Here is a 57671-nt window from a genome sequence, read left to right on the forward strand (position 1 = left end):
GTGCTGCGCACGCTGACCGAGGACGAGCGTTCGGCCCGTGCCAGCGCGCTGGCCGATGCCAAGCTGCGCGAGGTCGAGGAACGCCGCCAGGCCGAGGAAGAGGCCCAGCGCCGCGCGGTCCGCGAGGCCGCCGAACGCGCCGAGCGCGAAGCCGCCGAATCCCGCCGCAAGGCCGAGGAGGAGCGCCACCGTCACGAGGACGAGGCCAAGCGCAAGGCCGAGACCGAGGCCAAGAAGCGTTTTGGCGAAGGCGAGCAGCCTTCTGCCGCACGACCCGCAACAGCTCCGGTGACGAGCGCTCCGCGTTCGGCGCCGAGCACGGCGCGACCTGCGGCGACCACCACCACCACTGCACGCCCGACCACGACCACGCAGCGGCCGGCAGGCCCTGCGGGGCGCGCGCCTGCGGTTGCGGCCGGACCCGACGAGGACGATGGTCCGCGCCAGATCCGCCGCGGGCCCGGCGGCGCAGCACGTCCTGCGGCGGCCCCCAAGACCACCCACAAGCCCGGCCCGCAGAAAGAGCGCGGCCGCCTGACGGTCGTCACCGCGCTCAATGCCGACGAGGTCCGCGAGCGCTCGATCGCCTCGTTCCGTCGCCGCACACAGCGCCTCAAGGGCCATGCCTCGAACGAGCCGAAGGAAAAGCTGATCCGCGAGGTGACGATTCCGGAAGCGATCACGATCCAGGAACTCGCCAACCGCATGTCCGAGCGGGCGGTCGACGTCATCCGCATGCTGATGAAGCAGGGCGCGATGCACAAGATCACCGACGTGATCGACGCCGACACCGCGCAGCTGATCGCCGAAGAGCTCGGCCACACCGTCAAGCGCGTCGCCGCCTCGGACGTCGAAGAAGGCCTGTTCGACCAGGTCGACGATTCCACCGACACCGAGACGCGCTCGCCCGTCGTGACCGTGATGGGTCACGTCGATCACGGCAAGACTTCGCTGCTCGACGCGCTCCGTCACGCCAACGTGGTCTCCGGCGAGGCCGGCGGCATCACCCAGCACATCGGCGCCTATCAGGTGGTGTCGCCCGAAAGCGGCAAGAAGATCACCTTCATCGACACGCCCGGCCACGCCGCGTTCACCGCGATGCGCGCCCGCGGCGCCAAGGTCACCGACATCGTCGTGCTGGTGGTCGCGGCCGATGACGGCGTGATGCCGCAGACGGTCGAAGCCATCAACCACGCCAAGGCGGCGCGGGTGCCGATCATCGTTGCCATCAACAAGATCGACAAGCCGGACGCAAAGCCGGAGCGCGTGCGCACCGAACTGCTCCAGCACGAGGTGCAGGTGGAGTCCTTCGGCGGCGAAGTCGTCGACGTCGAGGTCTCCGCCAAGAACAAGACCAATCTCGACAAGCTGCTCGAGATGATCGCCCTCCAGGCCGAGATCCTCGACCTGAAGACCAACTCGCAGCGTCCGGCCGAAGGCACCGTGATCGAGGCCAAGCTCGATCGCGGCCGTGGTCCGGTCGCAACCGTGCTGGTGCAGCGCGGCACGCTCCGCGTCGGAGACATCATCGTCGCCGGCGCCGAAATGGGCCGTGTCCGCGCCTTGATCTCGGATCAGGGCGAGACGGTGCAGGAGGCCGGTCCCTCGGTACCGGTCGAAGTGCTCGGCTTCAACGGTCCGCCGGAAGCCGGCGATCGTCTCGCGGTGGTCGAGAACGAAGCCCGCGCCCGTCAGGTCACCAGCTACCGCGCGCACCAGAAGCGCGAGAACGCGGCTGCCTCGATCTCCGGCATGCGCGGCTCGCTCGAGCAGATGATGTCGCAGTTGAAGACGGCGGGCCGCAAGGAATTCCCGCTGATCATCAAGGCCGACGTGCAGGGCTCGCTGGAAGCGATCCTCGGCTCGCTGGAGAAGCTCGGCACCGACGAAGTCGCCGCGCGCATCCTGCATGCGGGCGTCGGCGGCATCTCGGAATCCGACGTGACGCTCGCGGAAGGCTTCAACGCCGCGATCATCGGCTTCTCGGTCCGTGCCAACAAGGAGGCCGCTGCGGCCGCCAAGCGCAACGGCATCGAGATCCGCTACTACAACATCATCTACGACCTCGTGGACGACGTGAAGAAGGCGATGAGCGGCCTGCTCGCGCCGACCTTGCGCGAAACGATGCTGGGGAATGCCTCGATCCTGGAGATCTTCAACATCTCCAAGGTCGGCAAGGTCGCCGGCTGCCGCGTCACCGACGGCACCGTGGAACGCGGCGCCAATGTGCGCCTGATCCGCGACAACGTCGTGGTGCACGAAGGCAAGCTGTCGACTCTGAAACGCTTCAAGGACGAAGTGAAGGAAGTCCAGTCGGGTCAGGAATGCGGCATGGCCTTCGAGAACTATCACGACATGCGTGCCGGCGACGTGATCGAGTGTTATCGCGTGGAGACGATCCAACGCTCCCTGTAAGTCCAAATCTTACCGAAGCGTTCGGATCATTTTGAACTGAAATTGCGGGAGTGCGATGGCCGGATCTTTCCGGCCATCCACCTCTCTTCGTTTCAACAGGAAAACGACAATGCCCGTGTCCCAGCACGGGCATCACGAGGTGATTTTCGAGAATGCCACGCCACCATCAGAAGAAGAGTTCCGCGCCCGGCGGAGGCTCGCAGCGCCAGTTGCGCGTCGGCGAGCAGGTTCGCCACGCGATGGCCGATATTCTGGCGCAAGGCAATGTGCATGATGCGGACCTCGAAGGTCACATCATCACCGTGCCGGAGGTGCGGATGTCGCCCGACCTGAAGCTCGCAACGGTCTACGTGATGCCGCTCGGTGGCCGCGACACCGGGATCGTGATCGCTGCGCTCGAGCGCAACAAGAAATTCCTGCGCGGCGAGGTCGCGCACCGCGTTAACCTGAAATTTGCACCTGACATTCGCTTCCGCGTCGACGAGCGATTCGACGAAGCGGAACGGATCGAGAAGCTTTTGCGAACGCCTGCGGTGCAGAAGGACTTGGACAAGGATCTGGAACAGAATCCGGCTTCGGATCGGGAAGAAGAGCAATGACCATGGACCCGGCTCACGGCACGATCGGCGGCGACGATGTCGATCAGCGCGACGTGCAGAAGAATAATTTCGCGGATTTGGGAGGCGATGCCCGGCCGCCTCAGGAGCCGCGCCGCGTCAACAACGATCCGCGCGCCAAGCAGCAGAAGGGCAACCAGCCGCGCCGGGACCGCCGCGACGTCCATGGCTGGGTCGTGCTGGACAAGCCGATCGGCATGACCTCGACGCAGGCGGTTGCCGTGCTCAAGCGCCTGTTCAACGCCAAGCGCGCCGGCCACGCCGGCACGCTCGATCCGCTCGCCTCTGGCGGGCTGCCGATCGCGCTCGGCGAAGCCACCAAGACCGTTCCCTTCGTGATGGATGGCCGCAAGCGCTACCAGTTCACGGTCTGCTGGGGGGAGGAGCGTGACACCGACGATATCGAGGGCCGGGTGACCGCGACCTCCGACCAGCGCCCGACCCGGGAGGCCATCCTGGCCCTCCTGCCCCGCTTCACCGGCGTGATCGAGCAGATCCCGCCCCGCTATTCCGCGATCAAGGTCCAGGGCGAGCGCGCCTATGACCTCGCCCGCGACGGCGAGGTCGTGGAACTGGCCCCCAGGCCGGTCGAGATTCACCATTTAACCCTTGTAGATCAACCGGATAAAGACCGGGCCGTATTCGAGGCCGAGTGCGGCAAGGGCACCTATGTCCGCGCGCTGGCCCGCGATATGGGCCGGATTCTCGGCACTTACGGCCATATCTGCGCGCTCAGGCGGACCCTGGTCGGCCCATTTGGCGAAAACGACATGATTCCGCTGGATCAGTTGGAAGCTTTGTGCAATAGAGCCGCGTCCGGCGAGGGCAGCCTCGCCGACGCGCTTTTGCCCGTTGAGACCGCGCTGGACGACATCCCGGCACTGGCCGTCACTCGGGCTGATGCGGCAAGGCTCCATCGGGGCCAGGCCGTTTTGTTGCGCGGACGGGATGCGCCCACTTGTAGCGGCACAGTCTATGTCACGGTGGCAGGCCGTCTTTTGGCGCTTGCTGAAGTTGGCAATGGCGAAATCATCCCCAAGCGTGTGTTCAACCTGACCGGCCTGACTGCCAGTTCCGGTCGCAACGAGAGAAATTGACGATGTCGATTGCCGCAGAACGCAAAGCGGAAGTCATCAAGACGAATGCCACCAAGGCCGGCGACACCGGCTCGCCCGAGGTTCAGGTCGCGATCCTGTCGGAACGCATCAACAACCTCACCAACCATTTCAAGACGCACGTGAAGGACAACCATTCGCGTCGCGGCCTCTTGAAGCTGGTCTCGACCCGCCGCTCGCTCCTCGACTACCTCAAGAAGAAGGACGAGGCGCGGTACAAGGCGCTGCTCGAGAAGCACAACATTCGTCGTTAAGAGTTGCTGCGCGCGCCACTGGCGCGCGTTTTCGCGCGTGGTTTCGAACGAAAGCGTTTCCTTAAAGGTTTTTGGTCGAGGTTGCGTGCGCGTCGGATGCGGGCCGTTGAAGATTCGCATCCGGGCATGAAGAGCGAAGACCGCGGTTCGGTGTTCGCGTTCGTGCCGACTGACAGTCCAGCAGCAATCCGGCGGCTGGGCACAACGGGCAAGGCGCCCGTATGACCCGAAAGGATGGACGCCATCCGAAATCCAAAAACCATGGCAGGATCGCAGGACGCTGATCATCCGCTCCGATCAGCGTCCCGCAATCTTGCGCATGGTTTTTGTTTTTCGACGCATCCCTTCTTTCGAGAACCCATGAAAGAAGACCACTATGTTCAATAAGCATTCAGTCGAGATCGACTGGGGCGGACGCCCACTCAAGCTCGAAACCGGCAAGATCGCCCGCCAGGCCGACGGCGCCGTCGTCGCCACCTATGGCGAGACCGTGGTGCTCGCCACCGTCGTCGCGGCGAAGGCGCCGCGCGAGGGCGTCGACTTCCTGCCGCTGACCGTCGACTACCAGGAGAAGACCTACGCTGCGGGCCGCATCCCCGGCGGCTATTTCAAGCGCGAGGGCCGTCCGACCGAGAAGGAGACGCTGGTCTCCCGCCTGATCGACCGTCCGATCCGTCCGCTGTTCGTCGACGGCTGGCGCAACGAGACCCAGGTGATCGTCACCGTGCTCTCGCACGACATGGAGAACGACCCCGATATCGTCGCGCTGGTCGCGTCGTCGGCTGCGCTGACCCTGTCCGGCGCCCCGTTCAAGGGCCCGATCGGCGCAGCGCGCGTCGGCTTCGCCAATGACGAGTTCATCCTCAACCCGACGCTCGACGAGATGGTCGACACCCAGCTCGACCTCGTCGTCGCCGGCACCGCCGACGCCGTGCTGATGGTGGAATCGGAAGCCAAGGAGCTGAACGAAGACATCATGCTCGGCGCCGTGATGTTCGGTCACCGCCACTTCCAGCCGGTGATCAACGCGATCATCGAGCTCGCCGAGAAGGCCGCCAAGGAGCCGCGCGAAGTCACCGTGATCGACAACGCCGCGCTCGAGAAGGAGATGCTCGGCCTCGTCGAGCAGGAGCTGCGCGCCGCCTACGCGATTCCCGTGAAGCAGGATCGCTACGCCGCGGTCGGCAAGGTCAAGGAAAAGGTGATCGCCCATTACTTCCCCGAAGGGCAGGAGCCGAAATACGACAAGCTCCGCGTCGCCGCCGTGTTCAAGGAGCTCGAAGCCAAGATCGTTCGCTGGAACATTCTGGACACCGGCAAGCGCATCGACGGCCGCGACAGCAAGACCGTGCGCAACATCGTCGCCGAAGTCGGCGTGCTGCCCCGCGCCCACGGCTCGGCGCTGTTCACCCGCGGCGAGACCCAGGCGATGGTCGTGACCACGCTCGGCACCGGCGAGGACGAGCAGTACATCGACGCGCTGTCGGGGACGTACAAGGAAACGTTCCTGCTGCACTACAACTTCCCGCCCTACTCGGTCGGCGAGACCGGCCGCCTCGGTGGCACCAAGCGCCGCGAGATCGGCCACGGCAAGCTGGCCTGGCGCGCAATTCATCCGGTGCTGCCGCCGCACCATGAATTCCCCTACACCGTGCGCGTGGTCTCGGAGATCACCGAATCCAACGGCTCCTCGTCGATGGCTTCGGTCTGCGGCGCCTCGCTGGCGCTGATGGATGCGGGCGTGCCGTTGAAGCGGCCGACCGCGGGCATCGCGATGGGCCTGATCCTCGAAGACAAGCGCTATGCGGTTCTCTCCGACATCCTCGGTGACGAGGACCATCTCGGCGACATGGACTTCAAGGTTGCCGGTACCGAGCAGGGCATCACCTCGCTCCAGATGGACATCAAGATCGAGGGCATCACCGAGGAGATCATGCGCGTTGCCCTTGGCCAGGCCAAGGATGGCCGCATCCACATCCTCGGCGAGATGGCCAAGGCGCTGACCAACGCCCGCGCCGAGCTCGGCGAATATGCGCCGCGCATCGAGACCTTCAAGATCCCGACCGACAAGATCCGCGAAGTGATCGGAACCGGCGGCAAGGTGATCCGCGAGATCGTCGAGAAGACCGGCGCCAAGGTCAACATCGAGGACGACGGCACCGTGAAGGTCGCCTCCAGCGACGGCGAGGCGATGAAGGCCGCGATCAAGTGGATCAAGTCGATCGCGTCCGAGCCGGAAGTCGGCCAGATCTATGACGGCACCGTCGTCAAGGTGATGGAGTTCGGCGCCTTCGTGAACTTCTTCGGCTCCAAGGACGGCCTCGTCCACATCAGCCAGCTCGCTTCCAGCCGCGTGCAGAAGACCTCCGACGTCGTCAAGGAAGGCGACAAGGTCAAGGTCAAGCTGCTCGGCTTCGACGATCGCGGCAAGACCCGCCTGTCGATGAAGGTGGTCGACCAGACCACCGGCGAGGACCTCGAGGCCAAGGAGAAGGCCGCCGAGGGCGAGAACGCCCCACGCGAAGCGGCCGGCGAGTAAATTCTCGCACCACAGCCAGAAACACGAAGGGCGGCCGAGAGGCCGCCCTTTTTGTTGTTCCTCAGCGGCCTGCGTCAACGCGATGTCCGTGCGCGATTCCGCCGCAGTCTCACAGTGACTGCGATTGAAACCCGCAACGGGAGCAACCGCGTACCTCTTGTACGGCCGCTCGCGTTATCAGCGGATCGCCCCCCGACAGGAGAACCACATGTCCCTCATATCCCGGCGCCGTCTCATGTTCGCTGCAACCGGCCTCGCTGCGGCGGCCGCGGTCCCACGCATGGCATTTGCGCAAGGCGCGGCGGCGCCTGCAGGGCCGTTCAAGCTCGAGCCGCTGGCCTATCCGGCGAATGCACTGGAACCGCACATCGACGCCAAGACAATGGAGATCCATCACGGCCGCCATCACCAGGCGTTCATCACGAACCTGAACAACTTCGCCAAGGACAATCCGCAGATCGCGGAAAAGCCGGTCGGCGAAGTGCTGGGCAACCTCGGCGCCGTGCCGGACGCGATCCGCACGGGCGTCCGAAATAGCATGGGCGGCCACGCCAACCACAAGATGTTCTGGCAGATCATGGGACCGAATGGCGGCAAGCCGGAAGGTACCTTGCTTGCCGCGATCGACGGCGATCTCGGTGGCATGGAGAAATTGCAGACCGACTTCAACGCTGCCGGCGGCCGCGTGTTCGGCTCGGGCTGGGTGTTCGTGACCGTCGGCAAGGACGGCAAGCTCGCCATCGAGACTCGACCCAACCAGGACAATCCGATGATGGACGGCAAGCGGGCGCTGCTCGGCAACGACGTCTGGGAGCACGCTTATTACCTGAACTACCAGAACCGCCGCGCCGATTATCTCAAGGCATGGTGGAATACGGTGAACTGGAAGGTGGTTGGCGAACGCTACGCTGCGGCGAAGGCCGGCACACTCGACGTGTGAGTACATCAGAGACCGACAAAAAGGGCGGCCTCTCGGCCACCCTTTGATCTATCGCTTGCTGATCGGGATCACGCCGCGATGTCGTAACGGTCGAGGTTCATCACTTTGGTCCACGCCTTGGCGAAGTCCTTGACGAACTTCTCCTTGGAGTCCGAGGTGGCATAGACCTCGGCGAAGGCGCGAAGCTGCGAATGTGCGCCGAAGATGAGATCGACACGCGTGCCGGTCCACTTCACGGCGTTGGTCTTGCGGTCGCGCCCCTCATAGGCGCCGTCGGCCGACGGCGTCCACTGCGTGCTCATGTCGAGCAGGTTGACGAAATAGTCGTTGCTCAGCGTACCCACCTTCGAAGTGAAGACGCCGTGCTTCGAACCGTTCGCATTGGCACCGAGCACACGCAGGCCGCCGACCAGCACCGTCATCTCCGGACCGGTCAGCCTCAGCAGCTGCGCGCGATCGACCAGCGCCTCTTCCTCCTGCATGAACTGATGCCGCTTGCCGATGTAGTTGCGGAAACCGTCGGCCCGCGGCTCCAGCGGCGCGAAGGAGGCAACATCCGTCTGCTCCTGCGACGCATCCATGCGGCCCGGCGTGAAGCCGACCTTCACGTCCACGCCGGCATCCTTCGCAGCCTTCTCGACCGCGGCGGTACCGCCGAGGACGATCAGGTCCGCCAGCGAGACCTTCTTGGCGCCGGACGACGCGTTGAAGTCCTTCTGGATCGCTTCGAGCTTGCCGAGCACCTTGGCGAGCTGAGCCGGCTCGTTGACCTCCCAATCCTTCTGAGGGGCAAGACGGATGCGCGCGCCGTTGGCGCCGCCGCGCTTGTCGGAGCCGCGGAACGTCGAGGCCGACGCCCAGGCGGTCGAGACCAGCTCGGACACCGAGAGGCCGGAGCCCAGGATCTTGGTCTTCAGGGCGGCGATGTCCTGATCGCTGACCAGCTCGTGATCCACGGCCGGAATGGGATCCTGCCAGATCAGCGTCTCCTTCGGCACCAGCGGGCCGAGATAGCGCTGGATCGGGCCCATGTCGCGATGGGTGAGCTTGAACCAGGCGCGGGCGAAGGCGTCAGCGAACTGATCCGGGTTCTCCAGGAAGCGCCGCGAGATCTTCTCGTACACGGGGTCGAAGCGCAGCGAGAGGTCGGTCGTCAGCATCGTCGGCCGATGCTTCTTCGACGGATCGAACGCGTCCGGAATGATCGCCTCGGCGTTCTTGGCCGTCCACTGCTGCGCCCCACCCGGGCTCTTGGTCAGCTCCCATTCGAAGTTGAACAGGTTTTCGAAGAAGTTGTTGCTCCACTTCGTCGGCGTCGTCGTCCACGTCACCTCGAGGCCGCTGGTGATGGAATCAGCACCCAGGCCAGACCCATGCTTGCTCTTCCAGCCGAGGCCCTGATCTTCCAGCGCGCCCGCCTCCGGCTCCGGACCGACCAGAGATGGATCGCCGGCGCCGTGAGTCTTGCCAAAACTGTGGCCGCCGGCGATCAGCGCGACAGTCTCTTCGTCGTTCATCGCCATGCGGGCGAACGTCTCGCGGATGTCCTTGGCCGCAGCGACCGGATCCGGCTTGCCGTTCGGGCCCTCCGGATTGACGTAGATGAGGCCCATCTGCACCGCACCGAGCGGCTCGGCGAGCTCACGTTCACCGCTGTAGCGCTCATCGCCCAGCCAGGTGCCTTCGGGGCCCCAATAGAGCTCCTCCGGCTCCCAGACATCGACGCGACCGCCGGCGAAACCGAACGTCTTGAATCCCATCGATTCCAGCGCGACGTTGCCGGCGAGCACCATCAGATCGGCCCAGGAAATCTTGCGGCCGTATTTCTGCTTGATCGGCCACAGCAGACGGCGCGCCTTGTCGAGGTTGGCGTTGTCGGGCCAGCTGTTGAGCGGCGCAAAACGCTGCTGACCGGCGCCGGCGCCACCGCGGCCGTCGGTGGTGCGATAGGTGCCCGCGCTGTGCCAGGCCATGCGGATCATGAGGCCGCCATAGTGACCGAAGTCGGCGGGCCACCATTCCTGCGAGTCCGTCATCAGAGCGGTCAGGTCCTTGATGACCGCATTCAGGTCGAGCGACTTGAACTCCTTGGCGTAATCGAAGTCCTTGTCCATCGGATCGGACTTGTCCGAGTTCTTGTGCAGAACCTCGATGTTGAGCTGGGTTGGCCACCAGTCGCGGTTCACGCGCGTCGGTTTGCCGCCCGAAAACGGGCACTTCGAAGTGTCGTCCATGAATACCTCCTCTGGTGGCGTCGACTTGCGCCTTGGACCAGGTAGAACCACTCTAAGCGTCGCGCACGATCAGGTAAAGTTGACTTTAATGATCGCTGCGATAGGATTTTCTGATGATCAACGTGACGCTGCGCCAGCTCCGGTATTTCGATGCGCTGGCGCGTCATGGCCATTTCGGGCGCGCAGCGGAGTCGTGCTCCATCTCGCAACCGGCCTTGTCGATGCAGATCAAGGAGCTGGAGGAGGCGCTCGGCGGCCTGCTGCTGGAGCGCAGCGCGCGCCAGGTGACGCTGACCCGGTTCGGCGAGGAACTCGCACAGCGGGTCCGCGACATCCTGCGCTCGGTCGATGAGCTCGGCGATTTCGCACGGGCGTCGCAGGACCGTTTCGCCGGCCGCCTCCGCATTGGCATGATCCCGACCATCGCGCCCTATCTCCTGCCCAAGATCACCAAGAACCTGACGCGCATGCATCCGGAGCTCGACATCCGCGTGCGCGAGACCATGACCCCGCGGCTGATCCAGGAACTCGTGGAAGGGCGGCTCGATACCGCCATCGTCGCGCTGCCGGTGTCGGAGCCCTCGCTCACCGAGGTCGCTCTGTTCGAAGAGAAATTCTTGCTGGTACGGCCGGGCTCCGACGAGGGGACCCCGGTGCCGTCGCGGGAGATGATGCGCGAGATGCGGCTGCTGCTGCTCGAGGAGGGGCACTGCTTCCGCGACCAGGCGCTCTCCTTTTGCAACATGCAGTCGGCGCCCCCGCGCGAGATGCTGGATGCGAACTCGCTGTCGACGCTGGTGCAGATGGTCAGCGCCGGCATCGGCGTGACGCTGATCCCGGAGATGGCCGTGCCGGTCGAGACGCGATCGGCCTCGGTCTCGCTGGCGCGCTTCCGCGATCCGGAGCCGTCTCGCACCATCGGCATGGTCTGGCGCAAGACCAGTCCGCTGGCACGGCAGCTGCTGCAGATTTCCGAGGTGGTCTGCCTGTCGGCCGGCAAGGTGCGCGCGCGCCAATCCGTGCGCAGCCAGCGGGCCTAGCGCCAATGCCGCATCCCGTCATCCGCCCTGCCCGCGCAGACGAGTATGATGAGGTCGGCCGCGTCTGGATGGAGAGCTGGGTCTCGACCGGGCTTGCCGGGCCGAGCGACTTTCTCCTCGCCAATTTGCGTGCGCGCATCAGGCGCGAGATCGCGGACGGCTGGAGCCTGTTCGTCGCCGATGACAGGGGCGCGATCGCCGCCATGCTGGCGCTGCATCTGCCCAAACTCTATCTCGACATGCTTTTCGTTGCGCCCGCCTATCAGGGGCAATCGCTCGGACGGAAGCTGCTCGCCTTCACGCGCACGCAAATGCCGGATGAGATGCATCTACGCTGTGTGCGCGAGAACGAAAAGGCCTGGCGCTGGTACGAGCGCGAGGGCTTCGTGTTCGAGAGGGAAGAGATCGAGCCATCGAATGGGTTCGTGATGAAATGTTATCGGTGGAGGCGGCCCATCAGGTAGGTGCTGAACTCCGGGCGCAGCTTGCGGTTGTCACGATCCCAACCTAGTGTGATGCGACCGGTCACCTCCTGCCTCTGATCTCCTGGAATCCATGGTTCGAATTGCCATCTCGCTTATCGCGCTACTGCTCCTTCCGACTTCGGCAGTCGCGCAAACTCCTCCTGTGACCAACGCGCCTCCCGCTCAGACTGCGGCTCCGGCAAAGCCAGCGGCCAAGAAGGCAGCGAAACCGAAGGCACCGCCAGCCAGACCCGTGGAGCAGACGACACCCGGTCCTTGCAGTATCGGCGTGATTGCGGCGACGCAGGACCCGTTCGTCGTCGAAAAGATCGGCCTAACGGTGTTCGGCAACGAATATGCGGAAGTGCCGGTGTCCTGGGGCCTTGACGATCTCGTTTTCGCCCGTGCGCGTGCGGCGGCGGGCGCCACGCCGCTCCGGCGAATAGCCTACGCCAAAGGCGCGTTCGACGCCTATTACCACCCGAAGCCCAGCCTGTTTCGCAACGAGCGCGAAGAACTCTCGAATCTCGTCCGTCAGATCGCGGGCAATGCCGGCTGCGAGCGATATGTCGTCGTCACGCGGGGCCAAGGGATGCTGCCGGGGACCAATCTGCCGCTCCGCGGTCTCGGCATTCTCAATCGGGGCGTCGGCCCTATCAACTATTCATTTCTGTACGCCTATGTCGGCGTGACCGTCTTCGACGGCCAGACCTTCGAGATCAGGAAGGGGCCCGGTGTGACCTTGGAAGGCGTCATGAAGCACATGGCCGACAATTTCGTGCAAGACGAGCACCTTCGCAAAGTAGACAACTCGCTGTTTCCGGCTGCGGCAGCCGAGGCCTCCAGCAACACAACGCTGCGCGACAACATTCGCGAATTCCTGACGGAGCGGCTCGACAAGATCTTGCCGCCCTACTTCGCGCAGTGACGATGATGTAAGGAAGCCAAGCTCGCAAGCGCTGACCGAGAAGACCGCCGCCAACCTGTCGCGTTGACCAACATGTCGTTCGCGCAGCTGACCTCTTGCCCAGGCATAGTGCGTTGCGAATACGCGGCAAACGCCCCATGAATTGGATGCTGTTTGCCCCCCCGATGAAAGGTTCCCCCCCATGATCAAGCTCTATTGGTCGCCCCGCTCGCGCTCGTTCTCGACGCTCTGGCTGATGGAAGAGAGCGGCCTGCCCTATGAGCGCGTGCTGACCGACATCTCCACCGGTGCGCAGAAGGCGCCCGACTATCTGAAGATCAATCCGATGGGCAAGGTGCCGGCGCTGACCGACGGTGACGCGGCGCTCGGCGAGGCCGCTGCGATCTGCGCCTACATCGCCGATCGCTATCCCGAGACGAAGCTCGCGCCCGCCGTCACCGATCCGCGCCGGGCGCGCTATCTGCAATGGCTGTTCTTCTCGCCCGGCTGCATCGAGCCGGCCATCATCCAGATCTTCACCAAGATCGAGATCCCGACCTCGACCGCGGCGTGGGGCAGCGCGACGCAGGTGTTCGACGTGCTGGAAGCCGCGCTCGAGAAAGGACCGTGGATTCTGGGCGAGGAATTTTCCGCCGCCGACATCACTGTCGGCTCAGGCCTGAATTTCGCGGTACGCCTGTTCAAGATGGTGCCGTCGCGCCCGGCCTTCGATGCCTATCTCGCGCGCTGCATGGCGCGCCCGGCGTTCCAGCGCGCGGAGAAGATCGCGGCGGGTTAGAGCATGATCAGGAAAAGTGTGCAGCGGTTTTCCGAAGAGATCATGCTCGCACTTTAGTCTTCCGTCTTCAAATCGTCCGGCCTCGGCATCAGGATGATGTTGTAGCCGGAATCCACGTAGTGGATCTCGCCGGTCACGCCGCCGGAGAGATCCGACAGCAGATACAGCGCCGAGCCGCCGAGGTCGTCGAGCGTGACGCCGCGACGAAGCGGCGAGTGCTTCTGCATGAAGGCGAACATCGCCCGCGCCTCGCCGATGCCGGAGCCGGCGAGCGTGCGGATGGGGCCGGCGGAGATCGCGTTGACGCGGATGCCGCGCGGTCCGAAATCGGACGCGAGATAGCGCACAGAGGCTTCCAGCGCCGCCTTGGCCACGCCCATCACGTTGTAATTCGGCATCGCGCGCTCCGAGGCGCCGAAGGTCAGCGTGATCATGCTGCCGCCTTCCGTCATCAGCTCGGCGGCGCGTTTTGCGACCTCGGTGAACGAGAAGCAGGAGATCACCATGGTGCGCGAAAAATTTTCGCGGCTGGTGTCGGCGTAGCGGCCCTTCAGCTCGTTCTTGTCGGCAAAGCCGATCGCGTGGATCACGAAGTCGAGGCGGCCCCATGTCTCGCGGAGCGCGGCGAAGGTGGCATCGACACTGGCGATGTCCTCGACGTCGCAAGGCAGCACCAGATCCACGCCAAGCTGCTCCGCCAGCGGCTTGACGCGCTTGCCGAGGGCGTCGCCCTGGAAGGTGAAGGCGAGCTCGGCGCCATGGGCATGCAGCGTCTTCGCCATGCCCCAGGCGATCGAATGATCATTGGCGATGCCCATGATCAGACCGCGCTTGCCCTTCATTAAACCTTCCATTGCCTCGCTACTCCCACCATTCCGGGGTCATCGCCCGCCTTGTGCGCGCTGCGCACTGGGGCGGGCGATCCAGTATTCCAGAGACGTTCGTGATAAATCGAGAAGCCGCGGCGTACTGGATGCCCCGCCCCCGTGCGCAATTGCGCACTAGGCGGGGCATGACGAAGTCCGTGCTCACACATCGAGCCGGCTGAACACCAGCGTGGCGTTGGTGCCGCCGAAGCCGAAGGAGTTCGACAGCACGGTGCCGATCTTGACGTTGTCGATGCGCTTGCGCACGATCGGCATGTCGGCGAACACGGGATCGAGCTCCTGTATGTGCGCACTCTCGCAGATGAAGCCGTTGTTCATCATCAGCAGCGAATAGATCGCTTCCTGCACGCCGGTGGCGCCCAGCGAGTGGCCGGTCAGCGCCTTGGTCGCCGAGATCGGCGGGCACTTCTCGCCGACGCCGAATACTTTTCGGATCGCCTCGATCTCCGGCGGATCGCCGGCGGGCGTCGATGTCGCGTGCGGATTGATGTAGTCGACCTTGGTCTTCACCGTCGACATCGCCATGCGCATGCAGCGCTCGGCGCCTTCGCCCGACGGCGCCACCATGTCGTGGCCGTCCGAGGTCGCGCCATAGCCGACGATCTCGCCATAGATGCGCGCGCCGCGTGCCTTGGCATGCTCGAGCTCTTCCAGCACCAGCACGCCGGCGCCGCCGGCGATGACGAAGCCGTCGCGATTGACGTCGTAGGGGCGCGAGGCCGTGGCCGGCGTGTCGTTGTACTTCGATGACATCGCGCCCATGGCGTCGAACAGCACCGACAACGACCAGTCCAGTTCCTCGCAGCCGCCGGCGAAAATGATGTCCTGCTTACCGATCTGGATGGTCTCATAGGCGTTGCCGACGCAATGGTTCGACGTCGCGCAGGCCGAGGAGATCGAATAGTTCACGCCCTTGATCTTGAACCAGGTCGCGAGCGTCGCGGAAGCCGTGGAGGACATCGCCTTCGGCACCGCAAAAGGACCGACGCGCTTGGGTCCCTTGGAGCGGGTGATGTCGGCGGCTTCGACGATGGTGCGCGCCGAGGGACCGCCGGAGCCCATGATGATGCCGGTGCGGATATTGGAGACTTCGTCGGGCGACAGGCCGGAGTCCTGGATCGCCTGCTCCATCGCGATGTGATTCCACGCCGCGCCCTGGCCGAGGAAACGCATCGCGCGGCGGTCGACCACCGTCGCGGGATCGAGCGTCGGCTCACCTTGCACCTGCGAACGGAAGCCCAGCTCGGCATATTTCTCAGCCCGCGAAATGCCCGACTTCGCCTCGTGAAGGCTCGCAAGCACTTCCTGGGTGTTGTTTCCGATGGACGAGACGATGCCCATTCCGGTGACCACAACCCGCCTCATGACAGCCTCGCCTCAATCGTTGCCTTCTTGGTAATGCGCTCAGCCCAGGCTCGTGCCCTGCTTGAACAGGCCGACCTTCAGATCCTTGGCGCGATAAATAATCTGGTCATCGACCGAAAGCCACCCGTCGGCGATCCCGAGCACCAGCTTTGCCCGCATCACGCGTTTGATATCGACGTTGTACACAACCTTGCGCGCTTCCGGCAGCACCTGGCCGCTGAACTTGAGCTCGCTGAGGCCAAGGGCGCGGCCGCGGCCTTCACCCCCGCTCCAGCCGAGGTAAAAGCCGACCATCTGCCACAGCGCATCGAGGCCGAGGCAGCCGGGCATGACGGGATCGTTCTTGAAGTGGCAGCCGAAGAACCAGAGATCGGACTTCACGTCGAGCTCGGCGCGCACGAGGCCCTTGCCGAACTCACCGCCATTGTCGTTGATGTCAGTGATGCGGTCGAACATCAGCATCGGCGGCAACGGCAGCTGGGCATTGCCCGGGCCGAACATCTCGCCGCGGGCACAGGCCAGCAGATCTTCGTATTCGTAACCGTTGCGCCTGTTCAGCATTCACTAGCCTCTGTTCAAATCCCGGTTGAGCGGCGTTCTCTGGCGAAAATGGGCCCCGTCTCGATCGGAAAGCAACGCCAATTGCCATCGCCGGCCGCGACTTGCGCAAATTCCCGGATGGGCTGCGCACCAACCCCCAGGCCCGGCTGCACCAACATCGGCTGAGCGGAACCGCGCGCTCTCTAACACAGGCCATTTCAGGTAGCAAAGCGCATCCATGAAGGTAAAATGACGCGTTGGTCGTGCAGTTCCAAGCCTGATTAGAACCTCTCTAGTTGCGAGAAACTTGCATCTGCATCTTTCTGTTCTTATATTGCAGAGACATATTGTTCACGCGTGCCCGAAATCTGGAAATGACCGAGAATACCGCGTCCCATCACGACGACGACGTCCATGCCGCGGCCCTCCTGTCCGGCCGCCAGCCGGCCCTGACCGGCTGCCCCTGGCACGACGTCAACGAAATGCTCCAGTCCGCGGGGCTCCGTCCGACGCGCCAGCGCATGGCGCTCGGCTGGTTGCTGTTCGGCAAGGGCGCGCGTCACCTCACGGCTGAAATGCTGTACGAGGAAGCCACGCTGGCCAAGGTCCCGGTGTCGCTGGCGACCGTCTACAACACGCTGAACCAACTCACCGATGCCGGCCTGCTCCGCCAGGTCAGCGTCGACGGCACCAAGACCTATTTCGACACCAACGTCACCACCCACCACCACTACTACCTCGAGAACAGCCACGAGCTGGTCGACATCGAGGATCCGCATCTGGTGCTGTCCAAGATGCCGGAGGTGCCCGAGGGTTACGAGATCTCCCGCATCGACATGGTCGTGCGCCTGCGCAAGAAGCGCTGAGATCGATCCAAAACTGCTGAATTCGTCGTGATGGCCGGGCTTGTCCCGGCCATCCGCGTTTTTGGACCACGCGCGAGGTCCGTGGATGCCCGGGACAAGCCCGGGCATGACGGGGAGCAATAGCTCGCCTCTACCGCGTCAGTTGACCTGCTCGTCCGAGTAGACGCCCCAGAGGCGCTCCTGCTGGATCCAGCCGTCAAAACCGTTGCCGGTGACACGACACCAGTTTGCGGCGCATTTCTTCACCTGCGTGACGACACCGGCCTGGAGCTTTGCCGCGACCGCGCTGTCGGGATCGGGCCGGTCATAGATCGGGGCGAGGTCGTCCTTGTGCTTCATGGTGACGACCGCGGTGCGGCGGCCCGACAACAGCGAGTGATAGACCCAGCCCTCGGCGCCTTCGGAATCGCGCACCCGGCGCCAGTTCTCGAATTCGGCGGTGATTTCGACCGGCAGGCCGGCACGGGTGTAGACCCAGGCGACGTCATTGTCCTTGGTCGGGCCGGCGCGGACGTTCACGTGATCCGATTTGAGGCTGACATAGCGCGGCACCGGCAAGCCGCTGGCGGTCTGCGGGGTGTTGTCCTTCGCTGAATGCGAGGGGCTGACCGAGGCGCTCAACCAGGTGCAAACGAGCGCCATCACTGAACAAAAACGCCCCAACGCCATCAACCCGTCTCCTGTCGAAGACCCGGCCAGGCCGGATCCTCACCCCAATTCCAAACCCTGCCGCGTCTGCCCCTTCTCCCGCCCCACGCGGGTTCCAAGCCTTGAGCCGTGGTTCTTGTCTTGGCCCGGCCTTCTGCTAGAGAGGACGGGCACTTGAACAACCAGTTTGCCCCGATTTTCCGGCCGGAAATGTCGGGAGAGCTTGGAGGAAACGCCGGGGACGGACACGGCAAGGGCAGTGTCGAAGAACCGGGTTAATGAGGTCTCAACAACCAGCCTTTGGCGACAGAGGCGGCTTGCGACGCCTCATGAGAGCAGGACATGTCGGTGAAGAAAAAGCCCCTCGTCGTGGTGACGCGCAAGCTGCCGGATTCGATCGAGACGCGAATGCGCGAGCTGTTCGATGCGCGGATCAATCTCGAGGACACGCCGATGTCGCCCGAGCAGATCGCGGAAGCCGCGCGCACCGCCGACGTGCTGGTTCCGACCGTGACCGATCACATCAGCGCCGACGTGGTGAACCAGCCGGACTGCAAGCTCCGCCTGATCGCCAATTTCGGCAACGGCGTCGACAATATCGACGTTGCGGCCGCCCATGCCCGCGGCATCACGGTCACCAATACGCCGAAGGTTCTGACCGAAGACACCGCGGACATGACCATGGCGCTGATCCTGGCCGTGCCGCGGCGGATGATCGAAGGCGCCTCGATCCTGACCGAGGGAAAGCCCTGGGCGGGCTGGTCGCCGACCTGGATGCTCGGCCACCGCATCGGCGGCAAGCGCCTCGGCATCATCGGCATGGGCCGCATCGGCCAGGCGGTGGCGCGCCGCGCCCGCGCGTTCGGCCTGCAGATCCACTATCACAACCGCCGTCCCGTCGCGCCTGTCATCGCCGAAGAGCTCGGCGCGACCTATTGGGAAAGCCTCGACCAGATGCTGGCGCGGATGGACATCATCTCGGTGAACTGTCCGCATACGCCGGCGACCTATCACCTGCTCTCGGCGCGGCGGCTGAAGCTGATCCGCAAGGACGCCTACATCGTCAACACCGCGCGCGGCGAGGTGACCGACGAGGACACGCTGATCAAGCTGATCGAAGGCGGCGAGATTGCCGGCGCCGGCCTCGACGTCTACGAGCACGAGCCCGCCGTCAACCCGAAACTCGTGCGGCTCGCCAAGGCCGGCAAGGTGACGCTGCTGCCCCATATGGGCTCGGCCACGATCGAGGGCCGTGTCGAGATGGGCGAGAAGGTGATCATCAACATCCGCACCTTCCTCGACGCCCACAAGCCGCCGGATCGCGTGCTGCCGAGCATGCTCTGAGCTCGGCGTATGCGTCGATCTCAGGCACGGTGGATGCTTAGATCGCTGATCACCGGCCCATCGCCGTTGAGCGGATTGGCGGGATCGCGCCCGTAGCGCAGCGTCTCGAAGCGCATCGCGCGCGCATCGATCATCAGGAGGCGGCCGACGAGGCCGTCGCCGAAGCCGACGATCTCGCGGATCGCCTCCAGCGCCATCATCGAGCCGAGCACGCCCGCGAGCGCCCCCATGACGCCGGCCTCCGCGCAGGCGGGAACGGTGCCGGGCGGCGGCGCCTCGGGAAACAGGCAGCGATAGGTCGGGTTGAACTCGCCCTGCTCGTTCGTCTCGTGCGCACGGATGGTGGTGAGCGAGCCGTCGAAGGTGCCGAGCGCCGCCGTGATCAGCGGCCGCTTCGCGAAGAAGCAGGCGTCGGAGGCGAGATACCGCGTCGAGAAATTGTCGGAGCCGTCGAGCACGAGGTCGTAGTCGCCGATCAGGCTGAGCGCATTGTCGGCGTTGAGCCAGGTGGCATGACCGACGAAGCGGACATGCGGATTGAGCGCGGCTATCCGCTCGGCCGCGCTCTCGACCTTGTGCCGGCCGATGTCGGGCGTGGTGTGGATGACCTGGCGCTGCAGATTGGACAGCGACACCACGTCGTCGTCGACCACGCCGAGCGTGCCGATGCCGGCGGCGGCCAGATACATCAGGGCCGGGGCGCCGAGCCCGCCGGCACCGATCACCAGCACGGAGGCCCGCTTCAGCGCCGCCTGGCCGGGTCCGCCGACATCGCGCAGCACGATATGGCGGGCGTAGCGTTCGAGTTCGTCCGGGCTCAGCATCGTCGTACGTCTCTCCTACCACGGCTTCGCTTACCACGGCTTCGCTCTCGACCTTCATGGTGAGGAGCGCGGCACGCGCGTCTCGAACCATGCAGGCCCGGATGTCGCCTGCGGCCATCCTTCGAGACGCAGCCTTCGGCCACTCCTCAGGATGAGGGCCTGAGTTCGCGGCCCTGTCGCCAACTGAACCACCCCAACATTGTTCGCGACCAACGAGATGTGCTTCAATGGCATGCGTTCAATGGGCTGGCTGGATTTGTCATGAGATCGATGCTTGCGGCAACACTGATGTTTGCGGCCGCCACGGGCGCTCACGCCCAGACGACGGCGCCACAAATCCCCGGCTCCACTCCGAAAACGGTTCAAACAGTTCCGGTCAAGCCTCCCGCGATGCAGACGCCGTCGGCGACGGCCGATGCCATGGCAAGAGCAGAGCGGCTGTCGCTCCAGTCCGATCTCGCCTGGGTCGGCCAATATAATGGCGCGATCACCGGCGACGTCAGCGAGCGCATGGTGAACGCCATCAAGGAGTACCAGAAGGCGAAGGGCGGCAAGCCGACCGGCGTGCTCAATCCGCAGGAGCGCGCCGCGCTCGCCGAGACGGCGCGAAAGAAGCAGGAGAGCGTCGGCTGGAAGATCGTGACGGAGCCGACCAGCGGCGCGCGGCTCGGCATCCCCGGCAAGCTGGTGCCGCAGCAGGCAAGCGACGCCAACGGCTCGAAATGGACCTCGCCGACCGGAACCGTGCAGATCCTGCTCAGCCGCCGCAAGGAGGCGAACCCGAGCTCGGCAAAGCTCGCCGATCTGGAGAAGGAGCCGTCCGGGCGCAAGGTCGACTACACCGTGGTGAAGCCCGACTTCTTCGTGCTGTCGGGCTTGCAGGGCCTGAAGAAATTCTATGTCCGCGGCACCTTCAAGGGCGACGAGGTCCGCACCATGACGATCCTCTACGACCAGGCGACCGAGAACACCGTCGAGCCGGTGGTGATCGCGATGTCGAGCGCGTTCAATGCCTTTCCGTCCGGACCGCAAGCGGGACCGCCACCGCGCAAGACCGTCGAGTACGCCACCGGAATCGTCGTCAGCGACGACGGCGCGATCGTCACCGATCGCCTCGCCACCGACGGCTGCCTTGCGATCACGATCGGCGGCTACGGCAGCGCCGACCGTCTCGCCGAGGACAAGGAGCGCGATCTCGCGCTACTGCGCATCTACGGCGCCCGCGGCCTGAAGCCGCTCAACCTCGCGGCCGGTGCCGGGAAAACGAATGTCGATGTCATCGGCATCGCCGATCCGCAGAGCCAGGGCGGCGCGGCCGGGGTGTCGAGCCTCAAGGCTGCGCTGGCGCCGCTCACCCGCAGCGATTTCGCCCTCTCGCCGCCGCCGGCAGTCGGATTTTCCGGCAGCCCGGCCATCGATGCCGACGGCAAGTTCGCCGGGATCGCGCTGCTGAAGCCGGCCATGGTTGCTGGACCCGCGACATCGATGCCGGCCTCACAGGCCGTGATGGTCTCGGCGGAAACGGTGCGCGATTTCCTGAAGACGAACGGTGTCACGGCAAATGGCACGTCGGCGGATGCGAAGGCCGCCGTCGTCCGCGTGATCTGCGTGAGGAAGTAAGCCGCGCGGCAATCACGATTCTCTCGCGTCCCGGACGCGGTGCGGCACGAAGCGGCGCACCGCAGGGCCGGGAGCTTCGGTCTGGGCCACGGCCCGGCAGCGCATCACTGACGTGCTGCGCCTTGTCCGGGGCACAGCCGTGAGCGCCAGCATACGTACGACTACGGGTCCGGTAATGCTACGGATTCGCTGGCATTCCCTATTCCGACATCATCGTTACCTGATTCGGACCTCCGCGATCCCCCTTTGGATCGGGCCGGCACGTCCTGAGCGAGAAGAGCTCAGCATCGAGATCGATGCACGTTCGCGTGGCGTATTCCTGACCGAAGCACTCCAGAGGATTGATCTTCAATGCACACGATCGTACTTGCCACCCAAAAGGGCGGCAGCGGCAAGAGCACGCTCGCCATCGGCCTCGCGCTGGCCGCCAAGCAGGCCGGCTTCACCGTCCGCCTGATTGAGACCGACCCGCAGGGAACCCTGTCCAACTGGCAACGCCGCCGCGGCACGGACGACCTCGTCGTCGAACCGATCTATCACGCCGCCGACATCGAGCCGCGGCTGAAGATGCTCGCCGACGGCGGACTCCAGCTCGCGATCGTCGACACCGCGGCCGGTCTCAGCGCCGCGACCACCGCCGCGATCCGCTATTCCGACCTCTGCCTGATCCCGGCCCGTCCGAGCGTCGCCGACATCGAGGCTACAGTCTCGACGCTGAGCGTCGCGCGCGCCTGGAGGCGTCCGTACAGCTTCGTGCTGAACCAGACTCCGATCCGCGGCCAGCGCATCGACAACGCCGCCATCACGCTCGCCGAGGAAGCCGCGCTCGACCTCGCTGATGTGCTCGCGCGTCCGCTGATCGTAATGCGCAACGATCACCAGGACTCGCTCGCGAAAGGTCTTGCCGTCAGCGAATTCGCGCCGAACGGCAAGTCGGCGGACGAGATTCGCGGGCTCTGGCGCTGGATCGAGACCCGGCTCGAGCTCGAGGCCACGACCCGTTTGCTGATCGATCAGGTCATGTCGGCTGCCGACAGCATGCTGCATGCGGCCGCCGAGCTTTCAGGAGACGAGACCACGACACTGGCGTCCTGAGCGGGGCATCGCTCAGACGCCAGGCGGGCTCTCCGCTATCCGGAAGAGTCCCAGCGACGAGGCAATTCGGCCACCAGCCCGGCTGGATTGCCTCGCTTCGCGCCTTTCAAACCGTCCATTCACTCGTCATTGCGAGCGCAGCGAAGCAATCAAGAATCCCTCCCTGGGGACAATCTGGATTGCTTCGCCGCAACAGCTCCTCGCAAGACGATTGTGCCTTCACTTCTGACATTTCGGACACCAGAAGGTCGATCGACCATTCTGGGTGAACCGCTTGATCGTCCCGCCGCAGCGCGGCGTCGTGCATTTTTCGCCTTCGCGGTCGTAGACCTTGAACGAGTGCTGGAAGTAGCCGAGCTCGCCAGAGGTCTGGCGGTGATCGCGCAAGCTGGAGCCGCCGGCCTTGATGGCGTCATTCAGCACGGTGTGGATCGCGCCGACCAACCGTTTCGCATGATCCGTCGGCTCACCCTTTTTCGTCGACAGCGTGGCAGCGATCCGGCGCGGCGACAGATACGCGCGGTGCAGCGCTTCGCAGACGTAGATGTTGCCGAGGCCCGCGACCACGCGCTGGTCGAGCAGCGCCGCCTTCAGGCTGGTCGTCTTGCCGGCGCAGGAGCGCGCCAGCATCGCAGCGTCGAATTCGTTGCCGAGCGGCTCGGGTCCGAGCCCGCGTAGCAGCGGTTCGTCTTCGAGCGCATTGCGCGCGATCACTTTCATGTAACCGAAGCGGCGCGGGTCGTTGAAGACGATGTCGGCGCCGGAGGACATCCGGAACAGCACATGGTCATGCGCGGAGTCCTTGCCCTTCGGATAGTGAAACTCGCCGGGCGCGGCCTCGTTGTCCGGCTTGATGACACGGAACGAGCCCGACATGCCCAGATGCATCAGCAGCACGTCGCCGGAGGCGAGGTCGGCCATGAGATATTTTGCGCGGCGGCCGAGCCCCGTGACGACCTGCCCCTTCAGCCGCGCCACGAAGTCCGGCTGGAACGGGAAACGCAAATCCGGCCGGCGGGCTTCCGCGACCAGGATTTTCGCACCCTCCATCACGGGCTGAAGGCCGCGGCGAACGGTCTCGACTTCGGGCAATTCAGGCATGGTCGGGCATTCACCTTATGAGGGCGGTGTGATAGCGCCATTGCGGCGGGCACGCTATGGTCCGCCCAGTGGAGTAGAGTAATGGATCGGCCGGGCGAAACCACGCATTTTGGCTTCAGGGACGTTCCCCTCGGGGACAAGCAGACGCTGGTGAACGATGTGTTTCACAGCGTGGCGTCGCGCTATGATCTGATGAACGACCTGATGTCCGGCGGCCTGCACCGGGTCTGGAAGGACATCATGATCAACGCGCTCGACCCGCCGAGGAGCGACCGGCCGTTCGCGCTGCTCGACGTTGCCGGCGGCACCGGCGACATCTCGTTCCGCGCCGCCAAGGCCGCCGGTGCGGGCTTCCACGCCACCGTCTGCGACATCAATTCCGACATGCTGGCGGTGGGCCGTGAGCGCGCCGCAAAGCGGCATCTCGACACCCAGGTCGATTTCGTCGAGGGCAATGCCGAAGCGCTCGCCTTTGCCGACCGCAGCTTCGACGCCTATACGATCGCTTTCGGCATTCGCAACGTGCCGCGGATCGACCTCGCGCTGCGCGAGGCCTATCGCGTGCTGAAGCCCGGCAGCCGCTTCCTCTGTCTCGAGTTCTCCACCGTCGAGATGCCCGGGCTCGACAAGCTCTACGACTTGTTCTCGTTCAAGGTGATCCCGCCGCTCGGCCGCATGGTCACGGGCGACGCCGAGTCCTACCAGTATCTCGTCGAATCGATCCGCAAGTTTCCGAAGCCCGCCGCGTTCGCCGACATGATCCGCGAGGCCGGCTTTTCCCGCGTCAGCTGGCAGGCGCTCTCCGGCGGCATCGTCGCACTGCATTCGGGCTGGCGTTTGTGATCTCTGCCTTTACCCACACTGCGCGCCTGATCCGCGCCGCGCTCGTGTTCGCGCGCGAGGGCGTGTTCGGCTCGGTCGATCCGAGCCTGGTACCGCCCCCGGGACAGCTCGCGCTGAAGCTGGCGCGCCTCGTCGAACGCCGCGGCACCAAGGACGGCCCCCGGATCTCGCGCGCGCTGACGCGGATGGGCCCGGCCTATCTCAAGCTCGGTCAATTCCTGGCCACACGCCCCGACGTGGTCGGCGTCATCATGGCGCGCGACCTCGAAAGCCTGCAGGACCGCCTGCCGCCCTTCCCGCAAGCCGAAGCGGAAGCAGCGATCTCGACGTCGCTGGAGCGGCCGCTGAAGGACGTGTTCGCGAGCTTCGGCCCGCCGGTTGCCGCGGCTTCGATCGCGCAGGTGCATCGTGGCGAAGTGTTGCGCGACGGCGTCCGCAAGGCGGTCGCGGTGAAGGTGCTGCGGCCCAACGTCGCCGCACGCTTCCGCCGCGACCTCTCGGATTTCTTCTTCGTCGCACACAAGGCCGAGGCCTATTCGTCCGAGGCGCGTCGCCTGCGCCTCGTCGAGGTCATCAACACCATGTCGCGCTCGGTCGCGATGGAGATGGATCTGCGACTGGAAGCCGCCGCGCTGTCCGAGATGGCGGAGAACACCCGCGACGATCCGGATTTTCGCGTCCCCGCCGTCGACTGGGACCGCACCACGCACAACGTGCTGACAATGGAGTGGATCGACGGCATCGCGCTGAACGACCACAAGCGCCTAGCCGAGTCGCAGGTCGACCTGCCCGATCTCGGCCGCAAGGTGATCCAGAGCTTCCTGCGTCACGCGCTGCGCGACGGCTTCTTCCACGCCGACATGCATCCGGGCAATCTGTTCCTGGACGATGCCGGTCGTCTCGTCGCGGTCGATTTCGGCATCATGGGTCGGCTCGGCATGAAGGAGCGGCGCTTTCTCGCCGAGATCCTGCTCGGCTTCATCACCCGCGACTATCGCCGCGTCGCGGAGGTGCATTTCGAGGCGGGCTATGTGCCCGCGCACCATTCGGTCGAGAATTTCGCGCAGGCCATCCGCGCCATCGGCGAGCCGATCCACAACCGCACCGCCGAGGAGATCTCGATGGCGCGGCTGCTGACGCTGCTGCTCGAGGTCACCGGCCTGTTCGACATGACCACGCGGCCCGAGCTGATCCTGCTGCAGAAGACCATGGTGGTGGTCGAGGGCGTGGCACGCGGCTTCGATCCCAAGCTCGACATCTGGAGGATCGCCGACCCCGTGGTGCGCGAATGGATCGAGCGCAATCTCGGGCCGATCGGCCGGATGCAGGGCGCGCTGGCCGGTACCGGCGACATCGCACGCGTGCTGATGCGCCTGCCCGAGATCGCCGAGCGCTCGGTGAAGGTCCTCGAGCAGCTCGAGACCATGACGCGGGAGGGCATCAGGCTGTCACCGGAGAGCATCGCGGCAATGGGGCGCAGCGAGGGCCGCAAGAATCGCGGGCGCACCGTGGCGCTCTGGATCATCGCCGCGACATTCATCGGCATCCTGATCGCCGTCCGGAATCTGTGATTGCACTGCAATCACGCGAGTGATAGCATCGCTATCATTCCGTGCTGGAGGGGCGTCATGGCAAGCCTGACCATCCGCAAGCTCGACGACGGCGTCAAAACCTATCTGCGGCTGCGCTCGGCCAAGAACCGCAGATCGGTCGAGGAAGAGGTCCGGGTCATCCTGCGGGAGCTGATCGAGGGCCGCGAGGAGCCGCTGACGCCGTTTGCGGTGCCGCCTGCAACATCCTCAGCTCCGATTCCCCAACGCACCGGCGCCGTTCCCGAGGCCAGCGTCACCCTGATCATCGGCGGCGGGATCGCGGCGTACAAATCGCTCGACCTGATCCGCCGGCTGAAGGAGCGCCGCATCGAGGTCCGCTGCGTGCTGACCAAGGCGGCGCAGCAATTCGTCACGCCGCTGGCTGCGAGCGCGCTCTCGCATGAGCGCGTCTATACCGACCTGTTCGACCCGCAGAGCGAGTTCGACGCCGGCCATATTCGCCTCGCGCGTGACTGCGACCTGATCGTGGTGGCGCCGGCCACCGCAGACCTGTTGGCGAAGATGGCGAATGGCCATGCCGACGATCTCGCCAGCGCCATCCTGCTCGCCACCAACCGCAAGGTCTTGCTCGCGCCGGCGATGAATCCGCTGATGTGGAACAATGCAGCCACGCGGCGCAACGTCGCGCAGCTGCAGCGCGACGGCGCGGTGCTGATCGGACCGAATTCCGGCGAAATGGCCGAAGCCGGCGAAGCCGGAACCGGCCGCATGTCGGAAGCGATCGAGATAGCCAATGCCGCCGAACGTCTGCTGCGGCCACCGGTGCCGCGCCCGCTGGCCGGCAAGCGCGTGCTGATCACCGCGGGTCCGACGCACGAGCCGATCGACCCGGTGCGCTACATCGCCAACCGCTCCTCGGGCAAGCAGGGCTTCGCCATTGCCGCGGCCGCCCAGGCCGCCGGCGCCGAGGTGATCCTGGTCAGCGGCCCCGTCGACCTCGACGATCCCCCCGGCGTGACGGTGAAGCATGTCGAATCGGCACGGCAGATGCTGGAGCAGGTCCAGGCGGCGCTCCCCGCCGACATCGCGATCTTCGCCGCGGCGGTCGCCGACTGGCGCGTCGCCAATGAGGGCGAGCAGAAGCTGAAGAAAACCGCGGCCGGCATGCCGCCGCTTCAGCTCGTCGAAAACCCCGACATTCTCGCCACGATCTCGAAGCTGACCGACAAGCGCCCGCCGCTGGTGATCGGCTTTGCCGCCGAGACCGAGCATCTCATCGAGAACGCCAAGTCGAAACTCGCGCGCAAGGGCTGCGACTGGATCGTCGCCAACGACGTGTCGCCGGCAACCGGCGTGATGGGCGGCGACCGCAACACCGTCCACCTCCTCAGCCGCAAGGACGGCGCGAAGGACGGCGAGATTGCAGTTGATTCCTGGCCGGTGATGACCAAGGAACAGGTCGCCATCGAACTGGTCGCGCATGTCGCAAGGAGCGTGGCCGACAAATCCCGGGAGCCGGCATCTTGAGCGCCACAATCACGGTCGAACTGCAACGCCTCGCCCATGCTGAAGGTCTGGCGCTGCCGGCCTATCAGACCAGCGAGGCCGCCGGTCTCGACCTGATGGCAGCCGTTCCGGAGAGCGAACCGCTGACGCTCGCCCCGGGCCAATATGCGCTGGTGCCGACGGGTCTTGCGATCGCATTGCCGCCCGGGCACGAGGCGCAGGTGCGGCCGCGCTCGGGGCTCGCCGCCAAGCACGGCGTCACCGTGCTCAACTCGCCGGGCACGATCGACGCGGATTATCGCGGCGAGATCAAGGTGATCCTGATCAACCACGGCGCGGCGCCCTTCGTGATCAAGCGCGGCGAGCGCATCGCTCAGATGGTGATCGCACCCGTGGTGCAGGCCGCGCTGGTTCCGGTGACGACATTGTCCGCAACCGATCGCGGCGCCGGCGGCTTCGGCTCGACCGGCCGCTAAATCGCGACAGCTCCACGCGAATCACCCGAAGACCAGCGTGAGCTGGAACACCGCGCCCGGCATTTTTGGGGGCTCGCCTTCGCGTTCACGATCTGGACTCTTACCGGCGGAGTCACGGTGAGGGTATTGTCTTTTGATTCGCGCGCGACGGGGGTCGCCGCGCGCAAATCCGTGCGATCTTGGGGCAACTATGTCAGGCGTGATCGTGTCGATGCGTCGGACGCTGCTGTCGTGCACATCGTTGGTGCGCAACGGCTTGATGGGAAGCGCTCTCGCGGCGCTGCTGCCGGCTGTGCCGGCCGAGGCCGCCGATGTCGTCGACACCCTCTCCAGCATGCTGGATTTCAACCGACAGGAGCTCGCGGTGCTCGCCACCGCGCTGGCCTTGCTCGGCTTTTCGGTGGTGGCCGCAATTCTCCTGATGCGCACGCGCGTGCGCACTGTGAAGAACGAGGCGCGGCTGCGCGCCCGGATCGGGGAACTGCAACTCCAGGCCGACCGCTTCGGCGCGCTGCTGTTCGCCGAGCCGCAGATCCTGATCTCCTGGCCGGCCGGCGACAGCCGTGCGCAGATTGCCGGCGACATCTCCATGGTGCTGCCGCGCGATTCCTCGCCGCAGCGCGTGCTCGCATTCGGAACCTGGCTGCCACCGGAACCCGCGCTCCAGATGGACCATGCCGTCGATGCGCTGCGCGATCGCGGCGACGGGTTCCAGCTCACGCTCACCACCGCGCACGGCCATACGCTGGAAGCGATCGGCCGCGCCATCGGCGGACAGGCCATTGTCCGGATTCGCGAACTCTCCGGACTGCGCCGCGATCTGGCCGAGACCAATCTGCGCTACAAGGCGCTCTCCGACGAGACCGAGATGCTGCGCGGTTTCGCCGCCGCCGCACCCTGGCCGATCTGGGCCAAGGGCGAGAACGGCGCGCTGACCTACGCCAATCCGGCCTATGTGCGCGCCACCGAGGCAAACAGTGTCACCGACGCGCAGGAGCGCAAGCTGGAGCTGCTCGACAGCGCCGACCGCACCGCGATGGAGCGGGGGCTGAAGGACGCGGCCAGCTTCACTTCGCGGCTGCCGATCGTGATCGGCGGCGAGCGGCGCATCTACGACGTGCGCGCGGTCAATGTCGGCAGCGGTAGCGTGGGCGTCGCCATCGATGCCAGCGAAGCGGTCGCGCTGAGCTCGGCGCTCGTGCGGATGGCAGAGGCGCATCGGCGCACGCTCGACCAGCTCTCCTCCGGCGTTGCCGTCTTCGACGGCCAGCGCCGCCTCGCCTTCTACAACGATTCCTATCGGCGGCTGTGGGACCTCGACCGCGCCTTCCTCGACGCCAATCCTGATGATTCAAGCGTGCTCGACCAGCTCCGCGCCGCGCGCAAATTGCCGGAACAGCCGGATTTCCGTGCCTGGAAAGCGAAACTGCACGAGGCCTATCGCGCGGTCGAGACCGCCAAGGACACCTGGTTCCTGCCCGACGGAAGGGCACTCTCGGTCGTCACCACGCCGAATCCCGAGGGCGGCGTCACCTATCTGTTCGACGACGTCACCGAAAGCCTCGACCTCGCCCGCCGCTTCGACGGGCTGATCCGCGTTCAGCGCGAGACGCTGGACAGCCTCGCCGAGGGCGTCGCAGTGTTCGGCAGCAACGGCAAGGCGCAGCTGTTCAATCCGGCCTTCGTCCGGATGTGGAAGCTCTCGAGCGATGCCATGCGCGACGAGCCGCACATCCAGACGGTGGAAGGCTGGTGCCACCAGCTGTTCGACGATCCCGTGGTCTGGCGCCAGATCCGCGAGGCCATCACCTCAATCGAGAACCGCGCCGATGTGCCGCTGAAGCTGGAGCGCAAGGACGGCAGCGTGCTCGACGGCATGATCCGGCCGCTGCCGGACGGCGCCACCATGCTGACGTTCCAGGACATCACCGACACCGAAAATGTCGAGCGCGCGCTGCGCGAGCGCAACGAGGCGCTGGAGGCCGCCGATCAGATGAAGGTGGATTTCGTCCACCACGTCTCCTACGAGCTGCGCTCGCCGCTCACCACCATCATCGGCTTTGCGCATTTCCTCAGCGACCCCTCGACCGGGCCGCTGACGCCGAAGCAGGCCGAATATCTCGACTACGTCACCAAATCGACCAACGCGCTGCTCGCGCTCACCAACAACATCCTGGATCTTGCCACCATCGACGCCGGCGCGATGAAGCTGGAACTCGGACAGGTCGACGTCAGCAAGGCCATCGAGCTCGCTGCCGAGGGCATTCAGGACCGGCTCGCCACCGACCGCATCCGCCTCAAGGTCGAGATCGCGCCGGATATCGGCAGCTTCACCGGCGACGAGAAGCGCGTGGTGCAGGTGCTCTATAACCTCCTGGCCAACGCCGTCGGGTTTTCTCCACAGGATTCCACCGTCGGGATCAGCGCGCGGCGCACCGAGCGCAGCGTGGTCTTCACCGTGACAGATTCGGGACCTGGAATACCGGCCGACATGAAGGACAAGGTGTTCAACTGGTTCGAAAGCCGCTCGCAGGGCTCGCGTCACCGCGGTGCCGGGCTGGGTCTGTCGCTGGTGCGCTCCTTCGTCGAGCTGCATGGCGGCAAGGTGCGGGTGGATTCGATCGTCGGCCGGGGCACGGTCGTGATCTGCGATTTCCCGACCGACCAGGCGGCGCATCGCGACGCCGCCGAATGACGGAACCAACCACATTCGCGGTCGCGCTCCTCAACGAGACGGCCACTGCGCAATTGATGGAAGACCTCGCGCTGCTGGTCGGTCCCGGCGACGTCATCACCCTCACAGGCGATCTCGGTGCCGGCAAGACCGCGGCGGCGCGCAGCCTGATCCGCTACCTCGCCGGCGACGACGCGCTGGAAGTGCCGAGCCCGACCTTCACGCTGGTGCAGGGCTACGAGCTGCCGCCCTTCCCGGTGGTGCATGCCGATCTCTATCGCGTCGAGGACGAGGGCGAGCTCGAGGAAATCGGGCTGTCGCCGCTCCCGGATGCCACGCTCGTCCTGATCGAATGGCCCGAGCGCGCACCCTCGGCAATGCCCGAGGATCGCATCGACATCGCGCTGACGCACCGGCCGGCGCTGGGATCGAATGCACGCGCCGCCGACATCACCGGCCATGGCAAGGCCGCCGCTCAAGTCGCGCGGCTGAAGGCGTTGCGCGAATTCCTCGATGCATCCGGCTACATGGATGCGACGCGCAAGCGCATGGCCGGCGACGCCTCCACGCGCTCCTATGCACGCCTGCTGCGCGAGGACGAAATCGTCATCCTCATGAATTTTCCGCAGCGGCCCGACGGCGCGGCCCTCTACAACGGAAAATCCTACAGCGCCGCGGTGCATCTGGCCGAGAACGTCAAACCCTTCGTCGCCATCGCCGAAGGCCTGCGCGCGCAGGGCATCTCCGCGCCCGCGATCCATCATTCCGATCTCGATCATGGCTTCCTGATCACCGAGGATCTTGGCAGCGAAGGCGTGATCGAGGGCGATCCGCCGCGTCCGATCGCCGAGCGCTACGAGGCCGCCGCGGATTTGCTGGCCGTGCTGCATGGCAAGACGTTGCCGGAAACACTGCCGCTGGCGGATCAGACCTACGCCATTCCCGTCTTCGACGCCGAGGCGCTGCTGATCGAAATCGGGTTGATGCCAGAATGGTATCTGCCTGATCGAAACGCACCGTTGAGCGAGGCGGCACGCGCGGAATTCTTCGCGATGTGGCGCGAGCTGCTCAAAAAGCCGCTGGCCGCGCCGAAGACGTGGGTCATCCGCGACTATCACTCGCCCAACTTGATCTGGCTCGGGAATCGCGCCGGCATCGAGCGCGTCGGCGTGATCGATTTCCAGGATGCCGTGCTCGGACCGCAATCCTACGACGTGGTGTCGCTGCTCCAGGACGCCCGCATCGACGTGCCGGAGACGCTCGAGCTGACGCTGCTGTCGCGCTACATCAAGGCCCGGCGCGCTGCCGACGCCGGCTTCGATGCGGCCGGTTTTGCCGAGCTCTACGCCGTCATGTCGGCGCAGCGGAACACACGCCTGCTCGGCACCTTCGCCCGCCTCAACCGCCGCGACGGCAAGCCGCATTATCTGCGCCACCAGCCGCGGATCTGGACCTATCTCCAGCGTTCGCTGGCGCATCCCGCGCTCGGCGCCTTGCGCGACTGGTATCTCGCCAACGTGCCGCCCCCTCGAGGCTGATTCAGGGCCCGATTTACCAGCCGTTAGCCAAGACGTCGCTATTCTGTCGATGAAGCAGCCGGATGATTACGGGGCTGGAGCAAGGGCAGATGGCGGCGAAGGCGGATCAGCGCGGCAGCAACCGGGTTGTTTTCGAGCGCGGGATTCCGGCCCAGATGATGGGGATCGACGGCACCTGGCGGCGCGACTGCACCATGGAGGACGTTTCCGAAACGGGCGCCAAGCTGACCATCGACGGCTCAGTCGAGGGCCTGCACCTGAAGGAATTCTTTCTCCTGCTGTCGTCCACGGGGCTTGCGTACCGGCGCTGCGAGCTGGCCTGGGTCAATGGCGACCAGATCGGCGTCAATTTCCTCAAGGTTGGCGAGAAGAAGAAAAAGGCGCGCTCCACAGCCATTGGAGCGTGACGGCAACACCCGTCGTACAACCGTCACGGCGGCTGGTTAAGGCGGTCGAGATGCGGTGCGGCTGATCGAGCCCCGTGCTAGGATTGCTGCGAAAGCCTAAGGTCCGAGAAAGCGAAGGATGCCCGTCAAACCGACCAAAGCCATGGTGCTCGCCGCAGGGTTCGGCCTGCGCATGCGTCCGTTGACGGACAAGATGCCTAAGCCGATGGTGCCCGTGGCGGGCCAACCGCTGCTCGACCATGTGCTCGACAAGCTCGGTCAGGCCGGCGTGTCCGAGGCGGTGGTCAACGTGCACTACCTGCCGGACCAGATCATCAATCACACCGCATCGCGCCAGCATCCGCGCGTGACCATCTCCGACGAGCGCGACCAGGTGCTCGGCACCGGCGGCGGCGTCGTCAAGGCGCTGTCGTTGCTCGGCGACGCCCCGTTCTTCCACGTCAATTCCGACACGCTGTGGATCGACGGCGTGCGCTCCAACCTGACCCGGCTTGCGGAAAACTTCGATCCCACCCGCATGGACATCCTGCTGCTGATGGCGCCGACGGCGACCAGCATCGGCTATAACGGCCGTGGCGACTACGCCATGCTGCCCGACGGCGCCCTGCGCAAGCGCAAGGAGAAGGAGATCGTCCCCTTCGTCTATGCCGGCGCTGCGATCCTGTCGCCGACGATCTTCGCCGATGCGCCCAAGGGCGAGTTCGCCTTGACGAAGATGTTCGACCGCGCCGAGGAGGAGGAACGCCTGTTCGGCCTCCGCCTCGACGGCGTCTGGATGCATGTCGGCACGCCTGATGCGGTGCATGCCGCGGAAGAGGCGTTTCTGGAGAGCGTGGCGTAGCGCTCCCCGTCATTGTGAGGCGCACGTAAGCCCGAACTATGGTGCGCGATTGCGCACCTGAGAATCTTGAGATTCCGGTCCGATGCTCCGCATCCCCTCGGAATGACAGTGGGACAGCGGGGACTACTCGCCCGCACCCATGACCATTTGGCCCCAGCTCCCTATATTGGCGCCTGATCCCGAATCAGGCAGCTCATGCGCGTTTTCAGCGTTCCCCTCTCAGTTCCGTTCCTGCGCACCGTCGTCACGGCCCTGCTCGAGGGACGGCTGGTCGACGGCTTCGAAGCGCGCAAGGAACCGGCGCGGCTTGCCGATGCCACGCTCTATCTGCCGACGAGGCGCGCGATGCGCGTCGTCCGCGAGATTTTCCTCGACGAGATGAAGGCGGATGCCGTCGTGCTGCCGCGCATCGTCGCGCTCGGCGATATCGACGAGGACGAGCTGGCTTTCGCGGACGAGAGCGAACAGTTCTCCGGCGCGGCGCCGCTCGACATTCCGCCACGGCTGGGCGAGCTGGAACGGCGGCTCACGCTGGCGCAGCTCGTCGCCGCCTGGGCCAAGGGCCCGGTGCTGTCGCCGCTGGTGGTCGGCGGCCCGGCCTCGACCCTTGCGCTGGCAGGCGATCTCGCGCGCCTGATCGACGACATGGTCACGCGCGGTGTTGACTGGAGCGCGCTCGACGGCCTCGTGCCCGACCAGCTCGATCGCTATTGGCAGCACTCGCTCGAATTCCTGCGCATCGCGCGCATTGCCTGGCCAAGTCATCTCGCCGAGATCAACCGGATCGAGCCGGCCGCGCGACGCGACCTTCTGATCGCAGCGGAAGCAAGGCGCCTGACCGCGCATCCGACCGGGCCGGTGATCGCCGCTGGCTCGACCGGCTCGATGCCGGCTACGGCAAAGTTCCTGCATGCGGTCGCTTCGCTGCCGCATGGCGCCGTGGTGCTGCCGGGCCTCGACACCGATCTCGACGAGGACGCCTGGCGCAGCATCGGCGGCGTCCGCGATGCGCTCGGCAAGTTCGCGGAGCATCCGGCTTCCAACCATCCGCAATATGCGATGCATGCACTGCTGCAACGCCTCGGCATCAAGCGCAGCGATGTCCAGCTGCTGGCACCGGCGGCAGAAGGCGGTCGCGATCTCCTTGCCTCCGAATCGATGCGGCCATCCGCCAAGACGGAAGTCTGGCACGACCGGCTGAAGCACCCCGACGTGGCGGCCAAGATCGCTGCGGGCATGAAACACCTCGCGGTCGTCGAGGCCCCCAATCCTGAAATGGAAGCGCTCGCGATCGCCATCGCGATGCGCGAGGCGCGGCATCTCGACAAGTCGGCGGCGCTCGTGACGCCCGACCGCGCACTGGCGCGGCGGGTGATGGCGGCGCTGACCCGATGGGACCTCGCCTTCGACGATTCCGGCGGCGATGTGCTGATGGAAACATCTACCGGCACGTTCGCGCGTCTCGCGGCGGAGGCGGCGACAAAGGGGCTGGAGCCCCCGACATTGCTGGCGATGCTGAAGCATCCGTTATGCCGGCTCGGCCGCGCGCCCGGCGCGTGGAAGATGGCAATCGAAGGCCTCGAGCTGGCGGTGCTGCGCGGCACGCGCCCACCGGCGGGCACCGCAGGCCTCCTGCGCGAATTCAACCGTTTCCGCGAGGAGCTCGCAAAGCTGTGGCGCAGCGAGGTCTCTGCGCTGCACCGCGCCGAGCCGCGAGCGCGCCTCAAGGCGGAAGATCTCGATCGCATCCAGGCACTGATCGACGCCCTGCAAAGGGCATTGGCGCCGATCGAGAGCCTGGCCTCGTCAAAACCCTATGACTTCGCCGAGCTCGCGCACCGTCACCGCGAGATCATGATCGAGCTGTCGCGCGACGAGCAGGGCATTCCGCTCGCCTTCGAGGATCGCGACGGTCTCGCGCTGGCCAGTGCCTTCGATGATCTCCTGCGGGGCGGCACGACCAGCGGACTGATGGTGCCGTTGCCCGACTATCCCGATGTCTTCCAGACTGCATTCAGCGACCGGGCGGTGCGGCGACGGGACAGGCCGGGCGCGCGCTTGCAGATCTATGGCCCGCTGGAATCGCGCCTGATGCAGGCCGACCGCATCATCATCGGCGGCCTGATCGAAGGCGTCTGGCCTCCGGCGCCGCGCATCGATCCCTGGCTCAGCCGGCCGATGCGGCACGAGCTGGGTCTCGACCTGCCAGAACGCCGCATCGGCCTCTCCGCCCATGACTTCGCGCAGCTGCTCGGCGGCGATGAAGTGATCCTCACCCATTCCGCCAAGGCCGGCGGGGCGCCGGCGGTCGCATCGCGCTTCCTGCACCGGCTGGAGGCGGTCGCGGGCGACGAACACTGGAAAAGGGCGGTCCGTGCCGGCGAGAAATATGTGCAGTTCGCGGCCGCACTGGACCAGCCCGACGAGGTCCGACCGATCAAGCAGCCGGAGCCGCGGCCGCCGCGCGCGACGCGGCCGCTCAGGATGTCCGTCACCGAAATCGAAGACTGGCTGCGCGATCCCTATACGATCTATGCCAAACGCATCCTGCGGCTCGATGCGCTCGATCCCGTCGACATGCCGCTCTCGGCCGCCGACCGCGGCTCGGCAATCCATAATGCGCTCGGCGAGTTCACGGAAACCTATGCCGCGCGTCTGCCCGACGATCCGGCCCGGGTGCTTCGCGCAATCGGCGAGAAGCACTTTGCGCCGCTGATGGAGCGCCCCGAGGCGCGGGCGCTGTGGTGGCCGCGGTTCCAGCGAATCGCGCGCTGGTTCGGCGAATGGGAGACGGTGCGGCGCGACGCCATCGAGGCCATCACGGCCGAGACCCGGGGAGAGATCTCGATCACGCTCGATCATCAGCGCAGCTTCCGCCTGTCTGCGCGCGCGGACCGCATCGAGCGCCGCCAGGGCGGCGGCTATGCGATCCTCGACTACAAGACCGGGCAGCCGCCGACCGGCAAGCAGGTCCGCATGGGCCTGTCACCGCAGCTGACGCTGGAGGCGGCGATCCTGCGCGAGGGTGGCTTCCCCGATATCGATGCCGGCTCCTCCGTGAGCCAGCTCGTCTATGTCCGCCTCAGCGGCAACAACCCGCCGGGCGAGGAGCGCATCCTCGAGCTCAAGTTCAAGCAAGGCGACGAACCCCAGCCGCCGGACACCGCGGCAGCCGAGGCGCGGGCCAAGCTGGAAGCGCTGATCCGCGCCTTCGAGGACGAGAACCAGGCCTATACCTCGCTGAATCTGCCGATGTGGACGAACCGCTACGGCACCTATGACGACCTCGCCCGGATCAAGGAATGGTCTGCGGCCGGCGGATTGGGGATCGAGGAATGGTGAAGGCGCCGCGTCCCATCCCCGACGAGGTGCGCGCGCGGCAGGCGCGTGCGTCCGATCCGACCGCCTCGGCCTTCGTGTCGGCCAATGCCGGCTCGGGCAAGACGCATGTGCTGGTGCAGCGGGTGATCCGCCTGTTGCTGTCGGGCGTGCCCCCGGAAAAGATCCTCTGCATCACCTTCACCAAAGCCGCCGCAGCGAACATGGCGGAGCGCGTGTTCACCACGCTCGGGCATTGGGTGACGCTGGATGATGATGCGCTCACGAAGGCGATTGTCGCGGTCGGCATCCCCCATCCCAACGCAAAACTGCGCCGCGAGGCGCGAAAGCTGTTCGCCTGCGCACTGGAGACCCCGGGCGGGCTGAAGGTCCAGACCATCCACGCGCTGTGCACCCGCCTGCTCCAGCAGTTTCCGTTCGAGGCCAACGTGCCGGCGCGCTTTGCCGTCATCGACGAGCGCGACCAGACCGACATGATGGAGCGCGCCAATCTGAAGGTGCTGCTGGAGGCAGCGCGCGCCCCCGAGAGCGTGACCGGACGCGCGCTCCTGACCGCGATGGCGAGCGCCGCCGACGTCACCTTCAAGGAAGTGGTGCGCGAAGCGTGCCTCAGCCGCGATCACTTCATGGCCTGGACCGACGAGGCCGGCAACGCGGAATCCGCGGCCGCGCAGATGGCTGCGGTGCTGGGCGTGGACGTGAGCGATCGCATCGAGGACGTCGAGACGGAGATTCTCGATGGCCCGTTCCTGCCGCGATCGCGCTGGGACGACATCGCCTTCGCGCTGGAGGACGGCAGCAAATCGGACAACGACCAGGCGGGGCGCCTGCGCGCGGCAAAGGTGTTCTCCGGCAGCGATCAGGTCGATGCTTATCTGTCCGTCTTCCTCACCGACGAGAAGCTGCCGCGCAAGGCCGTGCTGACCAAGAAGTTCTGCGACCACAATCCGTCCGTTGCGCGCCTGTTCGAGGCCGAGGCGCAGCGTCTTGCAGGGCTGATCGAGAAGCGCCGTGCGGTCACGGTTCGTGACCGCACCGCCGCCCTGCTGCACATCGCGACCGCTGCTGCCGCGAACTACCGACGCGAGAAGCAGGAGCGCGGGCTGCTCGACTATGACGACCTGATCGACAAGACGCTGGCGATGCTCGACCGCGTCGCCTCGGGCTGGGTGCATTACAAGCTCGACCGCGGCGTCGACCACGTGCTGATCGACGAGGCCCAGGATACGAGCCCCCGGCAATGGGACATCGTTGCGCACATCATCTCCGAGTTCACGGCCGGCGAAGGCGCGCGCGAGGGGCTGAACCGCACCATCTTCGCCGTCGGCGACGAGAAGCAGTCGATCTTCTCGTTCCAGGGCGCAGCGCCCCACGAATTCGATGCGCGTCGGCGCGAGCTGCATCGCAAATTCACCGCGGCCGGGCTGAAATTCGATCCGGTCGCCTTCACCTATTCGTTCCGCTCGGGCGCGACGATCCTGCACTCGGTCGACCACGTCTTCCGCGATCCCGCGATCTACAAGAGCATCCATTCGGTCGAGATCGGTCATCCCCTGCACAACGCGCTCGCAGATGCAGGTCCCAGTGTGATCGAGCTGTGGGACCTCGCCGAGGCCGACGAGAGGCAGGACATCGAGGGCTGGCGCGCGCCGTTCGACGGCGTCGCCGTCACCAGCCCGGAGGTGAAGCTCGCCCGCCGCATCCAGGCCGAGATCAAGCGGCTGGTCGAGAGCGGCACGCTGACGGGACATGAGGGCGAGCGCCGCCCCCTGCGCTATGGCGACATGCTGATCCTGGTGCGCCGGCGCGGCAACGCTTTCGACGCCGTGATCCAGGCGTTGAAGCACGCCAATATCCCGGTCGCCGGTGCCGACCGGCTCAAGCTCACCGAGCACATCGCGATCATCGACCTGATGAATCTTGCCGACGCGCTGCTGCTGCCGCAGGACGATCTCGCGCTCGCGGTGGCGCTGAAGAGCCCGCTGTTCGGGCTCGATGACGACGATCTGTTTCAGCTGGCCCATGATCGCAAGGGGTCGCTTCGCCGCGCGCTCGGCGAGCAGGCGGCTGGAAGCGAAAAGTTCGCCACGGCGTTGCGACGCCTGGAAGCTTGCGAGATTCGTGCGCGCGAGGAGACGCCGTTCGCCTTCTATGCCTGGCTGCTCGGCGGCGACGGCGGGCGCGCGCGCATCCTGCGCCGGCTCGGCCATGAGGCCAATGATGCGCTCGACGAATTTCTTGAGCTCGCGCTGAGCTACGAGCGCAAGGCGCCGGCCTCGCTCCAGGGATTCATGGCCTGGCTGCGCGCGGCCGACACCGAGGTGAAGCGCGACATGGAGATCTCGCGCGACGAGGTGCGGGTGATGACCGTGCACGGCGCCAAGGGCCTCGAGGCCTCGGTCGTGTTCATGGTCGACACGACATCGTCGCCTGCGGACTCGCAGCGGGTTCGGCTGATTCACGTGCCGCGCGGCAATGGCGGCGAGGTCGTGGTCTGGGCCGGCCGCAAGGCGGACGATCCCAAGCCGGTCGCCGAGGCGCGCAAGGCGATGCTGGAGGAGACCGAGGACGAGTATCGCCGCCTGCTCTACGTCGCGATGACGCGCGCGGCCGACCGGCTGATCGTCGGCGGCTGCATGCCCGGCAACATGAAGACCGTCCGCAAGCTGAGCTGGTACGACCTGGTCGACACCGGGCTCGCCGGCTCGGGCCTCGACAAGCAGGTGATCGAGACGCCGCTCGGCAAAGTGACCCGGTTCGCCCGGCCGGAGGATGTCGTGGCGCTCGGCACGCCGGCGGCGTCCCTGGATCAGAAGATCGTTCTGCCGGACTGGTTGCGGGTACCGGCGCCGCGCGAGGCCGCCGAGGAGGATCTCGTGCGGCCGTCCGGCCAATCGGCCGAGGAAGGCCGCAGCGTGCGCTCAGGCGAATCGGTGCAGTCCCGTGCTCTGGCGCTGCAGCGCGGCACGCTGGTGCACCGTCTGCTGCAATCCCTGCCCGAGATCGCCCCCGAGCGCCGGCGCGAGGCCGCGCTCGGCTTCATGACGCGCAATGCCTCGGACTGGGTGGAAGCCGACCGCATCGCACTCGCCGAAAAGGTGCTCGCCCTGATCACCGATCCGCGTTTTGCCCCGGTCTTCGCCGGGGGTAGCCGGGCGGAGGTCGCCATCGTCGGCAGGCTGGAACGGCCGGGCGGGCCGCCGGCGCTGGTGTCGGGGCAGATCGACCGGCTGGTCGTTGGGCCCGACGAGGTCCTGATCGTCGATTTCAAGACCAACCAGGCAGCCCCCAGGAGCGCGGCTGAGGCGCCTGCCGCCTATGTCCGGCAGCTTGCGCTGTACCGCGCGGTGCTGTCGCGGCTTTATCCCCGAAAGCCTGTCAGGGCCGTCCTGCTCTGGACGGAGGCCCTTGAATATATGGAGATTTCGGCCCCCGCGCTGGACGCGACGCTGGCATCCCTTCATCTCAATGTGAGCGTCCTTGACCCGGCAAGAGGCCGTTCATAGGTTGACGCCATGATCCCGCGCGCGATTCCCGGGCGCGCCGATTCTTTCAACCGAGTGAGGTACTCCAATGGCCGTTAGCAAGGTTTCCGACGCCGATTTCGAAGCCGAAGTGCTCAAGGCGAGCGGCCCCGTGGTCGTCGATTTCTGGGCCGAATGGTGCGGCCCCTGCCGCATGATCGCGCCCGCCCTCGACGAGATCGCCGGTGCGATGGGCGACAAGGTCAAGATCGTGAAGCTCAACGTCGACGAGAGCCCGAAGACCGCCTCCAAATACGGCGTGATGTCGATCCCGACCCTGATGATCTTCAAGGGCGGCGAGATGGCCTCGCGCCAGGTCGGTGCCGCGCCGAAGGCGAAGCTTCAGCAGTGGATCACGTCCGCGGTCTGAGCCGCCTCGCATCCGATTTTTTTCGACGACGGCCGGCGAAATGCCGGCCGTTTGCGTTGATGGGACGTGTTCAGCGTATGACGAGTCCCAGCCTTGCCTCCTCCCCGAAAGCGCGATCGCAAACCCACCTCTCTCGTCGCGATGGAGGCGCGTTCGGTCGATGAGATCCCGCGCGGCAAGGAGTGGCAGTATGAGCCGAAATGGGACGGCTTCCGCTGCCTGCTGTCGCGCGACGGAGGCAGCGTTGATCTCCGTTCCAAGTCCGGCGAAGATCTCGCACGCTATTTCCCCGAGATCGTCGCCGCTGCGCTGAATCTGAAGGCGGATCGCTTCACGCTCGACGGCGAGTTCGTCGTGCCGCAGGGCAAGGGCTTCTCCTTCGATGCACTTCTGCAACGCATTCACCCCGCGGCGAGCCGCGTGAAGAAGCTCGCGCAGGACACGCCAGCGCTCTACCTCGTGTTCGATCTGCTCGCGAGCGCCAAAGAGAAGCAGCTTGCCGACAAGCCACTCAGCGAGCGACGGCCGGCACTGGAGGCTTTTGCGAAAGCTAATCTCAAGGGCGGCAGCTTCCGCCTGTCACCGGCAACGCCGAGCTACGCCACGGCAAAGAAATGGCTGGCGCAGTCGGGCGGCGGCTCGGACGGCGTCATCGCCAAGCGCGCCGACCTGCCATATCAGGCCGGAAATCGCGACGGCATGCAGAAGATCAAGAAATACCGCAGCGCCGATTGCGTGGTCGGCGGCTTCCGGTATGCCACCAACAAGCTCGCGGGCCGCAAAGTGGTCGGCTCGCTGCTGCTCGGGCTCTACGACGATGACGGCCTGCTGCACCATGTCGGCTTCACCTCGGCGATCAAGGCAGAGGCAAAGCCTGAACTGACCGATCGGCTCGAAGCATTGATCGGCGACCCCGGCTTCACCGGCAACGCGCCGGGCGGGCCGAGCCGCTGGTCCACCGATCGCTCGGCGAAATGGTGCCCGCTCAAGCCGAAGCTGGTAATCGAGGTCTGCTACGACCATTTCAGCGGCGAGCGTTTCCGCCATGGCACCTCGATCCTGCGCTGGCGGCCCGACAAGGTGCCGCGGCAATGCCGTTTCGAGCAGCTGAAGCAGAAGGTCGCCGATCCGATGAAGCTGTTGAAGTGAGCGCAGTCCGGGCAGCTACTTGATCCACCCCGTCGCCAGCGCATTCGCCAGTTCGGGCTGATCGTTGCGGCGTGCAAGCGCGGCCATGGAATCGTGATCATATGCGACGTGACGGAATGTCACTTGCCAGCCGCCATCGGCGAGCTCGAGAACGGCATAACGCGCGTGCGGCGTGCCGGCTTCGACGACGTGCGGATACGGATGCTTGTCGCGATAGCCCGGGCTGCCGACACTGCCGGGATTGACGATGAGCCGACCGTCGCGCAGACGCACGACGCGGGCCAGATGGGTGTGAGCGCAGAGGATCAGCGACTGCGAGATCCCGATCGCAAATTGCTCGATGCGATCGAGCGGCGACAGCGCAACCGTGCCGTCCGGATGAACCGTGTCGAGCCAGTACACCTCATCATTGCCGGGTGTCGCGTGACAGAGAAAGACCTGGTCACGGAAGATACGCGTCATCGGCTGCGCGCGCAGCCAATCGAGTTGCGGGCTATTCAGCTGTGCATGAGCGGGACGATCCCACGAGCCCATCTTCTCCGGCGGACGGTCGAGCAGGTAGCGATCGTGATTGCCGAGCACATGCACCGCGTCGAGCGTCATCAGGATCTCGATGGTCCGGCGCGCATCGAGCGGTCCACTCAGCATGTCACCGAGATTGACGATGTCGGCGATGCCTTGCGCGCGGATGTCGGCGAGCACGGCTTCCAGCGCGAGATAGTTCCCGTGGACGTCGGCGATGGCAGCAAAACGCATCGATATCCCCGTCACGCAGGCGGCGTGCCGTTGATCGCCAGCACGTGGCCGGCCAGATACAGCGAGCCGGTGATCAGGATGCGCGGCGGCACCTCGTAGGCGAGCTTCGCCAATGCGCGGAGCGCGGCTTCGACGCCCGGCGCGGGCTCGACGCGCATGCCGAGGCTGCGCGCCGCATCCGCAAGGCGGTCGACCGGCATCGCGTTCTCGGCGTCGGGAATCGGCACCGCGATGATGTGACGGGTCAGGCCGGCAAAATTGGCGAGAAAGCCTGGCGCATCCTTGTTGGCCATCATGCCCGCAATCACCACCAGCGGCCGCGACACCCGCTCTTCGAGGTCGCCGAGCGCGGCGGCCGCAACGCGCCCGCCTTCGGCATTGTGGCCACCGTCGAGCCAGATCTCGGAGCCCTGCGGACCCCAGGACAGCAGCTCGCCGGAGGCGATGCGCTGCATCCGCGCCGGCCATTCGGCACCGACGATGCCGGCCTCGAAAGCGGCGTGATTGACCTTGAGGCTCGGAAGCGCGCGCAGCGTTGCGATCGCCAGCCCGGCGTTGGCGAATTGGTGCCGGCCGAACAGACGCGGCGCCGGGAGATCCATCAAGCCGCGGTCATCGGAATAGACCAGGCGCCCGCGCTCGACATTGACGTGCCAGCTCTCGTTTGCGGCAAACAGCGGCGCGCGCATGCGCCTCGCCTGCGCTTCGATCACCGCCATCGCGTCCGGCATTTGCTCGGCGCAAATCACGGGCACGCCGCGCTTGATGATCGCGGCCTTCTCTCCGGCAATCGATGCCAGCGTATCGCCGAGGAAATCCATGTGGTCCATGCTGACGGGCGTGATCACGCAGGCCGCAGGCGCATCGACCACGTTGGTCGAATCGAGCCGCCCGCCGAGGCCGACTTCGAGCAGCACCACATCGGCCGGATTCTGCGCGAACAGGTGAAAGGCCGCGGCGGTCTTCAGCTCGAACACGGTCGCCGGCTCTCCGGCATTGACGCGCTCGACCTCTTCGAGCGCCGCGCGCAGCTCGTCGTCGCCGACGAGCACGCCGCCACCGACGCGGCCGAGCCGGAAGCACTCGTTGATGCGGACGAGATAGGGCGACGTGTAGGCGTGGACGCGCAAGCCTGAAGCTTCCAGCGTCGCGCGCAGATAGGCGAGCGTCGAGCCCTTGCCGTTGGTGCCCGCGATGTGGATCACCGGCGGCAGCTTGCGTTCGGGGTGGCCGAGCCGTTCGAGCAGACGGTGCATCCGCTCGAGCCCGAGATCGATACGCTTCTGATGCAGGGTCGACAACCGCCCGATCAATTCGCCGAGCGGCGGCTTTGCCTTGTCGGAGAACGCGTTCACGCCTGGGGCACAGCCGGCGCCGTCTCGGCGGCCGATACGATCTGCGCCGGGCTTTCGATCGGCTGCACCGGCTTCGATGCCCCTTCCAGCGCCGGCGCCTTGGTCAGCAACCGACAAAGCCGCGCCAGGGTCGGACGCAGTTCGTGGCGATGCACGACCATGTCGACCATGCCGTGGTCCTTCAGATACTCGGCGCGCTGAAAGCCTTCAGGCAGCTTTTCACGGATGGTCTGTTCGATCACCCGCGCACCCGCAAAGCCGATCAGTGCGCCCGGTTCGGCGATCTGCACATCGCCGAGCATCGCATAGGACGCGGTGACGCCGCCGGTGGTCGGATTGGTCAGAACGACGATGTAAGGCAGCTTTGCTTCGCGCAGCATCTGCACCGCCACCGTGGTGCGCGGCATCTGCATCAGCGACAAAATGCCTTCCTGCATGCGCGCGCCGCCCGAAGCGGCGAACACGATGAACGGCGACTTCTTCTCGACCGCGAGCTCCATCCCGCGCACGATGGCTTCGCCCGCGGCCATGCCGAGCGAGCCGCCCATGAAGTCGAAATCCTGCACGGCGACGACGACGGCGGAGCCTTCGAGCTTGCCGTAGCCGACCTTGATCGCGTCGTTCAGATTGGTGCGCGCGCGCGCATCCTTGATTCGATCGACGTATTTCTTCTCGTCACGGAACTTGAGCGGATCGGGCGTGACCTCGGGCAACGCGACGTCGAACCAGGTCTCGTTGTCGAAGATCGACTTCAGCCGAGCGACCGCACCCATGCGCATGTGATAGTTCGAGCCGGGAATGACGAACTGGTTGGCCTCGACGTCCTTGTAGAACACGAGCTGCCCGGAATCCGGACATTTGATCCACAGATTCTCCGGCGTCTCCCGCCGCAGCATGTTGCGGATCTTCGGCCGGACCACATTGGTAAGCCAGTTCATGGTTTGCTCCGATGCGCGAACCCGCCTCGCGGATCGCCTGAAGGATATATGGCGGCCGGGCCGCTGCCCGGCAAGCCGCCGTGTCGTCCGCGTTAGAGCATGATCCGGAAAAGTGTGAAGCGGTTTTCCGACAAGATCATACTCAAACTTAATAGCTAAAGCGGAATTATGACCTATTCGGCCGCCTGTTGCGCACCCTTGACGCCTTGGGCCAGGGCCGCCGTCAGCTCAGCCACGGCGTTAACGGTTTTGGCGGTCGCCCGCCCTTCGGCATCGAGGCTGTTCTTGAGCGCATCGACCAATGCGGTGCCGACAACGGCACCATTGGCATGCGAGGCAATGGCCCGCGCCGTCTCCGGCGTGCGGATTCCAAAGCCGACGCAGACCGGTAGCTTGGTGTGCCGCTTGATGCGGGCAACCGCCTCGCTCACCGCCGAGGAGTCGGCCGTCGCCGCGCCGGTGATGCCGGTGATGGAGACGTAGTAGACGAAGCCCGACGTATTGGCGAGCACGGCCGGCAGGCGCTTGTCGTCGGTGGTCGGCGTCGCCAGGCGGATGAAGTTGAGGCCGGCCTTCATCGCGGGCAGGCAGAGCTCCTCGTCCTCTTCCGGTGGCAGGTCGACGATGATGAGACCGTCGACGCCGGCGCTCTTGGCATCCACCAGGAATTTGTCGACGCCGTAGATGTAGATCGGGTTGTAGTAACCCATCAGCACGATCGGCGTCGCGTTGTCGTCCTTGCGGAAGCCGCGCACGAGCTCCAGCGTCTTCTTCAGCGTCATGCCGGCCTTGAGCGCACGCAGCCCCGCGGCCTGGATCGACGGGCCGTCGGCCATCGGATCGGTGAAGGGCATGCCGATCTCGATCACGTCGGCGCCCGACTTGGGCAGCGCCTTGATGATCTCGAGCGAGGTCGCCGGATCAGGATCGCCGGCCATCAGAAAGGTCACGAAGGCCGAGCGGCCCTGCTTCGCAAGCTCGGCAAAACGGGTGTCGATACGCGTGGTCATGATCCGGCCGCCGCTGTGCTATACCTCTCCCCTCCGGGGAGAGGTCGGCTGCGAAGCAGCCGGGTGAGGGGGATGGAGAGGTTCAAGTCGAGAGCGCGACGGCTCCGCGAATCGCAGACGAGTGCCGAAGCAAGGCTTTGGCAAGCGCTGCGCAACAGGCAGCTCGCCCGCTGGAAGTTTCGTCGACAGCATCCGATTGATCGGTACATCGTCGACTTCGTGACTTTGGACGGCAAGCTCATCGTTGAAGTTGATGGCGTCACGCATTCCAGCCCAGCGGAAGTCGAACGTGACAAGGTCCGGACCGAAGTTCTCAAGGCCTGCGGATTCCTCGTCGTTCGGGTCTCGAACACGGATGTGTACGAGAATCTCGAGGGCGTGCTTGAGCTCATCGGATCTTCACTGAGATTCGAGTAAGCGGAGAGACCCCTCACCCGGCTGCTTCGCAGCCGACCTCTCCCCGACGGGGAGAGGTGAAGAGAGTGCGACACCCGCCTCACTTGCTCTTGCCCCTCAGGATGTCGCCGACCTGCGGGACGTCCTTGTCGCCGCGGCCGGAGAGGTTGACGACCATCAGGTGATCCCTGGGCCGTTTCGGCGCGAGTTCCATCACCTTGGCGATGGCGTGCGCGGGCTCGAGCGCGGGGATGATCCCTTCGAGCTTCGACAGCAGCTGGAACCCGGCGAGCGCCTCGTCGTCGGTCGCGGAGAGATAATTCACGCGGCCAACTTCGTGCAGCCAGGAATGCTCGGGCCCGATGCCGGGATAATCGAGGCCGGCCGAGATCGAATGCGCGTCCTGGATCTGGCCGTCGGCATCCATCAAGAGATAAGTGCGGTTGCCATGCAGCACGCCGGGACGGCCGCCCGCAATCGACGCCGCGTGCAGTTGCGTCAGGCCATGGCCCGCGGCCTCGACGCCGAAGATTTCGACGGAGGGATCGTCGAGGAAGGGATGGAACAGGCCCATCGCATTCGAGCCGCCGCCGATGCAGGCGACCAGCGAATCCGGCAGGCGGCCTTCGATCTCCTGCATCTGCGCCTTGGTCTCGTTGCCGATGATCGACTGGAAGTCGCGCACCAGCGTCGGATAGGGATGCGGGCCCGCTACCGTGCCGATGCAATAGAACGTGTTGTGCACGTTGGTGACCCAGTCGCGCAGCGCCTCGTTCATGGCGTCCTTCAGCGTGCGCGTGCCCGACTGCACCGGCATCACCTTGGCGCCCAGCATCTCCATGCGGATGACGTTGGGCTGCTGCCGCTCGACGTCGACGGCACCCATATAGACGATGCATTCGAGGCCGAAGCGCGCGCACAGCGTCGCGGTGGCGACACCGTGCTGCCCGGCGCCGGTCTCGGCGATGATGCGCTTCTTGCCCATGCGCCGCGCCAGCATGATCTGGCCGAGCACATTGTTCACCTTGTGCGAACCGGTGTGGTTGAGCTCCTCGCGCTTGAGATAGATCTTGGCGCCGCCGAGATGTTCGGTCAGGCGCTCGGCGAAATAGAGCGGCGAGGGCCGGCCGACATAGTTCTTGAGGTAGCCGTTCATCTCGGACTGGAACGCCGGATCATCCTTGGCGGCGGTGTAGGCCCTCTCCAGGTCGAGGATCAGCGGCATCAGGGTCTCGGCGACGAAGCGCCCCCCGAAAATGCCGAAATGGCCGCGCTCGTCTGGGCCGCTGCGGTAGGAGTTTGGTTTGGCGATGTTCATCGGACGCTCAACTCTTGGCTGGCGCGCGCGGCGCGAATGAAGGCCTTGATCATCTCGGGATCCTTGACGCCGGGGGCGCTTTCGACACCGGATGAGACATCGACGCCGCCGGCGCGGGTGATGCGGACGGCCTCGGCGAGGTTTTGGGCACTAAGGCCACCCGAAACCATATACGGGAGATCGAGCTCCAGGTTTTGCAGCAATTGCCAGTCGAATGGAGCGCCGAGCCCGCCGGGGCGCGTCGCCTCCTTGGGCGGCCTCGCGTCGAACAGGATGCGGTCGGCGACCGCAGCATAGCCGGGCAGGACGGCGAGATCGGCGGCGGTCTCGACCGGCAGCGCCTTCATCACCGGGCGGCCGAATTTCTGCTTGATGTCGCGCAGCCGGGCCACGCTCTCCTTGCCGTGGAGCTGAAAGATATCCGGCGACAGCGCGTCCATGATGTTGTCGAGCGTGGCGTCGTCAGCATCGACGGTGAGCGCGACCTTGAGCGCGCGCTGCTTCACCTGGCGGCCGAGATCGCGCCCGGCCTCCAGCGAGAGATGCCGCGGCGACGGCGGAAAGAACACGAACCCTACCATGTCGGCGCCCGCGTCGAGCGCCGCTTGAAGCGTCTCGCGCGTCGACAGGCCGCAGATCTTGACGAGCAGGGACATGGTCTCGAAGCAAATGCAGGCCGCGGGTCTGCGGCCGGAAAAACGGGGCTTTCGGTCGGGGCCGCTTCTACAACGTCGCGCGCTGCTTGTCTCGCCCGACGGGCCCGTACAGCCCCATACCGGAGGGTACGGGAAGCCGCAGGGACTCGGGCTTCGCCGCGGCCGTCTGGGCCCGCAGATCGGCCAGTTCGGCCCTGGCGGTCCGGGCCTCCGCGTCATTCCGGCGCGCCGTGCGCCGCCAGCGCCGCTGGCCGAACCAGACGGCAGAGCCGCCCGCGAAGACTCCAAGGGCGGCCACCAGGATCAGCAGCATGAACAGCGGCAACGTCAGCGACAGTGACGGGTCGTCGGAAATGAAGGGATCGAAGGATACCGTGACGAAATGCCGGTTGGCCACGGCAAAGGCCACCAGGATCAGGCCCAGCGGTATCACGATCAGCGCGGTGAGGAACTTTCGCATCTCGCTTCGCTCGCCTTGAATCAAGCTTGCGGCCGCATCGGCGCGACCGCGAATAACCCTGATGCCGGCTCAGTCTGCCGCGCCGGGATCCGGATGATCGCGGTTGAGCCGCTCACGCATTTCCTTGCCGGTCTTGAAGAACGGAACGCTCTTCTGATCGACGGGCACATGGGCGCCGGTGCGTGGATTGCGCCCGGCACGTGCGGGGCGATGCTTGACCGAGAAGGCACCGAAGCCGCGCAGCTCGACGCGATCACCGCGTGCAAGCGCCGCCACGATCTCTTCGAGAATCGCATTCACAATGTTCTCGACATCCCGCTGGTACAGATGCGGGTTGTGCTCGGCGATACGCTGAACAAGTTCGGATTTGATCATCGAGAGATAGGACCCGGGAGCGTGCGGACAACCATTTCCGTGAAAATACCTTGATCTGTCAAGACGCTAAATCAAGGTTGGGCGTCGTGAAAATGCGTGACAAATGCCGCAAAAGCGGGCTGGGCCAGCACGCGTGCGACGGGAAAACCTTGTGGAACTCGCCTGTCGGGGTCAGTTTGACGCGGCCGGCTGCCACAAGGCCAGCATTCCATCCATTCCCAACCGGTCGACCGCCTGCGCGACGCCGGTTTGCCCGATTTGATGCGCAATCGCCCCCAAACCGAGCGCTTCCAGCGTCACGGCGGCGGCGGTCTTGAGGAATGGCAGATCGCCGAAGCGCGGCTGGAGCTTGTAATCGCGAACGGGAAGCCCCTTCTTGACGCTCTTGTGCTCGACCAGCCAGTTCACGGCCGTCTTCTCGTCGCCGATCTGGTCGATCAGCTTGAGATCGATCGCCTGGCGCCCGGTGAAGACGCGGCCATCGGCGACTTTTTCGAGCTGCGTGTCATCCATGCCACGCCGCTCCTTCACCATTCCCCTGAACCAGGCATAGGAGTCCTTGACCAGCGCATCGAGCGCGGCGCGAGCCTCCGGACTGGTCGGCTCGAAACCGTTGGGGGCTGCCTTCAGCGGCGAGGACTTCACCTCCTCGACCTTGACGCCGATGGTCTTCAGCAGCTCGGAGACGTTGGGGTACTGGAACAGCACGCCGATCGAGCCGACCAGCGAGCTCTGCTGGGCGATGATGTGGTCGCTCGCGATCGCCGTGATATAGCCGCCCGATGCCGCGAGGCCCTCGACGACGACGACCAGCGGCTTCTTTCTCTTCAGCCGAGTGAGCGAATCGTAGAGCTGCTCGGAACCGGCAGTGGTGCCGCCCGGCGAGTTGATGTGAACGATGACGGCGGCGGCCCCGGAATTCTCGAGCCGCTCGAGCGCCTGCGTGCGCTCGGAATCGCTGCGGATCAATCCATCGATATGAACGCGCGCAATCGAGCCGGCCGATGCGAAGGTGCCGCGTGCCCCGGGCGTCGCAACCAGCGCGAAGCTCGCAATCGCCGCGATCGCGATCAGCGCGGCCATCGCACGCCAGAACGTCAGCTTGCGGCGGATCCTGCGGCGATCGACGATGATGTCCGAATCGAGCGACATCGGAATATCTCCAAATGAAAGGCTGGCCACGCGTTGTGCCGTCACGGCGTGACCATTGGCTTATCTGGATACACCAATTGCGACGCATTTTGAAGAAATGAAGGCCTCGTGAGGGCCAATCAGGCCGCCACGAAACTCAGTCGTCATCCCCGCGAACGCGGGGATCCATAACCCCAGGGAGGCCTGTGACGCGAGACGCCCACTCCGAGTCTTCGTCAAACCACTTCCTGTCGGTAGAGTTTGTTCAGACCGCAACAAAAAAGCCCCGGCTCGCGCCGGGGCCTTGATGTCAGCGAAACGTATGCTTCGCTTACTTGCTGTCGCGGTTCTTGAGCGCGGTGCCCAGAATGTCGCCGAGCGTCGCACCCGAATCCGAGGAGCCGTACTGCGCGATGGCTTCCTTCTCTTCGGCAACTTCGAGTGCCTTGATCGACACCTGGACCTTGCGGGCCTTCTTGTCGAACTGGATCACGCGGGCATCGACCTTCTCGCCGACGGCGAAGCGTTCGGCGCGCTGGTCGTTGCGGTCACGCGCGAGCTCGGAGCGCTTGATGAAGGTGGAGAAGTCGGTACCGGCGATCTTCACCTCGATACCGCTGTCCTTCACTTCGAGCACTTCGCAGGTCACGACCGCGCCCTTCTTGACATCGCCCGGCTCGGCGAAGGGGTCGCCTTCGAGCTGCTTGATGCCGAGCGAGATGCGCTCCTTCTCGACGTCCACGTCGAGCACCACGGCCTTCACCATGTCGCCCTTCTTGTAGTTGTCGATCACCTGCTCGCCCGGAAGCTTCCAGTCGAGGTCGGAGAGGTGGACCATGCCGTCGACGTCGCCTTCGAGGCCCAGGAACAGACCGAACTCGGTCTTGTTCTTGACTTCGCCCTCGACCACCGAACCGGTCGGGTGACCTTCGACGAAGACCTCCCAGGGGTTGCGCATGGTCTGCTTGAGGCCGAGCGAGATGCGACGCTTGACGGAATCGACTTCCAGCACCTGCACGTCGACTTCCTGCGAGGTCGAGACGATCTTGCCGGGGTGCATGTTCTTCTTGGTCCACGACATCTCGGAGACGTGGATCAGGCCTTCGATGCCCGGCTCGAGCTCGACGAACGCACCGTAGTCGGTGATGTTGGTGACGCGGCCGGTGAAGCGGGCACCCAGCGGGTACTTGGCTTCGATGCCCTGCCACGGATCGTCCAGCAGCTGCTTCATGCCCAGCGAGATGCGGTGCGTCTCGTGGTTGATCTTGATGATCTTGACCTTCACGGTCTGGCCGATCGAGAGCACCTCGGTCGGATGGTTGACGCGGCGCCACGCGATGTCGGTGACGTGCAGCAGGCCGTCGATACCGCCGAGATCAACGAACGCACCGTAATCGGTGATGTTCTTGACCACGCCGTCGATGACCTGACCCTCTTCGAGGTTCTGCACCAGCTCCTGACGCTGCTCGGCGCGGGTCTCTTCCAGCACCGTGCGGCGGGAGACGACGATGTTGCCGCGGCGGCGGTCCATCTTGAGGATCTGGAACGGCTGCGAGTTGTTCATCAGCGGCGCGACGTCGCGGATCGGGCGGATGTCGACCTGCGAGCGCGGCAGGAACGCAACGGCACCGTCGAGGTCGACGGTGAAGCCGCCCTTGACCTGGTTGAAGATGACGCCGTTGACCTTCTCGTTGTTCTGGAACGCCTTCTCGAGCTTGCCCCAGCTCTCTTCGCGGCGCGCCTTGTCGCGCGACAGCACGGCTTCGCCGAGGGCGTTTTCGATGCGATCGAGGAACACTTCCACCTCGTCGCCGACCTTGAGGTCGCTTTCACGGCCGGGGCCCGAAAATTCGCGCAGCGCGACGCGGCCCTCGGTCTTCAGGCCGACGTCGATGACGGCCATGTCCTTTTCAATTGCAACCACCTTGCCCTTGATGACGGAGCTTTCCTGCAGGTTGCCGCCTGCGAAGGACTCGTCGAGCATCGCGGCGAAATCGTCGCGCGACGGGCTATAGGTATCAGCAGAAGTCGAAGCCATTTGTTCTCCAGTTGCGGATGTCTTGCCGGCCGTTGGGTTCATGGGCGCATCGCACGCGCAGTGTCGGAAGGTCCGCAAGACCTTCGAGCGACCGCTCGCTGCCGGGTTTGGGCGCCGGAACAGCGGAAGCGGGCCGGCTGAGGCCCGCGCGTTCGATACGTTGAAATGCTTGTCCGGAACCTGGATCGCACCGGCCCCGAAGCGAGGGGACCGAGAGTATCGACCTCAAAGAGCGGGAGCGGGCACTTCCTCCAATGACGGCGGCGGCTTAACCCCGCGACCGGCCCGCTCGGACGGCCTCGATAATGTCGATGGCGGCCCGGACGCCGCCTTCTATATCCAGTTGGGAGTTATCTAGCAAGTAAGCATCCGGAGCCGGTTTTAGAGGCGCAATCGGCCGGTTCTTGTCGCGTTCGTCGCGCTGGATGATGTCCGCGAGCACGGCGGCCTCATCGGCCTCTTCCCCCCGCGCCCTGGCCTCCATGGTCCGGCGATGGGCCCGAACCTTCGGGTCCGCAACGACGAAGATTTTGACGTCGGCATGGGGGCAGATCACCGTTCCGATATCCCGGCCGTCGAGGACGGCGCCTGGCGGATCGGCGGCGAATTGCCGCTGGAAATTGACCAGGGCCTCGCGGACCCGCGGGATTGCCGAGACGATGGAGGCCCCCTCGCCGACCTTCTGGGTCTTCAGCACGGGATTGCCGAACTTTTCCGGATCGAGCTCCAGCGCCGCCGCCACCGCCGCCGCCTCGTCCCGAAGATCGTGGCCCGACTGCATCAGCGCATAGGCGACCGCGCGATAGATCACGCCGGTATCGAGGTGACGATAGCCGTAATGGTGCGCCAGGCGCTTGCCGAGCGTCCCCTTGCCCGAGGCCGCTGGCCCGTCGATGGCGATGATCATGAAAACTCCGCCCCCAGCGATCGCATCATCGGTATGAAATCCGGAAAACTGGTAGCGATGAACGCGGTGTCGTCGACGGTCACGGGCTGGTCGGAGGCGCAGCCCATCACCAGTGCCGACATCGCGATGCGATGGTCCATGTGGGTGGCGACGGTGCCGCCGCCGGGAACATGTCCGCGGCCCTCGACGATCAGATCGTCGCCGGAGACCTCGACCTTGACGCCATTGACGCGGAGCATGTCGGCGGTGGCCTCCAGCCGATCGGATTCCTTGACGCGCAGCTCTTGCAGGCCGCGCATGGTGGTGGTGCCTTCGGCGAAGGAGGCTGCGACCGCCAGCACCAGATATTCGTCGATCATCGAGGGCGCGCGCTCCGGCGGCACCTCGACGCCGCGCAGCTTCGACGCGCGCACGCGCAGTTGCGCCATCGGCTCGCCGGCATCGCCGCGGACCTCACTTTCCTCGATCGAGGCGCCCATTTCGCGCAGCGTGGTGAACAGGCCGGTACGCAGCGGATTGGTCATGACATCCGACAGGATGACGTCCGAGCCCTCGACGACCAGCGCAGCGACGACCGGGAAGGCCGCCGAAGAGGGATCGGCGGGCACGACGACACTGGCGCCATGCAGCTCGGGCTGGCCCACGAGCGTGATGCGGCGGCCGTGCTGGCCTTCCTGAACTGATGTGATGTCGGCGCCAAAATGCTTGAGCATCAGCTCGGTATGGTCCCGGCTGGCCTCGGTCTCGATCACGGTCGTGGTCCCCGGCGCAGCCAGGCCCGCCAGCAATACGGCCGATTTGATCTGGGCCGAGGCGACCGGCGTCCTGTAGACGATCGGCAGCGGATCGCGCGCGCCCTGGAGGGTCAGCGGCAGACGCCCGCCCTCTCCGCCGGAGACGACCCTGGCGCCCATTTTTTCGAGCGGATCGAGGATCCGGCGCATGGGGCGGCTGCGCAGTGAGGCGTCGCCGTCGAACACCGCCGAGATCGGGCAGCCAGCGACGGCGCCCATGACCAGCCGGCAGCCCGTGCCGGAGTTGCCGAAATCCAGCGCCGCCTTGGGCTGAGCGAAACCTGCGACACCCACCCCCTGCACTTTCCAGGCAAAATCGCCGATGCGTTCGACGCTGGCGCCGAGCGCCTGCATGGATTTGGCGGTGTTGAGGACGTCCTCGCCCTCGAGCAGGCCCGAAATCCGGGTTTCGCCGACGGCGAGCGCGCCCAGGATCAGGGCGCGGTGGGAGATCGACTTGTCCCCGGGCACCCGTACTTTCCCGGTCAGGGGACCGCTGGCGCGAGACTGGAGCGGTCTCGGTTGGTCGGAATGGGTCAAGATTGTGTCCTTGGATGCGCCCTCGCGGGGCTGCGGGGCAGGTACCACATGGTCCGCGCCCCGTCACGGGGATGTCGTTCTCCCGTAATGCGCTATTGACAGCGGGCCGCCAACTAGCCAAGTGAAGCACCGCTTTTCAGACATTCCCAGGATTCCTGCCGTGGCCAAGTCCGAACTCGGAACCAAACGTATTTGCCCGACCACGGGCAAGAAGTTCTATGACCTCAACAAGAATCCGGTGATCTCGCCCTATACCGGCGAAGTGGTGCCGATCGCCCCCGTGGCGCCCGCGCGCATGTCCCGAGGCGCCGAAGCCCGGCACGCGGCAACGGCGGATGCTACGCCCGAGCCGGCAGAGGTCGAAGAGGTCTCGCTCGAGGAGGCCGATGCCGAGGAGAACACCGGCAAGGTCAAGGCCGTCGTGCCCGAGTCCGAGGACGATATCGAGGTCGACGAGACCCTCGACGACGACGACGATGATGATTCGACCTTCATCCCCGACGAGGAAGAGGGTGACGAGGACGTGACCGACATCATTGGTGATGTCGGGGGCGATGAAGAGACTTGAGATCAGCCCTGATCTGTGAAAAAGGGTGCACCGCGCGAGTCGCCTAGGACTCGCCGGTTGGGGTGAGCCACCAGATCACCCCGTCTAGGGTTAAGGGGCCATAGCTCAGCTGGGAGAGCGCTTGCATGGCATGCAAGAGGTCGGCGGTTCGATCCCGCCTGGCTCCACCAGCCTTCGCAGGCTACGCCTGCTTCGGCTCGGCAAGCCCTTTCGTAGCGAAGGCTGCCGCGGCGTAGCCCAAAGGGCGAAGCCGGGCTCCATCCGCAAACCTCCAGTTCGCAGCTTCGGCTCGGCAAGCCCTCTCGTAGCGAGGCGGGACTTCAGCAGAACGGAAGCGGGTATAAGAACTCCTCGACAACTGGGGAGCGTGCCGTGAAGTACGTCTACATTCTAGAAAGCCTCGATAGCCTCCACTTTTATGTCGGGATCACCGACGACCTGCGCGCCCGATTGGCAAAGCACAATGCCGGCGAGGTACCTCACACTTCGAAATTCGGGCCTTGGCGCCTCAAGACTTACGTCGCGTTCAGCAATGCGAAGCAGGCTGTCGCGTTTGAGAGATACCTGAAGTCAGCGTCCGGCCGCGCGTTTGCCAAGAAGCGCCTCTAACCCCTACTCCCCGATCACCGCATTCAGCCGATCCCGCAACGCGACGATCTCGTCCTTCATCGCGACCAGCTCCGACACCGAGCAATCCGACGCCGCCAGGATCGACTGCGGCACGCTGCGCGCCTTGTCCTTCAACGCCTGGCCCTGCGGCGTCAGCGCGATCAGCACCTGACGCTCATCCTCGCGCGAGCGGGTACGCTTGACGAGATGAGCGGCCTCGAGCCGCTTGAGCAGCGGGGTCAGCGTGCCCGAATCCAGGAACAGCTTGTCGCCGATGTCCTTGACCGGCACGTCGTCGCGCTCCCACAGCACCAGCATCACCAGATATTGCGGATAGGTCAGGCCGAGCCGGTCGAGCAACGGCTTGTAGACCCGGTTGAAGGCATGCGCGGCCGAATAGACCGCGAAGCAGATCTGGTTGTCGAGCCGCAGCGGGGCATCCGCCGCCGATGGTTTCCGGGCCATGGGGAATCTCGCGAGGTTTGCGCCATTGTGGGGCCGCGCGACCTGACATTCAATTGCGAACAATTAAATGTGAGGCAGCACAATCTATATTGCGCACAATCTAATTGCCTGCGATATAGATCGCACCCCACCCCAGGACCCAGGGAGACCACAATGTCCGTGAACGTCCTCTACAAGACCAGCGCCAAGGCGACCGGCGGCCGCGACGGCCATGCTGCAACCCTCGACGGCGCGCTCGACGTCAAGCTGACCACGCCGAAGGAGCTCGGCGGCGGTGGCGGCGCCGGCAACAATCCCGAACAGCTGTTCGCGGCCGGCTATGCCGCCTGCTTCATCGGCGCCATGAAGTTCGTGGCCTCCCAGGGCGGCCCGAAGGTTCCGGCCGACGCCTCCGTCACCTCGACCGTCGGCATCGGTCCGCGCTCCGAAGGCGGCTTCGGTCTCGACATCGACCTCGCCGTCTCGCTGCCGGGCCTTGCCCGCGCCGAGGCCGAGGCGCTGGTCGAGAAGGCGCACCAGGTGTGCCCGTACTCCAATGCCACGCGCGGCAATGTCGACGTTCGCCTGACGGTCGTCTGATCGGACGTGCGGATTGGCCGGCCCGGGATCCCCCCAAGGGCCGGCCGTTACCGCTGATTTGCCATTCTGCGGGATTGCACGCAGCGACGCATACGCCCCTTACCCGTGGGGCCATTGCTGGCGTGCACGAACCTCGCTAGGCCTGTGATCAAACGTCGACACAGGAGAAGCGAAGGCATGAGTTCTGAAGCCGCCACGGGAGCCATGAGCGGACTGCGCGTCATCGATCTCACGCGCGTGCTCGGCGGTCCCTACTGCACCCAGATCCTCGCCGACCATGGCGCCGACGTCATCAAGGTCGAGCCGCCCGCGGGCGACGAGGTGCGCGAATGGGGCCCTCCCTTCCACGAGGAGGACGCGGCCTATTTCGTCGGCATCAACCGCAACAAGCGTTCGATCGGCCTCGACCTCGCTTCCGAGGGCGGCCGCGTCGTGCTGCTCAAGATGCTGGAGACCGCCGACGTCCTGATCGAGAATTTCAAGCCGGGCACGCTGGAGAAATGGGGCATCGGCAACGAGGTGCTGCGCGAGAAATTCCCGCGTCTCGTGCATTGCCGGATCTGCGGCTTCGGCGCCGACGGCCCGCGCGGCGGCAATCCCGGCTATGACGCCATCATCCAGGCCATGACCGGCATGATCGCGGCGACCGGCTCGCCCGAGAGCGGCCCGATGCGGATCGGCGTGCCGCTGGTCGACATCGGCACCGGACTTTATGCGGCGATCGGCATCCTGATGGCGCTGTCGGAACGCCAGCGCTCGGGCAAGGGCCAGTTCCTGGAGACGACGCTGTACGAGACCGGCCTTGCCATCATGCATCCGCACACCGCGAATTATTTCATGCATGGCAAGCCGCCAAGCCTCACCGGCAACGAGCACCCGAACCTCGTGCCTTACGCGATCTTCCCGACCAAGACCGACAACATCTTCATCGGCGTCGGCAAT

At 65.4% G+C, this 57671-nt stretch carries 51 protein-coding genes and 1 tRNA gene (1 of these 52 running past the window's edge); 32 read left to right on the plus strand and 20 right to left on the minus strand.

Annotated elements, in window-relative coordinates; translation table 11 throughout:
- From infB to AX729_RS12540, 6 genes are all read left to right on the plus strand, one after another.
- A partial coding sequence (gene infB, locus AX729_RS12515) for a translation initiation factor IF-2 (RefSeq protein WP_061023414.1) occupies window positions 1-2415 on the plus strand: 2415 nt, incomplete at its 5' end.
- Between the two features lie 152 nt (window positions 2416-2567).
- Complete coding sequence (gene rbfA / locus AX729_RS12520; RefSeq protein ID WP_061023416.1) at window positions 2568-3014, plus strand: 30S ribosome-binding factor RbfA; 447 nt, start codon at window positions 2568-2570, stop codon at window positions 3012-3014.
- Window positions 3011-4129, plus strand: coding sequence for a tRNA pseudouridine(55) synthase TruB (gene truB, locus AX729_RS12525; RefSeq protein WP_061023418.1), 1119 nt, complete (start codon window positions 3011-3013; stop codon window positions 4127-4129). The genes rbfA and truB overlap by 4 nt, the downstream gene beginning before the upstream one ends.
- Window positions 4130-4131: 2 nt before the next feature.
- A complete protein-coding gene (gene rpsO / locus AX729_RS12530) occupies window positions 4132-4401 on the plus strand; it encodes a 30S ribosomal protein S15 (protein WP_008540131.1) in 270 nt (89 codons plus the stop codon).
- Window positions 4402-4777: 376 nt separating this feature from the next.
- Window positions 4778-6940: a polyribonucleotide nucleotidyltransferase gene (gene pnp, locus AX729_RS12535; RefSeq protein ID WP_061023420.1), complete on the plus strand. Its 2163-nt coding sequence runs from the start codon at window positions 4778-4780 to the stop codon at window positions 6938-6940.
- Between the two features lie 208 nt (window positions 6941-7148).
- Window positions 7149-7880 carry a superoxide dismutase gene (locus tag AX729_RS12540; RefSeq protein ID WP_061023819.1) on the plus strand — a complete coding sequence of 244 codons (732 nt, stop codon included), beginning with the start codon at window positions 7149-7151 and terminating at the stop codon, window positions 7878-7880.
- Between the two features lie 68 nt (window positions 7881-7948).
- Here the strand turns inward: AX729_RS12540 and katG are convergent, their stop codons facing one another.
- On the minus strand, window positions 7949-10114 hold the full coding sequence (gene katG, locus AX729_RS12545) for a catalase/peroxidase HPI (protein ID WP_061023421.1): 2166 nt from the start codon (window positions 10112-10114) through the stop codon (window positions 7949-7951).
- A 113-nt stretch (window positions 10115-10227) separates the two neighbouring features.
- Between katG and AX729_RS12550 the strand changes: the two genes are divergently transcribed.
- The 4 genes from AX729_RS12550 to AX729_RS12565 all read left to right on the plus strand — a co-directional run bounded on the left by AX729_RS12550 (window position 10228) and on the right by AX729_RS12565 (window position 13324).
- Window positions 10228-11154: a hydrogen peroxide-inducible genes activator gene (locus AX729_RS12550; protein WP_061023422.1), complete on the plus strand. Its 927-nt coding sequence runs from the start codon at window positions 10228-10230 to the stop codon at window positions 11152-11154.
- Window positions 11155-11159: 5 nt separating this feature from the next.
- Window positions 11160-11618, plus strand: coding sequence for a GNAT family N-acetyltransferase (locus AX729_RS12555; protein ID WP_061023423.1), 459 nt, complete (start codon window positions 11160-11162; stop codon window positions 11616-11618).
- Between the two features lie 289 nt (window positions 11619-11907).
- On the plus strand, window positions 11908-12546 hold the full coding sequence (locus AX729_RS12560; RefSeq protein WP_245325145.1) for a hypothetical protein: 639 nt from the start codon (window positions 11908-11910) through the stop codon (window positions 12544-12546).
- Window positions 12547-12727: 181 nt separating this feature from the next.
- Window positions 12728-13324, plus strand: a complete 597-nt coding sequence (locus tag AX729_RS12565; protein WP_061023426.1) for a glutathione S-transferase family protein — start codon at window positions 12728-12730, stop codon at window positions 13322-13324.
- A gap of 53 nt (window positions 13325-13377) precedes the next feature.
- Here the strand turns inward: AX729_RS12565 and fabI are convergent, their stop codons facing one another.
- From fabI to fabA, 3 genes are all read right to left on the minus strand, one after another.
- Window positions 13378-14178 (minus strand): enoyl-ACP reductase FabI, encoded by an 801-nt coding sequence (fabI, locus tag AX729_RS12570; protein ID WP_061023428.1) that lies wholly within the window; start codon window positions 14176-14178, stop codon window positions 13378-13380.
- Between the two features lie 174 nt (window positions 14179-14352).
- Window positions 14353-15576: a beta-ketoacyl-ACP synthase I gene (gene fabB / locus AX729_RS12575; protein ID WP_061023430.1), complete on the minus strand. Its 1224-nt coding sequence runs from the start codon at window positions 15574-15576 to the stop codon at window positions 14353-14355.
- 39 nt (window positions 15577-15615) lie between these two features.
- Window positions 15616-16137: a bifunctional 3-hydroxydecanoyl-ACP dehydratase/trans-2-decenoyl-ACP isomerase gene (fabA, locus tag AX729_RS12580; RefSeq protein ID WP_061023431.1), complete on the minus strand. Its 522-nt coding sequence runs from the start codon at window positions 16135-16137 to the stop codon at window positions 15616-15618.
- Between the two features lie 353 nt (window positions 16138-16490).
- Between fabA and irrA the strand changes: the two genes are divergently transcribed.
- On the plus strand, window positions 16491-16982 hold the full coding sequence (gene irrA, locus AX729_RS12585) for an iron response transcriptional regulator IrrA (protein WP_061023433.1): 492 nt from the start codon (window positions 16491-16493) through the stop codon (window positions 16980-16982).
- Between the two features lie 138 nt (window positions 16983-17120).
- Here the strand turns inward: irrA and AX729_RS12590 are convergent, their stop codons facing one another.
- The gene (locus AX729_RS12590) at window positions 17121-17651 is read right to left on the minus strand and encodes an SH3 domain-containing protein (protein WP_061023435.1); all 531 of its coding nucleotides are present in this window, start codon (window positions 17649-17651) and stop codon (window positions 17121-17123) included.
- A 321-nt stretch (window positions 17652-17972) separates the two neighbouring features.
- Here AX729_RS12590 and AX729_RS12595 point away from each other — a divergent pair, with 321 nt between their 5' ends.
- The gene (locus AX729_RS12595; protein WP_061023436.1) at window positions 17973-18974 is read left to right on the plus strand and encodes a 2-hydroxyacid dehydrogenase; all 1002 of its coding nucleotides are present in this window, start codon (window positions 17973-17975) and stop codon (window positions 18972-18974) included.
- Window positions 18975-18994: 20 nt separating this feature from the next.
- Here the strand turns inward: AX729_RS12595 and AX729_RS12600 are convergent, their stop codons facing one another.
- Window positions 18995-19798, minus strand: coding sequence for a HesA/MoeB/ThiF family protein (locus AX729_RS12600; protein ID WP_061023438.1), 804 nt, complete (start codon window positions 19796-19798; stop codon window positions 18995-18997).
- Between the two features lie 261 nt (window positions 19799-20059).
- Here AX729_RS12600 and AX729_RS12605 point away from each other — a divergent pair, with 261 nt between their 5' ends.
- Window positions 20060-21418 (plus strand): serine protease, encoded by a 1359-nt coding sequence (locus tag AX729_RS12605; RefSeq protein WP_061023440.1) that lies wholly within the window; start codon window positions 20060-20062, stop codon window positions 21416-21418.
- Window positions 21419-21769: 351 nt separating this feature from the next.
- Window positions 21770-22513 carry a nucleotide-binding protein gene (locus AX729_RS12610; protein ID WP_061023442.1) on the plus strand — a complete coding sequence of 248 codons (744 nt, stop codon included), beginning with the start codon at window positions 21770-21772 and terminating at the stop codon, window positions 22511-22513.
- A 219-nt stretch (window positions 22514-22732) separates the two neighbouring features.
- Here AX729_RS12610 and mutM read toward each other — a convergent pair whose 3' ends face one another.
- On the minus strand, window positions 22733-23614 hold the full coding sequence (gene mutM / locus AX729_RS12615) for a bifunctional DNA-formamidopyrimidine glycosylase/DNA-(apurinic or apyrimidinic site) lyase (protein ID WP_061023444.1): 882 nt from the start codon (window positions 23612-23614) through the stop codon (window positions 22733-22735).
- An 81-nt stretch (window positions 23615-23695) separates the two neighbouring features.
- Here mutM and ubiE point away from each other — a divergent pair, with 81 nt between their 5' ends.
- The 12 genes from ubiE (at window position 23696) to AX729_RS12675 (ending at window position 41834) form a co-directional block, all read left to right on the plus strand.
- Window positions 23696-24457 (plus strand): bifunctional demethylmenaquinone methyltransferase/2-methoxy-6-polyprenyl-1,4-benzoquinol methylase UbiE, encoded by a 762-nt coding sequence (gene ubiE / locus AX729_RS12620; RefSeq protein ID WP_061023447.1) that lies wholly within the window; start codon window positions 23696-23698, stop codon window positions 24455-24457.
- Entirely contained in the window at window positions 24454-26028 is a 1575-nt protein-coding gene (ubiB, locus tag AX729_RS12625) for a 2-polyprenylphenol 6-hydroxylase (RefSeq protein ID WP_061023449.1), read from the plus strand. Before ubiE ends, ubiB begins: the two co-directional genes overlap by 4 nt.
- A gap of 57 nt (window positions 26029-26085) precedes the next feature.
- Complete coding sequence (coaBC, locus tag AX729_RS12630) at window positions 26086-27537, plus strand: bifunctional phosphopantothenoylcysteine decarboxylase/phosphopantothenate--cysteine ligase CoaBC (RefSeq protein ID WP_061023452.1); 1452 nt, start codon at window positions 26086-26088, stop codon at window positions 27535-27537.
- Window positions 27534-27992 (plus strand): dUTP diphosphatase, encoded by a 459-nt coding sequence (gene dut / locus AX729_RS12635; protein ID WP_061023453.1) that lies wholly within the window; start codon window positions 27534-27536, stop codon window positions 27990-27992. The genes coaBC and dut overlap by 4 nt, the downstream gene beginning before the upstream one ends.
- A gap of 190 nt (window positions 27993-28182) precedes the next feature.
- Window positions 28183-30687 carry a sensor histidine kinase gene (locus tag AX729_RS12640; RefSeq protein WP_061023455.1) on the plus strand — a complete coding sequence of 835 codons (2505 nt, stop codon included), beginning with the start codon at window positions 28183-28185 and terminating at the stop codon, window positions 30685-30687.
- Window positions 30684-32204: a tRNA (adenosine(37)-N6)-threonylcarbamoyltransferase complex ATPase subunit type 1 TsaE gene (tsaE, locus tag AX729_RS12645; RefSeq protein ID WP_061023458.1), complete on the plus strand. Its 1521-nt coding sequence runs from the start codon at window positions 30684-30686 to the stop codon at window positions 32202-32204. The genes AX729_RS12640 and tsaE overlap by 4 nt, the downstream gene beginning before the upstream one ends.
- A gap of 89 nt (window positions 32205-32293) precedes the next feature.
- Window positions 32294-32611 (plus strand): PilZ domain-containing protein, encoded by a 318-nt coding sequence (locus AX729_RS12650; RefSeq protein WP_061023460.1) that lies wholly within the window; start codon window positions 32294-32296, stop codon window positions 32609-32611.
- A gap of 118 nt (window positions 32612-32729) precedes the next feature.
- On the plus strand, window positions 32730-33452 hold the full coding sequence (locus AX729_RS12655) for a nucleotidyltransferase family protein (RefSeq protein ID WP_061023462.1): 723 nt from the start codon (window positions 32730-32732) through the stop codon (window positions 33450-33452).
- A 195-nt stretch (window positions 33453-33647) separates the two neighbouring features.
- Window positions 33648-36794 carry a double-strand break repair protein AddB gene (gene addB / locus AX729_RS12660; RefSeq protein WP_061023464.1) on the plus strand — a complete coding sequence of 1049 codons (3147 nt, stop codon included), beginning with the start codon at window positions 33648-33650 and terminating at the stop codon, window positions 36792-36794.
- The gene (gene addA, locus AX729_RS12665; protein ID WP_061023466.1) at window positions 36788-40297 is read left to right on the plus strand and encodes a double-strand break repair helicase AddA; all 3510 of its coding nucleotides are present in this window, start codon (window positions 36788-36790) and stop codon (window positions 40295-40297) included. The genes addB and addA overlap by 7 nt, the downstream gene beginning before the upstream one ends.
- Window positions 40298-40364: 67 nt before the next feature.
- A complete protein-coding gene (gene trxA, locus AX729_RS12670) occupies window positions 40365-40685 on the plus strand; it encodes a thioredoxin (protein ID WP_061023468.1) in 321 nt (106 codons plus the stop codon).
- A gap of 141 nt (window positions 40686-40826) precedes the next feature.
- Window positions 40827-41834, plus strand: coding sequence for an ATP-dependent DNA ligase (locus tag AX729_RS12675; RefSeq protein ID WP_061023469.1), 1008 nt, complete (start codon window positions 40827-40829; stop codon window positions 41832-41834).
- A gap of 15 nt (window positions 41835-41849) precedes the next feature.
- Here the strand turns inward: AX729_RS12675 and AX729_RS12680 are convergent, their stop codons facing one another.
- From AX729_RS12680 to trpA, 4 genes are all read right to left on the minus strand, one after another.
- A complete protein-coding gene (locus tag AX729_RS12680) occupies window positions 41850-42590 on the minus strand; it encodes a metallophosphoesterase family protein (protein WP_061023471.1) in 741 nt (246 codons plus the stop codon).
- Window positions 42591-42601: 11 nt separating this feature from the next.
- On the minus strand, window positions 42602-43945 hold the full coding sequence (locus tag AX729_RS12685; RefSeq protein ID WP_061023473.1) for a bifunctional folylpolyglutamate synthase/dihydrofolate synthase: 1344 nt from the start codon (window positions 43943-43945) through the stop codon (window positions 42602-42604).
- Window positions 43942-44883: an acetyl-CoA carboxylase, carboxyltransferase subunit beta gene (gene accD, locus AX729_RS12690; protein WP_061023475.1), complete on the minus strand. Its 942-nt coding sequence runs from the start codon at window positions 44881-44883 to the stop codon at window positions 43942-43944. Before accD ends, AX729_RS12685 begins: the two co-directional genes overlap by 4 nt.
- A gap of 173 nt (window positions 44884-45056) precedes the next feature.
- Entirely contained in the window at window positions 45057-45893 is an 837-nt protein-coding gene (gene trpA / locus AX729_RS12695) for a tryptophan synthase subunit alpha (protein ID WP_061023477.1), read from the minus strand.
- A gap of 72 nt (window positions 45894-45965) precedes the next feature.
- Between trpA and AX729_RS12700 the strand changes: the two genes are divergently transcribed.
- Complete coding sequence (locus tag AX729_RS12700) at window positions 45966-46310, plus strand: endonuclease domain-containing protein (RefSeq protein WP_061023479.1); 345 nt, start codon at window positions 45966-45968, stop codon at window positions 46308-46310.
- A gap of 79 nt (window positions 46311-46389) precedes the next feature.
- Here AX729_RS12700 and trpB read toward each other — a convergent pair whose 3' ends face one another.
- From trpB to aroA, 8 genes are all read right to left on the minus strand, one after another.
- A complete protein-coding gene (gene trpB, locus AX729_RS12705) occupies window positions 46390-47607 on the minus strand; it encodes a tryptophan synthase subunit beta (RefSeq protein ID WP_061023481.1) in 1218 nt (405 codons plus the stop codon).
- Window positions 47604-48263: a phosphoribosylanthranilate isomerase gene (locus tag AX729_RS12710; RefSeq protein WP_061023483.1), complete on the minus strand. Its 660-nt coding sequence runs from the start codon at window positions 48261-48263 to the stop codon at window positions 47604-47606. The genes trpB and AX729_RS12710 overlap by 4 nt, the downstream gene beginning before the upstream one ends.
- Window positions 48264-48330: 67 nt before the next feature.
- A complete protein-coding gene (locus AX729_RS12715; RefSeq protein WP_061023485.1) occupies window positions 48331-48723 on the minus strand; it encodes a lipopolysaccharide assembly protein LapA domain-containing protein in 393 nt (130 codons plus the stop codon).
- Between the two features lie 69 nt (window positions 48724-48792).
- Complete coding sequence (locus AX729_RS12720; protein WP_008539997.1) at window positions 48793-49098, minus strand: integration host factor subunit beta; 306 nt, start codon at window positions 49096-49098, stop codon at window positions 48793-48795.
- A gap of 171 nt (window positions 49099-49269) precedes the next feature.
- On the minus strand, window positions 49270-50250 hold the full coding sequence (gene sppA / locus AX729_RS12725; RefSeq protein WP_061023487.1) for a signal peptide peptidase SppA: 981 nt from the start codon (window positions 50248-50250) through the stop codon (window positions 49270-49272).
- A 310-nt stretch (window positions 50251-50560) separates the two neighbouring features.
- On the minus strand, window positions 50561-52267 hold the full coding sequence (rpsA, locus tag AX729_RS12730) for a 30S ribosomal protein S1 (RefSeq protein WP_061023489.1): 1707 nt from the start codon (window positions 52265-52267) through the stop codon (window positions 50561-50563).
- 268 nt (window positions 52268-52535) lie between these two features.
- On the minus strand, window positions 52536-53174 hold the full coding sequence (gene cmk, locus AX729_RS12735) for a (d)CMP kinase (RefSeq protein WP_061023491.1): 639 nt from the start codon (window positions 53172-53174) through the stop codon (window positions 52536-52538).
- Window positions 53171-54508 carry a 3-phosphoshikimate 1-carboxyvinyltransferase gene (gene aroA, locus AX729_RS12740; protein ID WP_061023493.1) on the minus strand — a complete coding sequence of 446 codons (1338 nt, stop codon included), beginning with the start codon at window positions 54506-54508 and terminating at the stop codon, window positions 53171-53173. Before aroA ends, cmk begins: the two co-directional genes overlap by 4 nt.
- A gap of 160 nt (window positions 54509-54668) precedes the next feature.
- On the opposite strand from aroA, the gene AX729_RS12745 reads away from it, so the two are divergent.
- The 3 genes from AX729_RS12745 to AX729_RS12755 all read left to right on the plus strand — a co-directional run bounded on the left by AX729_RS12745 (window position 54669) and on the right by AX729_RS12755 (window position 55685).
- On the plus strand, window positions 54669-55076 hold the full coding sequence (locus AX729_RS12745) for a TIGR02300 family protein (RefSeq protein ID WP_061023495.1): 408 nt from the start codon (window positions 54669-54671) through the stop codon (window positions 55074-55076).
- Between the two features lie 94 nt (window positions 55077-55170).
- Window positions 55171-55246: transfer RNA gene (locus tag AX729_RS12750), tRNA-Ala, on the plus strand.
- A gap of 202 nt (window positions 55247-55448) precedes the next feature.
- The gene (locus AX729_RS12755; RefSeq protein ID WP_061023497.1) at window positions 55449-55685 is read left to right on the plus strand and encodes a GIY-YIG nuclease family protein; all 237 of its coding nucleotides are present in this window, start codon (window positions 55449-55451) and stop codon (window positions 55683-55685) included.
- Window positions 55686-55688: 3 nt separating this feature from the next.
- Here AX729_RS12755 and AX729_RS12760 read toward each other — a convergent pair whose 3' ends face one another.
- Complete coding sequence (locus tag AX729_RS12760) at window positions 55689-56150, minus strand: MarR family winged helix-turn-helix transcriptional regulator (RefSeq protein ID WP_061023499.1); 462 nt, start codon at window positions 56148-56150, stop codon at window positions 55689-55691.
- Between the two features lie 153 nt (window positions 56151-56303).
- Between AX729_RS12760 and AX729_RS12765 the strand changes: the two genes are divergently transcribed.
- Together AX729_RS12765 and AX729_RS12770 are read left to right on the plus strand one after the other, a co-directional pair.
- Entirely contained in the window at window positions 56304-56729 is a 426-nt protein-coding gene (locus tag AX729_RS12765) for an organic hydroperoxide resistance protein (protein ID WP_061023501.1), read from the plus strand.
- 177 nt (window positions 56730-56906) lie between these two features.
- Window positions 56907-57671, plus strand: the 5' portion of a protein-coding gene (locus AX729_RS12770) for a CaiB/BaiF CoA transferase family protein (protein ID WP_061023503.1). The gene runs 441 nt beyond the window's last position; 765 of the gene's 1206 nt are visible here — the first part of the coding sequence; its start codon is at window positions 56907-56909; the stop codon falls past the right edge of the window.

It is taken from the genome of Bradyrhizobium sp. CCH5-F6 (genome assembly GCF_001556045.1).
Taxonomy (GTDB): Bacteria; Pseudomonadota; Alphaproteobacteria; order Rhizobiales; family Xanthobacteraceae; genus Bradyrhizobium.

Bases quoted from the DNA above. Each gene is read 5' to 3' on its own strand.
- rbfA (WP_061023416.1), top strand. From the start codon at position 2,568: ATGCCACGCCACCATCAGAAGAAGAGTTCCGCGCCCGGCGGAGGCTCG.
- truB (WP_061023418.1), top strand. From the start codon at position 3,011: ATGACCATGGACCCGGCTCACGGCACGATCGGCGGCGACGATGTCGAT.
- rpsO (WP_008540131.1), top strand. From the start codon at position 4,132: ATGTCGATTGCCGCAGAACGCAAAGCGGAAGTCATCAAGACGAATGCC.
- pnp (WP_061023420.1), top strand. From the start codon at position 4,778: ATGTTCAATAAGCATTCAGTCGAGATCGACTGGGGCGGACGCCCACTC.
- AX729_RS12540 (WP_061023819.1), top strand. From the start codon at position 7,149: ATGTCCCTCATATCCCGGCGCCGTCTCATGTTCGCTGCAACCGGCCTC.
- katG (WP_061023421.1), bottom strand. From the start codon at position 10,114: ATGGACGACACTTCGAAGTGCCCGTTTTCGGGCGGCAAACCGACGCGC.
- AX729_RS12550 (WP_061023422.1), top strand. From the start codon at position 10,228: ATGATCAACGTGACGCTGCGCCAGCTCCGGTATTTCGATGCGCTGGCG.
- AX729_RS12555 (WP_061023423.1), top strand. From the start codon at position 11,160: ATGCCGCATCCCGTCATCCGCCCTGCCCGCGCAGACGAGTATGATGAG.
- AX729_RS12565 (WP_061023426.1), top strand. From the start codon at position 12,728: ATGATCAAGCTCTATTGGTCGCCCCGCTCGCGCTCGTTCTCGACGCTC.
- fabI (WP_061023428.1), bottom strand. From the start codon at position 14,178: ATGGAAGGTTTAATGAAGGGCAAGCGCGGTCTGATCATGGGCATCGCC.
- fabB (WP_061023430.1), bottom strand. From the start codon at position 15,576: ATGAGGCGGGTTGTGGTCACCGGAATGGGCATCGTCTCGTCCATCGGA.
- fabA (WP_061023431.1), bottom strand. From the start codon at position 16,137: ATGCTGAACAGGCGCAACGGTTACGAATACGAAGATCTGCTGGCCTGT.
- irrA (WP_061023433.1), top strand. From the start codon at position 16,491: ATGACCGAGAATACCGCGTCCCATCACGACGACGACGTCCATGCCGCG.
- AX729_RS12590 (WP_061023435.1), bottom strand. From the start codon at position 17,651: ATGGCGTTGGGGCGTTTTTGTTCAGTGATGGCGCTCGTTTGCACCTGG.
- AX729_RS12595 (WP_061023436.1), top strand. From the start codon at position 17,973: ATGTCGGTGAAGAAAAAGCCCCTCGTCGTGGTGACGCGCAAGCTGCCG.
- AX729_RS12600 (WP_061023438.1), bottom strand. From the start codon at position 19,798: ATGCTGAGCCCGGACGAACTCGAACGCTACGCCCGCCATATCGTGCTG.
- AX729_RS12605 (WP_061023440.1), top strand. From the start codon at position 20,060: ATGAGATCGATGCTTGCGGCAACACTGATGTTTGCGGCCGCCACGGGC.
- AX729_RS12610 (WP_061023442.1), top strand. From the start codon at position 21,770: ATGCACACGATCGTACTTGCCACCCAAAAGGGCGGCAGCGGCAAGAGC.
- mutM (WP_061023444.1), bottom strand. From the start codon at position 23,614: ATGCCTGAATTGCCCGAAGTCGAGACCGTTCGCCGCGGCCTTCAGCCC.
- ubiE (WP_061023447.1), top strand. From the start codon at position 23,696: ATGGATCGGCCGGGCGAAACCACGCATTTTGGCTTCAGGGACGTTCCC.
- coaBC (WP_061023452.1), top strand. From the start codon at position 26,086: ATGGCAAGCCTGACCATCCGCAAGCTCGACGACGGCGTCAAAACCTAT.
- AX729_RS12640 (WP_061023455.1), top strand. From the start codon at position 28,183: ATGTCAGGCGTGATCGTGTCGATGCGTCGGACGCTGCTGTCGTGCACA.
- tsaE (WP_061023458.1), top strand. From the start codon at position 30,684: ATGACGGAACCAACCACATTCGCGGTCGCGCTCCTCAACGAGACGGCC.
- AX729_RS12650 (WP_061023460.1), top strand. From the start codon at position 32,294: ATGGCGGCGAAGGCGGATCAGCGCGGCAGCAACCGGGTTGTTTTCGAG.
- AX729_RS12655 (WP_061023462.1), top strand. From the start codon at position 32,730: ATGCCCGTCAAACCGACCAAAGCCATGGTGCTCGCCGCAGGGTTCGGC.
- addB (WP_061023464.1), top strand. From the start codon at position 33,648: ATGCGCGTTTTCAGCGTTCCCCTCTCAGTTCCGTTCCTGCGCACCGTC.
- addA (WP_061023466.1), top strand. From the start codon at position 36,788: ATGGTGAAGGCGCCGCGTCCCATCCCCGACGAGGTGCGCGCGCGGCAG.
- trxA (WP_061023468.1), top strand. From the start codon at position 40,365: ATGGCCGTTAGCAAGGTTTCCGACGCCGATTTCGAAGCCGAAGTGCTC.
- AX729_RS12675 (WP_061023469.1), top strand. From the start codon at position 40,827: ATGGAGGCGCGTTCGGTCGATGAGATCCCGCGCGGCAAGGAGTGGCAG.
- AX729_RS12680 (WP_061023471.1), bottom strand. From the start codon at position 42,590: ATGCGTTTTGCTGCCATCGCCGACGTCCACGGGAACTATCTCGCGCTG.
- accD (WP_061023475.1), bottom strand. From the start codon at position 44,883: ATGAACTGGCTTACCAATGTGGTCCGGCCGAAGATCCGCAACATGCTG.
- trpA (WP_061023477.1), bottom strand. From the start codon at position 45,893: ATGACCACGCGTATCGACACCCGTTTTGCCGAGCTTGCGAAGCAGGGC.
- AX729_RS12700 (WP_061023479.1), top strand. From the start codon at position 45,966: ATGGAGAGGTTCAAGTCGAGAGCGCGACGGCTCCGCGAATCGCAGACG.
- trpB (WP_061023481.1), bottom strand. From the start codon at position 47,607: ATGAACATCGCCAAACCAAACTCCTACCGCAGCGGCCCAGACGAGCGC.
- AX729_RS12710 (WP_061023483.1), bottom strand. From the start codon at position 48,263: ATGTCCCTGCTCGTCAAGATCTGCGGCCTGTCGACGCGCGAGACGCTT.
- AX729_RS12715 (WP_061023485.1), bottom strand. From the start codon at position 48,723: ATGCGAAAGTTCCTCACCGCGCTGATCGTGATACCGCTGGGCCTGATC.
- AX729_RS12720 (WP_008539997.1), bottom strand. From the start codon at position 49,098: ATGATCAAATCCGAACTTGTTCAGCGTATCGCCGAGCACAACCCGCAT.
- sppA (WP_061023487.1), bottom strand. From the start codon at position 50,250: ATGTCGCTCGATTCGGACATCATCGTCGATCGCCGCAGGATCCGCCGC.
- rpsA (WP_061023489.1), bottom strand. From the start codon at position 52,267: ATGGCTTCGACTTCTGCTGATACCTATAGCCCGTCGCGCGACGATTTC.
- cmk (WP_061023491.1), bottom strand. From the start codon at position 53,174: ATGATCATCGCCATCGACGGGCCAGCGGCCTCGGGCAAGGGGACGCTC.
- AX729_RS12760 (WP_061023499.1), bottom strand. From the start codon at position 56,150: ATGGCCCGGAAACCATCGGCGGCGGATGCCCCGCTGCGGCTCGACAAC.
- AX729_RS12765 (WP_061023501.1), top strand. From the start codon at position 56,304: ATGTCCGTGAACGTCCTCTACAAGACCAGCGCCAAGGCGACCGGCGGC.